Source organism: Cellvibrio sp. GW822-FHT04B05 (genome assembly GCF_058800985.1).
This window is the reverse complement of record NZ_JBXAMU010000001.1, coordinates 115,344-173,014: the sequence shown is the minus strand read 5'-3', so window position 1 is coordinate 173,014 and position 57,671 is coordinate 115,344. Positions and strand designations below refer to the sequence as shown.

Genomic DNA, 57,671 nt, shown 5'->3' with positions numbered 1-57,671 from the left:
TCACTACGCTGTTATGATGTGGGTTTATCCAACGTTAGTGCAGGAGTTGTGTTAAGTGAAACAATACGAGTCTTGCTGATTTTATGGCGATATATCTCGCGCAGGTATTTAATTGCCTTTTTCACACTGTCACGCGACAGGCGGATATCGTTGATTGAGCAGAATTTTTCTGCATCGTTAATCAACTCGCGATACTTTTTCTCGTACATGGGTTTGATTGCATACCAATTGGTATCGAGAATTTTGGCGGGGTTTTCATACTCATTGAGCATTTTATCCACCAGCTTCTCATCAAACTCATCGGAGCGAATAAACTCCAACATAGCGGCATCAAGCTGCTCATCGAAACGATAAGGGTCTTTGGCAAAACAACGTTTAATGAAGGCCACGATCAAGGTTAGGAAATCGTCGCTCAAGCATGGGCTTTTTACAATAAGGGTGGTCAATGAAATATTCGCCGAGGCACCAATGACTAACGCATAACGTTTGAGCGTGGTATTTGGGAACAATGAATTCAAATGCGATTTGAGTTTATTCAAATCCATGTAGGACAGTTTGTAATCTTTCGGCAGAGAAATGATCGATACAATTGATGAACAATTTTTAAAGAAATGCAGATTCTTCAACTCTTCAGCGTCATAGCCCTTTTGTAAATAGCGCGCCAAGGATTCACGATAACGCTCCGACTCAATCGGCAGCAAGCTGATACCTTCAATCGCCTGGGTGACTTTATTGAAGTGCGGCAGATCAATGGAGCGATAGAACAAATCATCGATATTTAATTCACTGCTCTTTTTAGGGTCAATACCACGTAATTTATCTACACCTTGTGGTGGTGTTGCATTCGGAATGACCGACTCTGCATAGGCGACGGCAACAGGACCCGCCAAACTCATAAACAAATCGTTGGCGTCGAGGCGAATCGTTTCGCCGATATCGATACCGGCGCGCCGGAAATAATTTTCATCGTAATCGGTAGTCACCGCTTGCGCGGTGAGGATATTAAAAATTTGCTGGGAAATATATTGATTAGCGTATTTCTCCATGGCATTCACATCGATGTGCGGAATATTGCCGTCATCCGTTGCCTCGGCGTAGCGCATAATGTCGTTAGAGATCAACATCATCGCATTCCATGGGCGAATGCGATGCATCACGCTGGCTTCGCTGCTATCTTCGTTATCAAAGTTGTAGGAAAAATCCCACTCTTCCGATAAATATTTACACAGCAAGCGACCGGCATTGATATGCAGCGCCTCTGACATTTCTACACCGTGATCGGAAATATTCGGCAGGATGCAAATGCCGCTGGTGAAAATAGGCTCGAACACAAATGAATGACCGCGATTTTCAGCGTTTGCAGCTTCCGAGCGCACATCAAATGTTTTGCTCATGTAAGCATATTGCTGGGCCAGGCCAAATTCACTCGCCATACCGGAACCGGTGCCGCCACCGGCACTGAAAATATAAAAATACAACCGCGATTGGTTGGCTTTGATTCCGCAGGAATCGATTAAATACGAATGGACAAATTTCCAATCGGGATTGGAAAAACGCTGCGTATCTTTATTGAGAATAATTTTAGCGAGATATTGGCCAAGAATCGGCGCGTTACCGGAACCACCCGCATGGACTTCGGACAGGTCCATGATTTTCATTTTGGTGTAATCCTTGAGGAAACCGGAGCGCTCGCCTTTGTGCGAGAAACGAATTCGGCCTTCGATATCTTTATCAAGATCGCCGAGCATCACCAGCGGCTCAATTAAAAACACCGGCTTGAGGTGATGGCCGCCTTTTAAATGCAGGCTGCGCTTGATCCAACGCATCGGCTTATCCTGCTCGCGCACTTCTTTCTCTTCGCTGTTAAATTCATTGAGATAAAAGTTGCGCGCGTTATAAACCAGCGATGCGACATCCAACGCAATATTGGAACCGCAACGTCCCAAACCAATCAGGCAAACCGACGGAAACTGCGGCTGTTTCTGGTTGTTGGTATCCTGGTCATTGGTGATATGCGGATAGACACTGCTGCGCAGGGTATCCAGATTGTAAAGAATCTTGTCCAGGTCGCGCTCGGTAAAATACATATAACTGGCGCTTTGCGCCGGGGTAAGCAGGTTAATGACCTCCGCCGCTGGAGGAGCATCCAGCGTAATCAGATCATCCTGGTCCTGTGCTTCAGTGGGGCGAGAGGTCTTTTTGGTGGCCATTTTGGATAAATCCTTATTGAGCGACAGTGTTATTAGTAGGAAAGCCTGCGCGGCTTATGGTCTAAATCCTATTAACGCTAGTCGCGACTTGGCATAAATACAAACTTGCATGCCGTTGCCGCCCAATAAGTCTTTAAAAATAACGATTTTGGATCGTTCCGGTACTTACTTTGTACCCTAACTCCGCTTGTTAAGTGCTGCCAGCACTTTGGCATCGCGTGCGTAGATATCCGGTTTGAAGGCAATTTGTGTCTCACTGATTGCATCAACTGTCCAATAGGCGAGCAATATAGGTACGCGTTTCGCCAGGGTTACATTGCGCGTTTTACCATTCGCCAACGCCTGGTCAATTGCCTCTGAATCCCAATTGGGAGTTTCTGATAACAGCAGCTCAACCAATTCCAATGCACGCTCAACCCGGATACAACCTGAACTAAACGCGCGCTGGCTTTTGTCGAACAGTTTTTGATGCGGCGTATCATGCAGGTACACCGCATAAGGATTGGGGAAGCGAATCACCGCTTTACCCAGCGCGGCATCATCGCCTGCATCCTGGCGCAAGGTGACATTACCCGGCCGGTTCCAATCGACATTGGCGGGATTCAGCTCCTGGCCACTGCTATCCAACACGCGAATGTTATGGTCGCGCAGGTAATTGATGTCTTTACGCACTTTGGGCAGGACATCCTTGCGCAAAATGGTGGGTGGCACCGTCCAGGTAGGATTGAGGGTGATGTAATTCACTTCGGATTTAAAAATCGGTGTGGTTCGATACGCCATGCCTACTTGCACGCGCGAACGCCAGATCGGTTGGTGCGCCTTGAAATACGTTACCTTGAACCCCGCCACATCAACCAGCAACATTTCCGCTGGAATGTTATGCAATAACCAACGGGCGCGATCCAGGTTCACGCGGATTTGGTCAACGCGCGATTGCACTGACACATTCAACGCGGCGCGTGTGGCTGGACCTATGGCACCATCCACTTCCAGATATTGATCGCGCTGGAACTTCTTAACCGCCTCCACCAGATATTCATCGAAGACGTTATCCGGGTTGATACCAATCTCAACAATTGATTCTGCTGGAGTGTCGGACGAGCTACTGCCTTCAGGTGTCATCACATCAGCAACAAACATATCTGTCGCTGAGGGTACTGAGCTCGCGCTACTGGCCGCCATAAATTTGGTATCAGCCCCAAGACATTTCTGCGCTGGCAACAAACCCTGCTGGCCTTCGGCCGCAGGTAATATAGGAGCGACATATTCGCCGGTCACACTCAGGCGCTGGCGCAAAATCGCCACTTGCGGATCAACCATACAGGGTTTGAGTGATGGGCCTGCAGGCAAGGCTGGCCAGCCACCTTGGGCGGCAATTACCCGGTAGCGTTTGAGACCTTCGCGCAGACTGTTGTAGATCGGATGCTGCGGACGGATTTTGGCGAAGATCTCGGCAACCGGGGTGAGATCAACACCACCGGCAACATAGACACCTGCGCCGGTCAGGGTGAGATCTTCCAGTTCAAAATTCCATTGTGGATCGATACCGGCCGGGTCAACCTTGCCATTAAAAAGATGGTAGAGCGCGCGTAAATAAGCATTGGTAGCGCGAATGTCCACATCAGCATGGCGGGCAATAGAGTCGGGAGAGTTATCATCAGCCAGCGGCGGTGCCTGGCTTAGCAGGGCAATCTGGTAGTCCTCAGGACTAAGGCCATCCTCTATAAGCGAACCGAGCGCCGCGATCAACTCTTCCAATCGACCGGGTTGATTCCACACCGGGCGGAATTGTCGCTGGGTATAAAAAGCGCTAACCGCTTGACTGAGATCCCGCGAACTATTGCGGGCAGATTCCTGCGCAAGCCGCATAGTCGCTACCCGCGCCTCGATCTCTTGCACGATTAATTCTTGTGGAGAGAGTGGTGCAGATTGGCCAATATTGGCGGCCCAGATAGGGATACTCGCGCCACACACCATTAACAACACAATACTGGTAAACCAGCGACCCGCGTTAACGGGGAACTTCAACAACCGAAACAACTGCATAAACGCATGCTCCTGCGCACTTAAGTAAAACGTGCTTATTATCAAAGGTAGCAAAAAAAAATTAAAAATTTGCTGTTTTTTTGATCATTAATGTTTGCTGCATCGATTTTCAGATGCTAGGATTCGTTCGGTATCGCACTTTAGTGGTTAAAACATAACCAGAAACAGCAAGGCCGCTGCAACTTTTATCGCCCCAGAACTCCGGGAATATCCATGTTGTACAAAACCTTTAGGGCCGTGTCTTTTTCGGCCTGCATCAGTCTTTTATTCACTTTTCATGCCACTGCCGGACAAGCGGAAGCAAGCAATCCCTTCTTAACGCCGTCGCCGTTTAGCAACGAGCAATCGCCTTTGACCTTGCTGAACAAATTAAGCAAAGCTGCCCCTGCGGCAAACCCCAAGGTTATTGGCCTGGCGCTGTCTGCGCTGGATTGTGCGATGCATCAGGGCATCTCTCCGGCACGTAATTTAACGGTAATCGATTATTCTCTCGCGTCTACCGTTCCGCGCTTATGGGTCTTCGATTTGGTCACCGGCAAGCTGCTTTTTAACGAATTAGTCGCTCACGGCAAGAATACCGGTGAAAATTTTGCACGAAATTTTTCCAATACTTACGGAAGCTTGCAAACCAGCCTCGGGCTTTTCCGCACCAAAGATACCTATAACGGCTCCAATGGCTACTCGCTGCGAATGGACGGCCTGGAGAGCGGTTTCAACGACAAAGCAATGGAGCGCGCAATCGTATTTCACGGTGCCCCCTATGTCGATTCAAAAATGGCCAGCAAAACCGGTCGTCTCGGTCGCAGCTGGGGTTGCCCGGCCGTTCGCCTGGGTATTGCCAAGAAGGTCATTGATACCATCAAAGGCGAACAGTTTCTCTTCTCTTATTATCCAGACAAAAAGTGGCTGACCAGCTCCAGGTTTTTGAATTGTCCAAGCAGCCAGCGCTGGGCCAAAAACTGATGCGCGAATCGCTCATGCGGCTTGCTGCGTGAGCGATTTTTATCCCGACACTGACTTTCGCGATTAATCCCCCCGGTGCAGTATCCCCTTCTTAAATAGCGACCATCAGTAAAGCTTTGTTAAAAAAACCGCCAGCTTGCTATCAATTTATCAAGCTGTGTAAATAGCATCGCGACATATCACAACAAATAGTATAAATACGCTAATAGTTTATATGACTTTTACAGTTTTAAACATTCGAACAGCCCCATATGTAACCGTTTTCATCTAGAGTAGCAGCCACTGCTGCCGGTGATTCATATACGGCAAAAGAGCTGTTTAAAAAATCTGCCAAGCTTAGGATGCAAATCAAAAGCTAGCCTGACAATTCCAACCCAATTATAAAAATGCCCAGGTCAAACACTATGAAAGAGCTCCACGCATTCACTCCCTTGTTAGCCACAACCACACTCATGCTCTGCGCAATATCAGTCCCGTTAATGGCTGCCGCGAAAAAAGAACCTTGGGAACTCGCCCAGGAAACTGAAGTATGGGAACCCGTTCCACCGGTTATCAGCGTACCGGCGAATGGCATTCCTTCAGATGCAACTGTGCTGTTTGATGGTAAAAATCTCAATCAATGGCAAGGTGCCGAAGGCGGCATGGCAAAGTGGAAAGTTGCTGATAACACTCTGACTGTTGTACCCAAAACTGGCGACATCAAAACCAAAGAATCATTTTGTGATGTGCAACTGCACGTCGAATGGAAAACCCCAACCCTGATTACCGACGAAAATGGCAAATTGCTAGAGAGCCAGGCGCGCAATAACAGCGGTGTGTTTTTCCAGGAGCGCTACGAGATCCAAATACTGGACTCCTACAACAACAAAACCTATCCCAACGGACAAGCAGGTTCGGTTTACAAACAATCTATTCCACTGGTAAATGCATCGCGTGCACCAGGCGAATGGCAAACCTACGATATTATTTTTAAAGCACCGAAATTTGATAACGAAAAACTTACCTCACCCGGTTTTGTCACCGTGTTACACAATGGCGTGCTGGTACAAAACCACGTTGAAATCCAGGGCGCAACTGAGTGGATTGGCAAGCCGGTTTACAAAGCGCACGGCTGTGCTCCACTCCGCTTGCAAGACCATGGCAATGCCATGAACTTCCGCAATATCTGGGTACGCAAACTCTAATTTTCCGCCCTATCCGCTGGCAGTTCAGCTTATCGCTTTTACTGTCTTTGTTCGCGCCGCAGTGGTTCACTGCGGCGCTTTTTTAATTAGATCACAGGTATAGATTATGTCTCTCCTGAAAAACTTTATATTGCTTTCAAAAACGGCACTGCGCTCCGCGACTGTTCCCGCAACTATATTGTTGGGCTCATTATTTGTTTGCAGCGCATCTCTCTACGCACAAAATCCTGCCGATTATTTTAAAGCGGACAGTGCCTGGGTTAACGCCAGCAAAGTAAGTGCAATCGGCAATACATTGCAAATAACTCCCGCTAAAGACGGCAATATTCTCGTGCTCAGCGCCAAGGGCAGTACCGAGCATTTGAACGCGAATGAACATCTTGGCGATTCGGTGCTCGAGACGGAATTTCTCGTTCCTGAAGGCAGTGATGCAAAATTGTATTTGCAAGGCCGCTATGCGATAGACCTGAAGAATATCAACAACGAATGGCAACACTTGCGCGCAACCTTCCGTGCGCCGCGTTATAACGAAGCCAGTGCCAAAGTTGATGCTGCATTGATTGTGGAAGTGCGCATTAACGGCGAAACCGTGTTGGTGAATGATATCCGCCCCGCAATGAGCGAGAACGCCAACATCGCGTGGGAAAATCCTGCCGGTGCCACCAGCTTTTTGGTAAAGAAGGGACAGCTTGCGTTGCGTAATTTCACTATTGCACCGGCAGATTTCTCATTAATCACCATGCCGAAAACCTCTGGCGAAATTACCAATGAAAAAGAGTTAGTGGATTTTGTTGCGCTCGGAAAAGAAACATTTGAGTCTGTCGGCTGTAATGCATGTCACTCGACAATTAAAAACGATCCGGGTGTAAGCACCGGTCCAAACCTGTTCGGTTTGTTTAAACGCGAACCGCGCGACCGCGAAATTGTAGAAGGGGGCGAAGGTCATCGCTTCACCATTAAAGCGGATCGCCAATACTTGCACCGCAGTATTCGCTCCGCCACCGATCAATTAGCGATTGCTGAAAGCGGCGCTAAAAAAGGTGAAGCATTCCTGCCCATCATGCCGGCGTTTTCAGTGCAGGTATTAAGTGATTTGCAGATCGACGCAATCGGCGATTACCTTGCAACCCTGAACGACCTGCGCGACCAAGGTCCTACCATTAAATTGCTCGCCCAAACCGGCGCAGAAGAATACGATCCGATTGCTGACCGTTTGCAATTATTGGTTGACGATGAAGTGCGCATCCAACGCGGCCCGATGGCCGGCGTTTCCGGTCGGGCAATTCATGTAGGGTCACCCTGGGGCGTTAACTATTCATTTGATCCACGCTTACTTGCCATTACCAAAATTTGGCAAGGCGGCTTTTTAGATATGACCGGCGAATTTACCAATCGCGGCGGCAAAGGTTTAAAGATGGGTTACGAGAGCCGCGAAATTAATTTTGGCAGCCAGGAATTCTTATTCGCACCATTAAACGCGCAAGGCAAGATAATCGACTTCTCGTTTAAAGATGCGCAATTCGGCGATGTGGAAACCATCACTGCATCGCTCAACAGCAAAGAAGATCACCTGCCCCGCGTTGCGGCGATGGATGCGCAATTTTTAGGTTACACGCGCAATTCCAGGCAAAAAAATGAACTGCCGACCTTTAATTATCGCGTTGGTAAAAATACCCTGAAAGTCCAGACGTCAATTGCTGCCAACGGTGATGTAAAAATCACTGTGAATGGCGATATAAAAATTGCCCAACAATTTTCACTCAATACACAACTCCTGCAAAACGCAGCAACTAACAAAGGTGAAATCAGTAATAGCCAATGGACTTTACCTGCCGGCAGCAAAACCGCAACACTCACAGCAAAAATGCAAGTGGCGGCCAATGTCTGGCATGCGAAAAAATCGGAATTTGATTACCGCAAACAACCCATCAGAATTACCGAATCCAAAGCGGATTTGCCCGCGGGTTACAGCATCGAAAGTTATTATCCACCCAAAGATAATTTTGGCCGCGAGCAATTATTTGAAGCACTGGGCTTGGCATTAACCCAGGACAACACTACCGTTGTCGCCACCCGCACAGCGGGAATCTGGCGCATAGTGAAAGGCCAATGGTATTTATTTGCCGAAGGTACTTTTGACAGCCTTGGCGTATTGGTTGAAGACAAAAAAGGCCTCGCCGTTATCGCCGGACAAAAAGCCGAACTCACACGCATTCGCGACACCAACGGTGATGGCATTGCCGATAGTTACGAAACCTTGTTCGATGCCCACTCCTATCACGGCAACTACCACTCCTACATGCACGGCCCTGTTCGTGGCAGTGATGGGGCTTATTACATCAGCATTAACCTCGCCGATGGCGGCGACGGTTCCACCTACAAAGCCGGCGGTAAATACATGGGCACACAAGGTGGTTTAGCCGGATGGAATATTCGCGTCGAACCTAACGGAAAATTCGAACTTTGGGCGAATGGTTTACGCAGCCCTGCCGGCTTGGGAACAGCGCCCGATGGTCGCCTCTGGTATTCCGATAACCAGGGTGAATATATGGGAACTTCAAAAATTTTCGATATCAAAAAAGATGCGTTCTTTGGCCACCCATCCGCGCTGGTCGATTTACCGGGCATGACCGCCGACTCACCGGAAATTACGTGGGATAAAGTACAGAACACACGTACCAACGCCATTATCCTGCTGCCGCATAACCGCGTTGCCAACTCACCGGGTAATCCGGCGTGGGATACCACCAAAGGAAAATTCGGTGCTTTTGCAGGACAAATGTTGATGGGCGACCAAACCCAATCAAACTTGTTGCGCATCGCATTCCAAACTGTTGATGGCGTTGAGCAGGGCAGTGTAATGCCGTTTGTTGATGGCCTCGAATCGGGCGTTATGCGTCCGCTGTTTTTAAAAGACGGCAGTTTGCTGCTTGGGCAAACCGGGCGCGGCTGGCAAGCCAAAGGTGGCCATGTCGCAAGTTTGCAGCGCATTATGTGGGATGGAAAAACTATTTCACCCGCCATTACCCAAATGCTCGCGACACCAACCGGTTTTGCAATCGAATTCACCCAGCCAATCGACAGTAAAGTCAGTGCGGATGCATTAAGATCGCTGGTAAGGTTGGAATCCTGGGTTTACCGCGACGCGCCGGATTACGGTTCGGATGAGCTGGACGTAACGCAAGAATCGATCAAATCAGTATCGATCAGTGCTGATCGCAAAACAGTGAATGTGGATTTGTCGTCGTTGGTACAAAAGCAGGTCCATCCACAGCAGACTGCCCGTGTTTATCACGCACAGTTAACAACCCAAACAGTGTTTGAAAAAAATGCAGCGGAAAAAATGGATGCGTATTACACGCTTTATAAATTCCCAGCAGCAAAATAAAAAAACCATCGCATTACCAAGTGCGATTGAAATGGATTCCATCATTAGCTCCGGGGCGCGCAGCCTGAGACCGTGCAGCATGGATGCTGTGCCCGAGCCTAGAGGGACGTATTCACGGCGTGTCTCAGGCTGCGCGCCCCGGAGCTAATGACTGACAAAACAATACCATGTAATTAAACAAACCAAGTCAACCACGATTCAAGGCCCGCAATGAAAAACTTTCGCTTTGCTCCGCTATTCCTCGCTGTAATTACCGCATCTACTTTCGCCGCTACTGAAGAATTAATCGTGACCGGCAGCTACAACCCGGTTACCAATGAACAACTTTCTTCCTCAGTATCGGTAATCAATAAAGAAGAATTACTCCAACTCAGCAGCAACAATGTTGTTGATGCACTCCGTCAAGTGCCAAGCGTATGGGTAGAAGAGCAAGGTGGCCCCGGCGGCATTACCTCCATCGCATTGCGCGGTGCTGAAGCAAACCACACCTTGGTATTGCTTGACGGTGTTCAATTGAATGACCCGACAAACACACGCGGTGGAGCATTCGACTTAAATGCAATTAATATCGAATCCATTGAGCGCATTGAAATTATTCGCGGTGCGCAATCAGCAGTTTATGGCTCCGATGCACTCGCGGGTGTGATTCATATCATTACCCAACCACCGGGTAAATCAACAGTTACTGTGAATGCCAGCGTTGGTACTGACGACTACGCCAGCATGGGTGTAAGCGCGACAGGAAAAGTGAGTGACATCGGTTACGCGTTCGGCATCCAAACCAAAGATGCCGGTGAACCGGTTCCCGGCAGCACCGCAAAAAATACCGAATTCACCAGTCGCTTGAATTGGCAACTCGATAACAATTCGCTGAATTTTAATTATCGTTATCTGGATGGCGAGCGCACCAGCTTCCCCGAGCAAAGTGGTGGGCCCGAATTCGCTGTCGGTCGCGACCTCGATATCAGCGATTATAAAGACCAAAGCGCAGCATTGAGCTGGGTGTCGCAAGTGAACAACATTTGGCAAAGCAAAGTGAGTGCAAGCTGGTATCAACGCGATGAAGATCTTATATCTCCCGGCATACTCCCTTTCGATGCAGTGCCACCTAACGGCTCGATAGTTGATTTTACTCGCACTCAATTCAGCTGGATCAATACCTTGGGCGATCAGCAAAAATTCTGGGCGAACATTGGTGTAGAAACCAAGAAAGAAGATGGCACCAGCGAAGGATATTTATTCTCACCAGATGTGTATCCCATTAATTTTGCACTGGATCGCCAGGTCGATAGCGCCTTTATCAATTTGAACGCTTATGCCACTGAAGCATGGTTAGTGCAAGCCAGTATCCGTCGCGATGATGCCGAAGGTTTTGATGCTAATGACAGCGGCCAAATCGGCACCAAATTTACAGTGAATGACAACTGGACTTTATTCGCCAATTGGGGCGAAGGTTTTAAATTGCCCAGCTTTTTTGCCTTGGGCCATCCACTGGTTGGCAATCCCGATTTGCAACCTGAAACTGTAACCACACGCGATGCCGGTGTTGAATTTAATCAAAACGCATTCAGCGCACGCGCCAGTTATTTCGATCATCACTATCGCAACCTGATCGATTTTGATTCCGAAACATTCAGAAACGTTAACCGCTCCCGCGTGGAAACCAGCGGTGTTGAATCGGAATTCAATTGGCAAGTGCTACAAAACCTCAGTCTGCGTGCACATGCCAGCTATACCGATATCGACATGATGTCGTCTGATAACCACTTGCTCGGTCGCCCGCAACTTACCTACGGAACCTCAATCCATTACGCGCTGAATGACCAATGGAAATTCAATGTGAATTACTTGCATGTGGATGATCGTTTTGCTGTTACCCGCTATGCGGGCGTGGATGATGAGCAAGTGCTTGATGCTTACAATCGCCTTGATGCCAGCGTGCAGTGGCAAATCAATCAACTTACCCAGATAGGTTTATCAGTAGAAAATCTGGCCGATGAAAATTACTACACTGATATTGGTTTCCCTGCCGCAGGCACCAGTGCGAAAGTAAATGTGAAACTCAATTTCTAAACGTTTATCTCCGTCATAAAAAACGCCCAAGCCTGACTTGGGCGTTTTGGGTTAGCCTTGTAGAGCAGGCCATCAAGTGACGCAAGAATCAAAACCTGGCAATGGCCCTGTATCTCTGTTGACTATCCCGATAATCTCGCGCAAGATCCCGCCAGCAAAAAATAAGAAAGCCTCATTAATGGGGCTCATTCGAGAGTTCAGTATCTTCTCACACCCTTCTACATCAAAACCCCCTCTAGGCAACCGCTGAAACATTCATTTGTTTGCGTTGGATTCGCTCAATTAATTTCTAGCGAATCAATTTATTTTTAATCCCAAGAGGCAGAAAAATGTATAACAAAGGTGCATTAATATTATTTACATCCTGTTTGCTCACTGCATGCGGTGGAAGCGGGAGCGGTTCGACCAATACCCCCACTCCGACAACATCAAGTGCGGCTTTAAGCTCGTCCTCCATTGTAAGTTCCGGCTCCAGCATCAGCTCAAATGGTAGCTCAAGCAAAGCTGCTGTTGTTATCCTGCAAGGACAATTTAAAGATAACAACGTAAACGGCCTTCATTTTATTTCCGGCAACCAATCCGGAGTAACTAATGCCAGTGGTGCATTTACTTACGAGCAAGGTACAACCATTACTTTTTCGATCGGAGCAATAACGCTTGGCACAACACAGGGCAAGGAGCTGATTACTCCCATCGACTTGATTGCTAATGGTAGTTCGGATGATATAGCAGTACAAAATCTAGTGCGCCTGCTATTAATGCTGGATGCCGATGGTTACACACGCAACGGCATTCAAATTTCTTCCGCAGTACAAACAGCGGCAAGCAATTGGGCACAAATTGATTTTACTTCTGCTAATTTTCCTACCAATGTTACCAGCATCATGATGGCAGCTACTGCTGCCGATGGTGGTTCCCATATTCTTCCTGATGCTTCAGTAGCAAAAGCACATATGGAATTGACACACTTGTGCAGTTACTCAGGCGCCTATAAGGGAACATCAAACGGCAATAGCCACCCGGGTTTTATTGTTGATGCATTAAATGGGAATGTGTCAGGATTTTTGTATGACGATGCAAGCAATTCAATAGTTGACTTAACCAATATTACTGCTATCAAACACAACCACCAGGTGTCGTTTTCAACTGGCAATAACACCAACACCTACACCGGTGAATTTACTTCGTTAAACAATATAACTGGCACTTGGCAAAAAAATACCGATAGCGGTACATTTGCAGCTTCACGATTGACAGGAGCAATCAATGCAGTGTATCGATTCACCGCCGGTTATACAGGAACAGAATCCGGATTTTTTGCATTCGATATCGACCAAGCGAATAAAGTTACCGGCACGCACTACGATGTAAAAGCCAACACAGAAGAGTCCCTCAGCGGAACCTTGATCGGCACAAAACTGACTGCAATTACAGCAAAGGGAATTCAAATCCAGGGGCTGCTGAGTATAGATTCCGGAACACTGAGCGGCACCTGGTCAGAAACCAGTAACGGCGCCTCGGGAAATTTCTCCGGTAGCGGTTGTCAACTAAATCCTATACCACTTTCCATTGATGGTTTCCGTTCCTTTAAAACCGGCCGCGATACCGGCACTGTTCAACTTATTCCCGCATCAGGAGCCGACCCATTGATTTTATTGGATGGTACTCCTGTAGTAAGAGTACGCATGAATGTAAATCCGTGGGGTGAAATGTCATTTCCAATCAATGGGTTTGATCAGACCGGTGAGGCGGCACAAGTGAATTTAACCGGTTCCGGTTTTATCGATATCACCTATCAATCCAATCAAAGCGTGAACTTGCAACTGCGCCAATATGCCGTTCACGGTGGTACACATAATCAAATAACCTTGCCGGCAGCGGCCACATTCACCACCGTTCGAATTCCGCTTAGTGATTTTAAAGGCGGACTAACCGCATTGGATTTAACCAAGGTAGCGAAATTTAATTTTGCGCTTTTAAGCAATAATGTTAATGACGGTTATGCGGAACTGATTGTTAAGCATTTCAAAATTGAACATTTTAATTAACCGCTAACGCGCATTCTGACAGGGATATAATTCAGCTATTGCTACTGTATTATTGTTCCTGTACTTACGATTTAGCCTTCCATAAAAAAAGCGATTGTCCATGCTGACAATCGCTTTTTACCAAGACAATATCTAAAAAATGAACAGAGACTATTACTTCTCGTAAAAGTCCAGATCAGTCGCAAAGGTTTCACGCACAAAATATAAAGTGATAAAAGTAATCGCCATAATGCCCGCGCCTACCCACATAAAGCTGGTGATAATATCGCCATTGTTTGCCGCAACGACAAGACTATAAACCCAGGCAATTGGCACCAGTGAACCGCGTGCAAAATTCGGCACACTGATCGCAGAGGTCGCACGCAAATTAATACCAAATTGTTCGGATGCATTGGTCACAAACAGCGCCCAAAATCCGACTGAGAAACCGAGCAGGAATATCGCTGTGTAAAACATCGTACTGCTGACATTATTCAAATTCAGGTAGACAAAAATCATCAGCGTGCATATTGCGTAAAATAATCCGAAGGCTTTCTTGCGGCTGCGCATTAACTGGCTGGCAGTACCCGAGGTAAGGTCACCAATAACCAAACCGGAATACGCGAGCAAAATACACAAATTTTGCGCGATGCTGCCATTCACATTGAGTGTTTTCGCAATCTCGGGAGCACGCGCCACCAATAAACCGATCACGAACCAAACCGGTAATCCGAGCAAGATTGTTTTGAGGAAACGCAAAAAACGCTCGCGCGTGGCGAACATCATAAAGAAATTGCCTTGGCGAATATCCGGCGCGTGGGCTTTTTTAAACATCGCACTTTCATAAGTGCCAATACGTAATACCAGCAATCCAAGACCAAGCACACCGCCAATAATGTAAGAGTTTTGCCAGCTGGTAAATTCCGCTACCAAGGCAGCAGCGATTGCCCCTGCCACACCAACGGAGGCCACAATCATAGTGCCAATCCCGCGTCGGTTTTTATCCATCAACTCTGCCACAAGACAAATACCTGCACCCAATTCGCCGGCGAGCCCAAAACCCGCGATAAAACGCAGCACCGCATAGGTTTGCATATCAGTCACAAAGGCATTGGCGAGATTGGCAAGCGAGTAAAGAATGATGCTGCCGAACAGTACCGCGAGGCGGCCTTTTTTATCGCCGATAATTCCCCAGGCGATACCGCCAATCAACATGCCTAACATTTGGATGTCGAGCAGGTGCTGGAACTGCTGCAGAATAATTGCAGGCTGGTCGGCCCATTGGGGATTGATGTCCGCGATACTTTGTTTGCCGATTACCAGAAACAAAATAAGGTCATAGACATCCACAAAATAACCGAGGGCGGCGACGATAACGGTAGTGTTAAGGATTTTTTGGGTCGCCGCAGGCGCCGCAATGCTGGTGGTGTTCATGGTATTTATCTTTATTGTGAACAAAAGGAGCCGCATTGTACAAAGACTTTACTGCCACAGGTAGCCCTCCCTGCTACACGTCATCTACTTACCTGCCATTGCGGCATTAAAGGCGATGCAGGTGAAACTCCTGCCATAAAACATCATCCAGCTCACTCGCCTCCACTTCTGTGATCACCTCTTCACTACCACGCAGTTGCTTCAACTGGTTACCTGACAACAAAGTGCGCCCGTCCGGCCGCTGCTGCATTATCAAATAACGCTGTACGAAAACTGCATCCGGATGAGTTGAGTTGTAGTAATTGGCTAGCGAAAAATCAATCATTTCCATGGGATACACATCAAAGCCAAATTGATTTGCCCACTCACCTTTAACCCGTGCTTGCAATACAAATTCATCACGCTCATTTTTATCGAGCCTGAAGATTTCATTATCCTGCTGAATGATTTCACCCAATTGGTGCAAGCCAAGCGGGGCGCGTAAACCGAAGCTGCCGAAACCGGTATCACATAACCAACGCTCATCACCCATTTTTACCACTAATACCATGTGGCTTTTCGGGCGGCGATGAGGATAAAACATCGGCCGCGCACCGATAATGTCGAACTCGAAACCGATTGCGGTCAGCGCCATGGCAAACAGACCATTCACTTCATAACAGTAACCGCCACGACCGGAGTAGACAATTTTATTGACAATATCTTCCGGCACCAGCGATACAATTTTTCCGGCCTGTACATCGAGATTTTCAAACGGTATCGATTGCAGTTGCGCCCGCATTAATTTCACCAACACATCCAGACTCTTATCGACATCACCGGTAAAACCAATCCGCGCGAGATAATCACCTAATACAAAATTTGTTGCCTGCATGTTGTTCTCTCCTGACGACGGTGCTTGCGAAAATCTGATAAAAATAAAAAAGCCCCGATCAAACGGGGCTTTATCTAACAATTACGTTCACTAACGGGAAATATGCATTAATTTATTCTGCAACGCCCGGGTTTTAATAATCTGGCCATCGACTTCTTTTAATGGCAATGCGGTTTTTTGCATCATACCTACTGACGATGCTCCTACGGGGCAGCGATTATTGGCACGATGATAAAGTGCTGCAGCCAAGCGTGATTCCGCAGGGTCACCCAAGGCACGGGTGAAATCGTCCGCGACAGCACAACCCAACACGCGGGCCTTACTATCATCAACTGTGGCGGGCGAAAAACCATCGCTGTAATCACCAAAATTTTTCGCATTCACACCGCGGAATTGCACGGTGAAATAAGTAGTGCCGCAATTGGGCTCAGGATAAAAACCGTAAGGTTTACCGCAGGTAGTACGCCCAATTTGAATTACCTGGATTCCCACACCACGCAACCCATTCATCAAGGCTTCACTGGCTGAACAAGTGTCCCTACTGGTCAGTACATACACCCGATTTAAATCCAATGTTGGCAATGCTTGCCCCTGGCTCACCGAAAAGCCCAACGAGGTAGAGTAGAAAGGCTCAGGCACAAGCACTTGCCCTGTAACGGGATCACGGGTTGGATGCTTGTCATTAAATTGTAATTCTTCAAATGTTTTCCCCACCGTCGGCGAATAGCCTGCAATCATATAAGCAAGCTGACTGGCAATAGCGAGATAGCCACCGCCGTTGTAGCGCAGATCCAATACCAGATCATTAATACCGGCAGCATCCAATTGATTTATCGCATCAATCAATCCTTGCTCGGCAGGTGCAATGTGATCATTAAAGGTGAGGTAACCAACCTTGCCGGTTGGAGTATCAATTGTTTTGACATTTTGTACCGGCACACCGGTAACGCTGGCAGATTGCAACACCACGTCACGCACCACGCCCGACTCTTCAATCGTAAACGTATGTGCTTGACCAGTTACTGATGGAAAGAGACCTTCGTTTAATTTATTAATACCTGCCTCAGTATTGTTATTCACCAAATCCACACCATCCACCTTTAACAGTTTTGCACCACGCTTTATCGATGCCATGGCGGCAGGTGAATCCGGTTGGGTGTAGGCGACAATTAATTCCCGTGGCGGTACGGATGAAATCCAGCTTAACTCCAAGCCGTAGCCATAAGTGATGCCCGATTTGGATAAACGATCCCACTCCTCCGAGCTATAGGTGAAATGAAATTGGTCTTTCGGTGTGCCGGATGCAGTAATCGCCATTGTTTTGAGCAAATCAAAGTACTCCAGCGTGTCTTTATAATTGGCCGGATTTACATCAACAATTTCTTTGTACCAAAGGTAAGTGTCGTTGCTCCAGGAGCGCAAAAAATTATTTTCGTCGCGGTAACTGCCCTTACCGTCCGGATAGGCATAACCAGTAAATGGATCAGTACCTTTGCGTGGATTTACGCAGCGGTTGGCATACTGGCCAGCATCCTTATAAACACCGGCTGTCCATCCACCGCTACTCGTAAATGGATTACCACCAGAATTATTATTATCGCCGCCATCACTATCATTTGCGCCACCGCCGCACGCGGTCAAAGTAACCAGAGCACTCAGCAGCGCTGCCTTTTTTAGTTTTTGCGCAAGACGAAAAGCAACACAAGCGGTGGCAGGGATGGTTAAAATCAGGGGGATTGATGAGTCTTTCACGTGAAATTTCCTTAATATCCTATAAAGCCGGGCGTGATCCGCCGACGGGAAGGCGCAGGATAAAAGAAAACCTTTGATAAAACTACCGCCCATAAAAAAGCCGCTACGCATTTCGTCAGTAATGAGTCGATGTTTAGCGGCTAAGGCTTTGCTAGAACAACCGGTTAATCCAAGTTGCCAATTCAACTACCGGGATTAACGGATGTAACGGTTGATCACATTTTCGTACAGTTCTTGTCTACCGCTTTGCAAGGTAATCTCGCCACCTTTGTTACCCAAATCAGCCAACTGTTGCAGAGTCAATTTGCCTTGCTCGTATGCAGCACCATTACCCGAATCAAATGATGAGTAACGCTCTTTGCGCATACCTTCCAGCGGGGATTGTTGCAACAGGCTGTCGGCGATAATCAATGCGCGGGCAAAAGTATCCATACCGCCGATATGGCCATAGAACAGATCGATAAAGTCAGGAGAGTTACGACGCGCTTTTGCATCAAAGTTCACGCCGCCACCTTGCAAACCACCGCTGCGTAACAATACCAACATCATCTCAACCGTTTCGTTGATATTGTAAGGGAACTGGTCAGTGTCCCAGGCATTTTGGTAATCGCCGCGGTTAGCATCGAGGCTGCCCAACATACCAGCGTTTGCTGCTGCTTGCATGTCGTGGCACATGGTGTGGCCAGCGAGAGTGGCGTGGTTGGTCTCCAGATTCAATTTGAAATCCTTATCCAAACCATGATGACGCAAGAAACCAATTACCGTTTCAGCATCGAAATCGTATTGATGCTTTGACGGTTCCATTGGTTTCGGCTCAATGAAGAAAGAACCTTTAAAGCCCTGCGCGCGCGCATAATCACGAGCCATCGTCAGGAAGCGCGCCATGTGTTCTTGCTCACGTTTCATATCAGTGTTGAGCAAGCTCATGTAACCTTCGCGGCCGCCCCAGAATACATAGTTCTCACCACCCAAGGCGATAGTTGCATCCAGCGCATCTTTCAATTGCGCACCGGCGTAGGCAACCACGTTGAAATCCGGATTCGTAGAAGCCCCGTTCATATAACGTGGATTAGAGAACAGGTTTGCAGTACCCCACAACAATTTAACGCCGGATTCTGCTTGTTTTTGCTTGGCGTATTCAACGATGGTTTGCAAACGCTTGGACGTTTCCGCACGGGTTGCACCTTCGTCGATCAAATCGATATCGTGGAAGCAGTAATAAGGAGTACCGAGCTTGGTAATAAACTCAAACGCTGCATCCATTTTTTCGTGCGCGCGCGCAACCGCATCAGCAGTTGAGGACCATGGAAATACTTTGGTGCCTGGACCAAAAGGATCGTGACCAGCGCCACAAAAGCTGTGCCAGTAACAGGTGGCAAACTTGAAATGCTCTTTCATCGTTTTGCCAGCAACCACGCGATTTTCATCGTAATATTTAAACGCTAAAGGATTGTCAGAATCAGCGCCTTCGTAACCGATTTTGCCAACGCCGGGGAAATATTCTTTACTGCCGAGAACAACGCTCATAATTTTCACCTTAAGGTTTTTCACTAAAATAAATTAAGTACGCTTACCATTTATTGGAACACTGTTTATTTGGGCAACAATGCAGACCACGCTTGATAAGCATCCTGGTACCCTGCAAATAATTGCGGTTGCGGTTCAACTACATTCAAACGCGTCAATCCGGTAAATGCTTCCTTCGCCGATGCGTAATAACCGCTACCTAATGCCGCAGCGCGAGCTGCACCTTCGGCACCATCGGTTTCAAACATTTCAACTGCTGCTTGTGTGGTGTTGGCAAAGGTTTGCGCAAACACATCACTCAAAAACATATTGCCTTTACCTGCACGCACAACTTCGCAACTGCCGCCAAGGGATTTCAATACATCAAATCCCTGGTTAAGCGAAAACACTATCCCCTCCTGTGCAGCGCGCACCATATGACCCAAGCCATGACGGTTAAAATCGAGGTTGCGCAATTGCGCGCCCAAATTTTTATTTTGGAAAATACGCTCAGCACCATTACCGAAGGGATGGAACAATAAGCCTTCACTGCCTACTGGAATCGCCTGCGCCAGCTCATTTAATTTTGGATAGGAGGGAGTAGTACCAGCAGCACTAATGGTCTGGCGCAACCATGAGTACAAACGACCGCATCCATTTACACAGACCAAAACGCCATTGCGTTTTTTCTCTTCGGTATTGGTGACATGGAGGAAAGTATTTACACGCGATGCAATATCGGCGGCAGGTTGATCAGTCACCCCGTAGATCACGCCGGAGGTACCCGCTGTCGCCGCGACTTCGCCCGGCTCCAATACATTTAAACTAAATGCATTGTTGGGTTGATCACCGGCGCGATAGCAAATTTTTACACCTTCACGCAAACCTAATTCAGCGGCTACGCTCGCACTCACGTGCGACTGCACACCAAAGCTCGGCACCACATCAGGAATAATTGCGGCATCAATTCCCCAATGCGCTAACAATTCAGTAGCAATGCGGTTTTCTTTAAAATCCCACAGCGTGCCTTCCGACAAACCGGAAGCAGTGGTGTTGATTACGCCGGATAATTTCATCGCAATAAAATCACCGGGCAACATAATTTTGTAGATGCGCCCAAACAGCTCTGGCTGGTTTTCTTGCACCCAACGCAATTTAGCCGCGGTGAAATTACCCGGCGAATTTAGTAAATGGCCAAAACAATAATCATGGCCGAGATCGGTCAATGCTTTATTGCCGAGCGGCACTGCGCGGCTATCGCACCAAATAATGGACGGGCGTAAAACCTGTTGGTCTTGATCGACGACGACCAAGCCGTGCATTTGGTAAGAAATACCAATCGCATCAATTTTTTGGGGATCAAAACTGCCGCGTGCAACCAGGCGGGAGAACCCCTGACGCACGCATTCCCACCAGGTATCCGGATGTTGCTCGGCAAAGCCGACAGCGGGACTATCAATAACCAGTTCTGAATCAGGATAAGAAAGCGCGCCCAGACTTTTACCTGTGTGACCATCCAACACCGATAATTTGACCGAAGAACTACCGATATCAATACCGAGAAACAACATAGAGGCTCGCTAATTAAGAGAATTAATGCGTCCAACCACTAGCGTTGGGACAAGAATATGTAGAAACCAGTGCACTCTTATGATTAAAAATCATGCACTGCAGTAAATATGACAACAGAATAGCTTATTGTCTATCTGACAACAAGATCAAGAAGGGTAAATTTTTATTACTAAAGTCGCACCAATATCCAAAACCGGCATCAGAGCCAGGCAAATCATTACGTAAGCGCTATAGTGCTCTGGCCGATTGCCGCTCAGGGTGGCGATTTGCACTTGAGCATCGACCTCTCGACCATTGTTCCACAGGCTTATACAATGCCGGGCAAACGAGCCTATCGGTCAGAGCTCAACCAACCAACAGCAACATTACCCCAGCGCAAGCTCTGAGGACATTGCACGTGCCCAATAACCATATTCCCGGCAGCCAACACTCCCCTAACGCTCCCAGCATCGCTGACAATGTCATCAAGGCACTCTCTATCGATAACCTGATTTTTGGTTTGGATAATGACGACCTGAAAATCCTGCTGGTCAAACAAACTGATCCGCTGCACGAAGGTAAGTGGGCACTGCCCGGTGGTTGGATTCGTTACGACGAAAACCTGCGCGATGCGGCTTATCGCCTGCTGGAAGAATTAACCGGCGTACGCGACTTGTACCTGGAGCAACTTAAAACGTTTGGCCGTGTAGATCGCTTTCCGAATGAGCGTGTTGTCACCATCGCCTATTACGCATTGGTGAGTGCCGACAATTTTTCGCTGGTAGCCGGCCAAAGCGCCGCTGATGTGAGCTGGCAAAGCGTGAACAAAATGCCCGAACTGGTGTATGACCACGCCGAGATTATCGAGCACGGCTTAAAAGTATTGCGTCATCAGGTGTGCCATCAGCCGATCGGATTTAACCTGCTGCCCGAAAAGTTCACCCTGCTGCAATTGCAGGCGCTCTATGAAGCAATCCTCAATACCAAGCTCGATAAACCCAATTTCCGCCGCAAGATCATGAAGATGAATTTGTTAACGCCATGCAACGAGAAGCAACAGGGCGTTCCGCATCGCGCTGCCAGCCTTTATCGTTTTGATGCGGAAGCCTATAAGCATTTGAGCGAATCCGGCTTCGCTTTTGAGATATAACCAAACCTGACGGTGACATATAGTCACAAAAACCACAATAGACTAAGATCGACCACTTTTTAATAGACCCAACACCAATAAACAGCACATATAATTTCAATAAGCAGGTATAAAAATGAGCCATGCACCAATAGATATAGGATCGGCAGGCGTCTCTACCGTTGCCGGTGAGCGCAATATGACGTCCATCGTCATCATCAGTATTATCGCTACCCTCGGCGGTTTTTTATTCGGTTTCGATAGCGGCGTAATCAATGGCACCATTGATGGTTTAACCCAATCATTTAAAGCCGACCCAAGTGTTATCGGGACTGCAGTTGCGTCTATTTTGGCAGGTTGTGCCGTGGGTGCTTTTGCTGCAGGCGCGTTGGCCGATAAGTTCGGCCGTCGCGGAGTGCTTATCATCGCCGCCGTACTGTTCATCGTGTCGGCATGGGGAGCGGGCATTGCCAATACAGCCCCGGAATTTATCATTTACCGCTTGATTGGCGGCCTGGCGATTGGTGCGGCGAGCATTATTTGCCCGGCCTACATCAGCGAACTGGTACCCGCTGAATATCGCGGCAAACTTAGTTCGATCCAGCAAATTGCTATTATCTCCGGTTTAACCGCCGCATTCCTGAGCAACTATTACCTCGCATCAACCGCCGACTACAGTGTCTGTGCAGGCGCCAATATCGCGCAAGAAGCCTGTAAAGAATATCTGCATAACGAAGGTATTAAAGGCTCCACTATGCCGCTGTGGATGGAATTTGCCGCCTGGCGCTGGATGTTCTGGGTGGGTGTAATTCCTGCTGCGATCTTCCTGGTCGCACTTCTGGTTATCCCGGAAAGCCCGCGCTTTTTGGTTGCCAGCGGCAGAAAAGATAAAGCCCTTGGCGTATTGACCAAACTCTACGGTGCCAAAACCGCTGAGCGCACTGTTTCTGATATTTATAACTCGCTCGCGCACGATCACAAACCACGCTTTGCGGACCTGTTCGATAAAACTAAAAACCGTATCCGACCCATCGTTTGGGTAGCTGTCGGGCTTGCGGTATTGCAGCAATTTGTCGGCATTAATGTGGTGTTTTATTACGGCGCGGTGCTTTGGCAAGCGGCAGGTTTCTCGGAAAGTGACGCTCTGGCAATCAATATCGGCTCCGGTGTCGCCTCAATCGGGGCCTGTTTTATCACCTTCTTTCTGGTCGATAAAGTGGGCCGCAAGCCATTGTTGTTAGTCGGCTCTGTGGGCATGACAATCACCTTGGCACTGGTGGTTTTTGCCTTTATGGGCGCGCCACTGGATGATAAAGGTAACCTGATCTTAAGCAGCTCAATGGGCATAACTGCCTTGGTTGCTGCCAACCTGTACGTGGTTTTCTTTAACCTTTCCTGGGGGCCGATTGTGTGGATCATGCTGGGCGAGATGTTTCCCAATCAGATTCGCGGTACCGGCCTTGCAGTTGCCGGTTTCGCCCAATGGACAGCTAACTACCTGATCACCTGGAGTTTCCCGATCCTGCTGGCATCTTCACTCGGCCTGACCGGCGCTTACAGCATTTATGCGCTCTTCTCACTCTTCTCGGTATTCTTCGTAATCTGGTGGGTGCGCGAGACCAAAGGTTTGGAACTGGAGCAAATGCAGGGATAACCATTACTTTCCCGATCCACCCAAAAAGGCGAACCTTAAAAGTTCGCCTTTTTTTTGTGCGGAGAATTCAACAACTTTCACCAAACCATCAACCTTTCGCCCTGAAACTAATCAGGAGAATGCAAAATTGCCCTTTTCCAGTCCTTCCTTACAACCCTTAATCAGCCAGCAAACAATAATTCACGCCAAATAGCGGGGTTATTTCACAAGATGCAACATAACTGCTGCACAAACCTGATATACAGGCAAAATGGACTAAAAATTGCTGTAAGTCGCACGATGTTCCCTCAGCAGACCCTGAAGGCCTAGTATTGAAAGACTGGAGTAAGTCATGGAAAACGCTCGTTCAAGCACCCTGCCCCGAATTGAAAATCCTCACCAGAATCGAGACAAAATGCCTAACCTGGATGGCATTCGCGCACTAGCTTGTTTATTTGTAATTGTTTCGCATATGCCTTGGCCAACCAATATTGTATTGATCGGCCCCGTCGGCGTAGGGGTTTTCTTCGTGCTAAGTGGCTTTTTGATGGGCTATCTTTACGCCCAAAGTGAATGCGATTCGACTTCGGTCGTGAAATATGGCATAGCGCGCTTCGCGCGGATCGCACCAATCTATTGGGCCGTTATCACACTCTGCTTCGTACTAACACAATTTGAGTCGAGCGATTTCCCTTTGCGCCTTGAAGGCATCACCAGTGTCACTCGTCACTACCTGTTCGGCGGCAACGTCAGCATATTCTGGTCGATCCCGTTAGAAGTGCAGTATTACGCATTTTTCCTGCTGATTTGGTGGTGCATGGCCAGCAAGAACAAATATCCCTTTGCCGTTCCGCTCGCGATCTTCCTCTGCGCTGCGCTGGTGCTTACCCATGCTTATTGGCCCAACCTGAGCCTGCCAAATAAATTACATTATTTCCTGGCGGGTACCCTGGCAGGCATGTTGCCGCGCAAAAGCTGGGAGGGCAGCAATAATCAACTTGTCCTTAGCTTGCTGCAAATCGGCTCCCTGATTGTTATTTTCAGCCCGTTGAAATTATTCGACTCAACACCTGCGCTTTACGACTCAGTTGAAATGGCCATTGCATTTGCTATCGCTATCTACCTGCTATCCATCACCTCGAGCTGGACCGCGCTTTTATTCGCCTCGCCGCTGATGCGCAAAATTGGCCAGGCCAGTTTCTCGATTTATCTCATCCATACCCTGGTGTTTTATTACGGTTGCAAACTACTGGGACTCGAGCACAGAGTTTATGAACCACTGTGGATAGTGCTGGGTTTCGCAGGCCTCATAATACCCATGGTTATTTCGCACTATATCGAGATGCCCATGCAACGCGTAACCCGCAAGCGCCTGGAGGTATTATTACTGCGCGGTGGCAGCACTCGTGCTATACCGCAGACCAGTTAATCCTTTTTTATTCCATATCAGGTTTTAAGTGCCAGGAAGGCGCTTACAATTTTATCTAATGCAACTGGTATACAAGCCCTTCCGACTTATGGTGTAATTGACAACAACAATAACACCATAAAGAAGGGCCTATCGCCATGCAATATTATTCACGTGTATTACTTATCTCCCTTTTCGCCGTCGGTCTCACCGCGTGCGGTGGTAGTGGCAGTAGCGGAGGTTCAAAATCTTCAAGCGTTGCCCTGAGTTCAAGCCTGCCGGCATCCTCCATCGCAACCAGTGTTTCGCCAGCCAGCTCGGCCGTAACGTCTTCAATTACAACCTCCGCCAGCCCATCCAGTGAGAGTTCATTACCAGCCAGCTCGACCCCATCGAGCACTTCAAGCTCTGCCGCTACCGCCATACTCCTGAATATGACTACCGGATGGAGAGGTAATGGCACTGGCAATAGCGGTGTTAACTACAACACCGAAGGCGTAACCTTTGCTCCTAACGGCGACAATATTGGAGCAGTTACTGATTTGGCCAAACCGGTATTGCTGGAGAACGCCGTTATCAAAATGGTTGTCAATGTCAGCAACGAATTTAAAACCAGCGGTGCTAACCTGCAGATATTTGCGCAAATCAAAGGTGGTAGTTGGGCTGGCGAGTGGGACTGTTGGAGTAGCAATAGTGAGCTGGCAGCAGCTGTCGATGCCACCATTAGCTGCACCATTGATGAAGAGGATAACAAGTTCAACCAAACAGACAGCGATGTGCAAATTGGTGTGCAAGCCAAAGGAGCGCCTGCGGGCACAGTGACCATCAAGAGCACCACTGTTACCCTGCCAAATCAGGGTAGCTCTTCCACGTCCAGCACTGCTTCAAGCGCAACCAGTGTTTACTCCGCGAATGTAAATGCTTTGCATGAACTAGCGAGTTTCCCTATCGGCGCCGCCGTATCCAACACTGATTCTCCGACTTACAACATTTTGACTAATGCGTCGGAAAAATCCGTAGTCGAAAAACACTTCGACCAAATGACAGCCGGCAACATTATGAAAATGAGTTACCTTCAAGCAACCCAGGGTAACTTTACCTTCACCAATGCAGATGCATTTGTGGACTACGCGAAGAGTAAAAATATTAACGTCCACGGTCATGCGCTGGTATGGCACTCTGATTATCAAGTGCCAACCTTTATGAAAAATTGGACTGGCTCGGCGGCAGATTTTTTAACTGTGGTGGAAAATCATGTAACCACTGTTGTGGATCACTTTAAAGCCAAAGGAAATGTCACCAGCTGGGATGTCGTCAATGAAGCCTTGAACGATAACAGCCCTTCCAACTTCCGCACCGATTCCGCGTTTTATATCAAAAGTGGCAATAGTCCGATCTATATCGAAAAAGCATTCCAGGCAGCGCGCGCTGCCGATGCAAATCTGGAGCTGTATTACAACGATTACAACACTGATCAGAACGGCGCGAAGATGACCAAGCTCGTAGAAATGATTACCGATTTCCAGGCGCGCAATATTCCTATCGATGGCATTGGTTTCCAAATGCACGTCTTTATGGATTACCCAAGCATCGCCGATATCAGTGCAGCCATGAAAAAAGTCGTCGATAAAGGCCTCAAGGTAAAAATTACTGAATTGGATGTGGCAGTGAATAATCCATACAGCGGCAGCTGGCCAGCTAACAAAGTCAGCACCTTTACCGAGGTCGCCGCACTGGCCCAGAAAAAACGCTACTGCGAAATTGTGAAAGCTTACCTTGATACAGTGCCAGCTAATTTACGCGGTGGCATTTCCGTGTGGGGCACAACCGATGCCAATACCTGGTTGAATGATTTAATGAAAGGCGCCACCCAATACAATGGCGAAAAAATTTCCTGGCCATTATTGTTTGATAATAATTACCACGATAAACCGGCCTTGCGCGGTTTTGCGGATGCATTGCAAGGCACTGCCTGCAGTAATTGATAAGGTGTCGATGTTACACATTATCGATAGTTAAACGTCCCTCCCGTTGGGTAGCTGCGCAAGTAGTTACCCATTTTTATTTTAACAACGGTGATCGGAAATCCTGCTCGGTTACCCCTGCACGAGCAGAGAAATAAATCACGCAAGGAATACTTATGTTGACTATATATCAACGAAAAAAATCGATGACATCCCATCGTCCGCTGCTTTTGCTGATATTAGCAACATTCTTTATCAGCATTCCTTGCTGGTCGCTAGGCGAGCAGTCCTGGCTGGCAAAGTCAGGCAGAAACAATCTGATATTGGCAGATGAAAACAAAAGTGCCGTATTAGTTATCGATAGCGATGAATTTCCCGGCGTGGTCCGTGCCGCCAAAAATTTGCAAAGCGATATAGAAAAAGTCACCAATAAAAAATCCTCACTCAGCAATCTTATTAGTGAGAAAACCGATGAGATTGTAGTAATAGGCACCTTGGGAAAAAGCAAATTAATAGACCAGCTGGTTACTAATCGCAAGATAGATGTCAGTAAAATCCGCAGCCAATGGGATGCTTATCAAGTGCAAGTAATTGATAACCCATTTCCACAGGTAAAACGCGCACTGGTTATCGTAGGTGCAAATAAACGCGGCACTATGTACGGCATTTATAGCTTAAGCGAGCAGATAGGTGTATCGCCTTGGTACTGGTGGGCCGACGTGCCGGTAAAAAAGAAAGCACAGTTGTATATCGATAAAAAAATCCAGGTAGTAGAAATACCAAAAGTGAAATACCGCGGGATTTTTCTCAATGACGAGGCACCGGCACTCACCAATTGGGTGACGGAGAAATATGGCAATTACAACGCACAATTTTATGAAAAAGTATTCGAGCTATTGTTGCGCCTTAGAGCCAATTTTCTCTGGCCGGCAATGTGGAATAATGCCTTTTCCGACGATGACCCAAACAATATGATCCTCGCCGATGAATTCGGGATTGTGATGAGTACCTCGCACCATGAACCCATGATGCGCGCCGACAAGGAATGGAATCGCTACGGTAAAGGCCCGTGGGAATATTCCAAAAATTCTGCAAATTTATACAAGTTTTGGGTCGATGGAGCAAAGCGCAATAAACCGTACGAGAGCATCTACACCTTGGGGATGCGCGGCCAACAAGATGAGCCCATGAGTGAAGGTGAGAATATTGATTTATTGGAAAAAATTGTCAGTGATCAACGCACTATTCTCGGCGAGGTTTTTGGCGCAGAAAAAGTAACTGAGGTTTCACAAGTCTGGGCACTGTATAAAGAGGTACAGGGATTTTACGAGCGTGGCATGCGTGTCCCCGACGATGTGATTTTGCTGTGGTGCGATGATAACTGGGGCAATATCCGCCGATTACCCACACCGGAGGAACGCAAACGTATAGGCGGGGCCGGTGTTTATTATCATTTTGATTATGTCGGTGGACCGCGCTCCTATCGTTGGATCAACACAGTTTCCATCGCCAAAATTTGGGAGCAAATGCATCTCGCTTATACCTATGAAGCAAACCAAATCTGGATTGTAAATGTGGGTGATTTAAAACCCATGGAGTATCCGATTGAGTTTTTTCTCAATATGGCCTGGAACCCCGAAGCCTGGCCGAAAGAGCGGATTCCTGAATTTGCCACCCTCTGGGCGGAACGCGAATTTGGTAAACAATACGCAGCGGACATTGCGGAAATTATGACGGGATATACACGCCACAATTTGCGGCGCAAACCGGAATTACAAGATGCAACGATTTATAGCCAACTACATTACGCTGAAGCTGATCGCGTAACGGCAGAAATAAAATCTTATGCGACTCACGCCGAAAAACTTTACACCCAAATTCCCGCGGAACAACGCGATGCATTTTATCAATTAGTGTTATTCCCCGCCAAAGCCAGCGCGATTGTGACCGAGCTTTATGACGCACAAGCCAAGAACCATTTGTACGCCCAACAAAGCCGTGCCACGACCAATATCTACGCCGATAAGGTCCGAGCACTCTTTATGGCCGACGCTGCACTCGAACAGGAATATCACCAGTTGAATGGAGGCAAGTGGAACCACTTTATGTCGCAGCCCCATATTGGTTACAGCAACTGGAATAATCCACCGGAAGATACCCTACCCATTATCCACCTGTACGAGCCGCATAATTCAGCCGAAATGGGCATTTCGCTTGAAGGCATGGCACCCGCTTGGCCGACCCCTGGCAATTATCGGTTAGCGACATTTAACCCACTGGGAAAACAGCAAAGAACGATTGAAGTATTTAATAAAGGTAAAGAATCGTTCACAGCTACTGCCCAAGTGAGTGCACCTTGGATTACAATTAGTCATACTAGTGTACAAGTTTTATCTGATGCACAGATTCAGGTATCGATCGACTGGAGCAAAGCCCCCAAAGGCGAGGCCACTGGCACAGTGCAGATAAACGGTACGGGTTGGGGCGGAGCGACCATTGCGGTCAAAGCGGTTAATACCGGGATAAACAGGTCTTCATTAAAAGGGAAAGGTTTTGCAGAGGCCGATGGCTATATTGCGATTGAGGCTGAACACTACCAACGCAAAGGCGATAGCAGTGGATTGCGCTGGGAAAAAATCCCTGAACACGGACGCAGTTTATCGTCCATGTCAGTCTACCCGATTACCGACCGAAGCTTTAGCAAAGTGCAGGATGCACCTTATCTTGAATACGATCTATTCAGCCAGACCAGTGGCGAATTCAACGTCGAAGGATTATTCGCACCCAGTTGGCCGCTGATGCCGGGGCGAGGTTTACGTTACGCCGTTGCGTTTGATAACCAGCCGCCGCAGGTTGTGGATTTGACTGCTGATATGAGCAACGCCACATGGGAAGAAACGGTGCGCAGCGATCTGCGCAGGAGTACGACTACACACCGGATTGATAAACCCGGTGCGCATAAATTGCGAATTTACAGCCTTGATCCGGGTGTAGTCCTGCAAAAAATTCTAATTGATACCGGCGGACTTTTGCCCAGCTATCTGGGGCCAAAGGAGAGCCAAAAATACTAACAAGCCTTTAACAACCCCAGCTGTAGAGAAGTCGTTGAATGAAAATTGTTGATGCGAAAGTGATTGTCACCTGCCCCGGCAGAAACTTTGTAACCTTGAAGATTACAACTGACCAGGGAATTTATGGCATCGGCGATGCAACACTCAACGGCCGTGAAAAAGCAGTTGTCTCTTATCTGGAGGATTATTTAGTCCCGGCACTTATTGGCCGCGACCCGCAACAGATTGAAGACATCTGGCAATTTTTTTATCGCGGCGCTTACTGGCGTCGTGGACCGGTAGGGATGACTGCATTGGCCGCAATTGATGTCGCGCTCTGGGATATCAAAGCCAAAATGGCGAATATGCCGCTCTATCAATTACTCGGTGGCAAGAGTCGCGAGCGTATCCTCACCTATACCCACGCTAATGGCAAAGATCTGGATTCCACGTTAGATGCCGTGCGCAAAGCGAAAGAAAAAGGCTATCAGGCCATTCGCGTACAGTGCGGTATTCCCGGCATCGAAAAAACCTACGGCGTTGCCAAAGGTGAAAAAAGTTACGAACCTGCGGATTCCGATTTGCCCTCCACCGAAGTGTGGTCGACTGAAAAATATCTCAACTTTATTCCTGAAGTGTTCGCCGCGGTGCGTAAAGAATTTGGCCGCGACATTCATTTACTGCATGATGTGCATCATCGCCTGACACCGATTGAAGCTGCACGGCTCGGTAAAGAACTGGAGCCGTTTCATCTGTTCTGGATGGAAGATGCCGTACCGGCAGAAAATCAGGAATCGTTTACATTAATTCGCCAGCACACCACCACACCACTTGCAGTAGGCGAAGTGTTTAACTCCATTCATGACTGCCGCGAATTAATCCAAAACCAGTTGATCGATTATATTCGTACTACCATTGTGCACGCCGGCGGTATCAGCCACGTGCGTCGCATTGCGGATTTTGCCAGCCTGTTTAATGTGCGCACCGGCTTTCACGGCGCAACGGATTTATCCCCCGTTTGCATGGGCGCTGCCTTGCATTTTGATTACTGGGTGCCGAACTTCGGGATCCAGGAACACATGGCGCACAGCGCTCAAATGGATGAAGTATTTCCCCATGCCTATCGATTTGATCGCGGCTTTTTCATCCCCGGTGAAACACCCGGCCACGGTGTGGATATCGATGAAAAACGCGCGGCAAAATATCCCTACAAACGCGCGAGCCTACCTGTGAACCGTTTGGAAGACGGCACGCTCTGGCATTGGTAATATTGCGCTGGCATTATAAAAATACACAATCCAATACGAGATAATAACGATGAAAAACCAGCGCACACTTTTGTTCGCCAGCCTTATCGCTGGCGGCATCCTGATAACTGGCTGTCAGGATAAATCCTCTTCGGAAACCAACACCGCGACCTCGGCAGCAGCGGCAACCACAACACCAGCAAAAACACCGGCAGATCCAGCGCTGTTTATTGGCCAACCACTGGTCACGCATATGTATACCGCTGATCCCTCTGCGCACGTGTTTAACGGCAAACTTTATATTTATCCATCACACGATATTGAAACCGGTGTTACCACCACTGGTGAAGGTGATCGTTTTGACATGAAGGATTTCCATGTTTTATCGATGGACACTGTAGGTAGTGAAGTCGTCGATCATGGCGAAGCTTTGAATGTCAAAGATGTTCCCTGGGCCAGCCGTCAACTTTGGGCACCGGATGCCGCTGAAAAAAATGGCAAATACTTTTTGTATTTCCCGGCAAAAGATAAAACCAATATTTTTCGTATTGGTGTAGCCACCAGCGATTCGCCAACAGGCCCATTCAAAGCGGAAGCGGAACCAATCAAAGGCAGTTTCAGCATCGACCCCGCTGTTTTTAAAGATGACGACGGCAGCCACTACATGTATTTCGGCGGCATCTGGGGCGGGCAATTACAGCGTTGGGCAAGCGGCACTTACACTACGGAAGATAACTATCCCGCGAGTAACGAACCGGCACTCAGCCCGAAAATCGCGCGCCTCAGCGATGACATGTTGCAATTTGCTGAAGCCCCGCAAGATGTAAAAATTGTTGATGGCGGTGGAGTACCTTTGCTAGGGACCGATAATAACCGCCGCTTTTTTGAAGCCGCCTGGGTACACAAATACAACGGCAAATATTATTTCTCTTACTCCACGGGCGACACCCATTACATCGCCTACGCTATCGGTGATTCGCCCTATGGCCCGTTCACCTTTAAGGGCATGGTGTTAACACCGGTATTAGGCTGGACCAGTCATCACTCAATCGTTGAGCATCAGGGGAAATGGTATTTGTTCTACCACGACTCATCGCTCTCCGGTGGCGATACGCATTTGCGCAGTGTGAAGGTGACCGAGCTGACGCATAATGACGATGGCACTATCAATACTATTGATGCTTATCTGGACTAATTAATATGTTCCCCCAAAAAAGCCCCGGTCAGCACAGCTCACCGGGGCTTTTTATTTACACAGGCAAATTGACTTTTACCGAGCTTGAGTGAATATTATTTAGGCGCCATCCGTCAGTGCGAGATAGGAGCCGGCACACTTAAATAACAAATAACCAAGAGAGATTTTTCCCATGCACAATCGCCTTAACAGATTATCCAAATTGCTGTTTTCTGTAGCTTGTATCACGCTGCTATCTCCGCTTGTCAGCCACGCGCAAGCACCAAATCCCAATTATTTTTATATGGTGAATGGCGAACTGATAAGCCGTAGTATTTCGCTAGGCGATCCGAGCAACTGGTCCACCGATATTCAAGGACGCGAAGGAAAATCGGCTGGAGGTAAAGTGTCTGTCTCACCGATCAACTTCAAAGCAACTGGCGATGCAATTCAAATTACTTGGGCAGCACGCAAAAAAGTAGTAGGAAGTTTCAGTCTCTACGGTGCCCCCATCGACCTCTCCAAATTTAAAGATGCAGCCTCATTGACTATCGACATGCGCGTCGACGTAAAACCGGATAAAGATGTGAGGGTTGCACTGGGCTGCGGCTACCCCTGCCTAGCCGATATTTCTATTAATGCAATGATCAAGCAGATGCCCAAGGGTGAATGGTTCTCGCTGCCGCTGCCATTAAATTGCTTTAAAAGTGACAACTTTGACTTAACAAAAATCGTCGCACCGCTTTCAATCAGCACTGACGGAAAATTTACCGTGAGTATTACTAATATCCGCTTGGAAAAATTAGGCGAAGGTGAAAAAGGGTGCATCGAGCAACCACAATAATCTTCATTTACGGTTTGCAAGCAGGTAGTCCTTCATACCGGGTTTGGGATTCCTCAGATCCGGTGCACTAAAATAATCAATTTTTAAATTTCCCCGCCTGAAATTGCAGCAAACTTTTTGCAAAAAGTGCAATGCGCCGCCATAAATATTTCAATCACATTTTCGTAAAAATCATTTTAACGCCAAAAGTGTCGACATAATTTACAAAACCCCCATTAAAAACTTGTGACGGCCATCACAAGCGCAATTATTCCATTATCTTTCGCGGCTGGCACGACTAATGCTTTATTTGTAACCGAATTGTGCGTTAAAAAATCACTCTATTTAGGTTCACACAAAAGGATGACGTTCATGAAACTGATTAAATTCACAGCCGCAGCCATACTCGCCATCAGTTCAATTACTGCCAACGCAGGGTTATTAAAAATTGACGGTGGCTCCAGTGTTACCATTCCCTCCAACAACGATTTCCGCGGGTTTGTAGGAACCACCCAATACAACTTCGGCGGAAATCTGCAAGCGAACCAGGCGGGAGATTTGACCCTGACCTTCAACTTCCTTGCAGAAGAAGCAAGTGCATTAAATACGTTTACGTCGGAAAGTGGCACTATCAATAATAAGACCCAAAAATCTTCCTTCAGTTACACCGGAAGTTATGCAGAAGGTGATCTTATTAACTTTGGTTTCACTACTGATCGATTAAGCTCGCTACTTAACTTCGTGCTAAACGGCAGCAACGTAACCGGTGATGGTCTAGTGTCTTTCGCAATTGCGCTCGATACTACTTACAAAGGCATTGCTTACGACGCAATATTATTTTTTGATGATGCGGGCGGAGTTAATGATGATGATAACCACGATGACCTTTTGATTGGAATAAAAGCAGTAGCAGTCCCTGAGTCGTCTGCATTTATTTTGATGTTATTGGGCATTGCGGGCCTTGTTGGTGTGCGCCGTCGGAAACTCAACTAACGTTATCGATATTGCATAAAAAACCCGGCAATAGCCGGGTTTTTTTATGCTCTCTTGTTAAAGATAACCCACAAATAATAACTCAGGTTTGCAAATAGAAGCCTTCGTTAAAACTTGGCGCGCAGTGACAATGTATAACGACGATCCATCACGAACCAGCTACGACCGCCAGTCATACCTTTATCATTGAGAATTGCCAATGTTTTGGTTTGCTCGTTAGTCAAGTTGGTCCCCTGAAGCCCGACGGTAATATTATCGTTGATGTTGTACATGATCGACGCATCCAACATACCAATATCATCAGACCACAATGGATATTTTGAAATTACGTCACGAGTGGTTAACAAATATTTTGAACGCCAGTTATAGGCCGCACGAACTTGCCAATCATATTTTTCATACATCAGCGTAAAGTTGACAGTTTCTTCCGATTGCCCTTGTAGCGGTACATTGTTCAGGTTTACACGTGCACCCGTATCATTCTCACCACCATCAGCCCAGCTGGAATTTTCATAATCCTCTTCATTATGGGGAACACCGGAAGAGCTGATTTTGGTAAAGGTACCCTGAACGCCCAAACCATCCCATGGAGATGGGAGGAAATCAAAGAATTGTTGATAAGCCAACTCGTACCCATACATTTTGCCCTCACCACCATTGCGGGTAGTGGTAAGTTCTACCTGACGAACCTCATCCGGATAAATCGGGTTTGGAATGGTTTCAGAGACTGCGCCTTGAACAAAGAAATTGGAAAGATCTTTGTAGAATATGGTTCCGGTCAAAGAGCCGGTCGGTGCAAAGTACCACTCCAGAGAAACGTCATACTGGTCTGATTCCATCGGCATCAAACGTGTGTTACCACCTGAACCGCGCCACTCGTCAACCCACATTTTATTAGGAACACGTACAGTAGTCGGTGCACCGTCACTGCCAGTTACGGTATATGAATCGTAAGTGACTTCGTATTGGTCGGTGCTCATGGTGACATTGTTACGTACGTCGCCCATGTCTGGATAAGCAACCGCTTTTGCATAGGCAAAACGCGCTAACAAATCATTCGATAGCTCCATTTTTACGTTCAAGCTTGGTAAAAAGGTATCGTAACTGGACTCAGCGTCGCTGAAGCCTGCGGCAGTATCACCATAACGACGATCTGCTGCATTCAACCAGTTATAGCCTTTGCTTACCCAGGAGTTGTTTGTATCTTCCATAAAGGCTCTTACATCACTATAAGTACCATCTGCAATCTTGCTTTCCATGTAGGCTTTTACAGATGCACCAGTCAATGGAGTACTCAATCCCGCTGGCGGGGCATCAGTAGCAGGAACGTAGTTTTTATCCACTTCGGCAGTTTTAACGTAGCCGCGAGAAGCACGATCCAGCTCAACATAACGAACACCAATGTTACCCGCGATTGGATAGGTTAAATCGTCGAAACCAAAATCAACGCGCACATAAGCTGCTTTATTGGTTTCACTGGTAATAGCGATATCACTGGGCTGGAACAAACCGTATTTTGCGTCGTTGCCTGCAAGGCAGTGATAAGGATTGTAACTGCCTGCAGCTGAGCGCTCAGGGAAGCCCGCATCGCCTGGACACAAACGGTTATCACGGATATTGGCCACTACGTCGCGCTTGATACCCAGCATTTTGTTGCCGCCTTCAATATCAATCACGCCGCCACGATGGAAGTTACTCCAATCGTTAACTTGTACCCAATCTGCCTGGCCTGGTGTGTGGTCAATATACAGTGCGCCCGCTGAATACTCTGGCGCAACCGAGCCCCAACCCCAACTGGTCGAGCGCACAGTTTGCTCGCGCTCAGCCCAACGAATACCTGTTTTTACGCCCTTAAGTGCACCGGCATCTTCAAATTCACGGGTAATATCCAAACGCACGGCATCGGCATCACCTTCTGAGCGCTCATAGTGGCTCATGCCTGAACGCCACCAATAGCTGGTGGGATCGGTGAAATAATTGGTGTCACCGGCGGGATCATTACTAAAGCCCGGTACGTTTGCATAAGCGGCTAACCATGCATCACGATTAGCATCGCGAGCGCCGCCCCACGGCTCGGTTAATTTCATGGAGGGTGTACTGCCACGAAGGTCAACTTCTTGCAAACCAGCAACCGCCAGATGCAGTACCAGGTCATCGTTAGAGGTTTCAGCCTGAACATGTTGGGCATCCAACTCCACCGTCCAGAGGTCATCCGGAGTCCACTTCACATTTGCGCTGAAATCCTCAACCAGGGTTTCGCCCGCTACCCCGCGAGTATCAACCTGGAATTTTTGACCAAATTGTGGTCTGGGCGTTGGAATACCGCTCCAGGAGTTTGGATAGCGAATATTAGCCGGCTCTTGCCAGCTTTCATCCGCATTTTGATGACCTGCCTGGCCACTTGCACGCCAATCACCGCTACCATCAGACATTTGTCCGGCCAGGAAGCGACCTTTATCATCAAACAAAAACTCAGTTCCGGTAACAGGGCGAATTCGACGATCGCCATCTTTATAGCCACCCTGGTATTTCATGGCATCTTCCCACCAATCCAGCTTCGAGTTAGAGCGGATGTATTCGGTGGTTACCAGGAATTTGTCATCAAGATCTTTCCATTGGAAAGAAGCATTTATACCCTCACGGGTACGCTGGTCTTCTTTTACGAGGAAGTTGGTTGCAGATGGCAACCACACTTCACCGTAAGTAGCATAATCTGTAGTGGCCATTCCAGGGCAGGCAACACCGCTTGCGCGTTTATCAAACGCTTCTGCACCCGGCAACCAACAAGGAATGTAACGCTTGTAGGCATCGGACTGGATATTATGGTTTTCGGTGATCATTTCTGATTTAACAGCGTTAATCAAAAACCCGAATTCACCGGCATTGGTTTCCCAGCGATTACTAAACAAACCGGAAATCGTTGGCTTGGTTTCTTCTGACAAATCACCATACGTTGCTTCTGCGCTGAACGCGGTCATCATGCCACTTTGATCAAATGGCTTACGGGTACGTAAGCTCACGGTACCGCCGATCCCCCCCTCAACCATGTCCGCCTGCTGGTTTTTATAAACATCAACACCGGCCATCATTTCAGGAGAAACATCCTGGAATGACAAACCGCGGCCAGAGTTGGCAGTGAAAGAATCACGGCCATTAAATTCCGAACGGGTTGCAGTCATACCGCGGATTACTGCGCCCGACCCCTCCGCCGACATATGATCCGGATCATCCACTGCTGCAAAGCGCTCAATGGAGATGCCGGGAATACGTTGCATAGCCTCAAGCACAGAACGATCAGGCAGCGCACCGATATCGGATGCCGAAACAGAGTCTACAAAGGTCGATGCATTACGCTTTACATCCTGCGCATTCTGCAGGCTTTGACGCATACCAGTAACAATAACCTCTTCCACAACTCCATCAGCTTTCTGCGCTGGAGCATCCTGCGCAAAAGCGGGAGCACCCAATGCCATGATGCACATAGCTAACATTGATCGTTTGAATTTTATATTTTGTTGATGAACTGCTTTTTGATTTTTATGAAAAACCATAGCCAACCCCTTTGTTAACATTATGATCAGGTGATTTTTATAGTGCCTGCAGCCCTCTCAGGCGTGAGGACTTCTTGAGCTCTGTTGAATATTATGTAGTCAAGTCATCTTGCATACTTGTAAACAAAAAATCGCAAGATACCTTATCCTACCCCTATGTCGATTAATGTGTCAATCTGACTATAAGTGTTTTTTATTCAATAGATGATCCGTACCAGCCAAAATTGACAGCGCTATCATTTAAAAATCAATTCATCAATTGCCCGTGATTTGATATTTCGTAAATAAAAAAACCCGCTGTAAAAAGCGGGTTTTTTGGCGACATAAAAGTGTGATCTTACATCGTGAAAGGATGGCGTAACACTATAGTTTCTATGCGGTCTGGCCCGGTTGAAATGATGTCAATTGGAGCCTTGATCAACGCTTCTAAACGGCTGATGTAAGCGCGCGCATTGGCGGGGAGCTCATCCAGAGTTTGTGCGCCAACAGTAGACTCACTCCAACCCGGCATCTCTTCATAAATTGGCTTAATGCCAGCCCAACCATCAGCGTCATATGGCATACCAACAATCGGATTACCTTTCGCATCCTGATAGCCAATACAGATCTTTACGGTTTCCAAACCGTCGAGCACATCCAGTTTGGTCAAGCAAATGCCCGTCACACTGTTGATACGGTTGGCATGACGTACCGCTACCGCATCGAACCAACCACAACGGCGTTTACGACCGGTGGTCGCACCGAATTCATGACCTTTCTTGCCCAAGTATTCGCCAATTTCACATCCCAACTCGGTTGGGAAAGGGCCAGAACCAACACGGGTGGTGTAAGCCTTGGTGATACCCAGTACGTAATCCAGATAAAGCGGGCCGAAACCGGACCCGGTCGCTGTACCACCAGCAGTGGTATTGGATGAGGTCACAAAAGGATAAGTACCATGGTCAATATCCAGTAATGAGCCTTGTGCCCCCTCAAACAGGATACTTTCACCCTGCTCGCGCGCAGTATGTAACAACTCGGTCACATCAACCATCATCGGGAGCAACTGTTCAGCCCAAAGTTTGCAGTCAGCAAGCACTTTATCGAAATCAACCGCTTCAACTTTGAAATAATTAGTCAGCACAAAATTATGATAACCAAGGATTTCTTTGAGCTTAACAGCAAAGCTATCCAGATTAACCAGATCGCCCAAACGCAAACCGCGACGGGCAACTTTATCTTCATAAGCCGGGCCAATGCCGCGGCCGGTAGTGCCGATTTTGGCATCGCCACGCGCCAGTTCGCGCGCCTGATCCAGAGCCACATGGTAAGGAAGAATCAATGGACAGGCAGGTGATAAACGCAGATTTTTACGCACCTCTACACCCGTTTCTTCCAAACCTTTAATTTCTTTCAGCAAAGCCTCGGGCGACAGCACTACACCATTGCCGATCAGGCAAGTAACGCCCTCACGCAAGATGCCGGAAGGGATCAAGTGAAGCACGGTCTTTTTACCGTCAATCACCAAGGTGTGACCAGCATTGTGGCCACCTTGAAAACGCGTTACCAAGGAGACCTGATCGGTCAACAAATCCACGATCTTGCCTTTACCTTCGTCACCCCATTGGGTGCCCAATACCACGACATTCTTGCCCATGACTGGTTTAACTCTCTGTGCTGGATAAAAAGAAAACTGACTGATTAAAGTGCTACGACCTGGTAGCGACCATCTTGTAACAATAACTGGCGATCACAACCCAGTTCCGCGACATTGGCGTCACTGCTGACCGCAATAATACGCTGGCCTTGTTGCCGTAAAGTCTGGATCGTCAGCCATTGCTGCGCATCACCGGTTTCAACTACAGCGATAGCGGGCACACTGATTTTACCAAGCAAGCCCAGCTTACTGATCGCGGTGATGTCGACCGCAAAACCGGTAGCAGGACGCGCGCGCCCAAATACTTCACCGATATGGTCGTAACGGCCGCCGCTGGCAATCGGATTACCATAACCGGGCGCAAAGGCGGCAAATACCAAACCGGTAAGATAGTGATAACCGCGCAACTCACCCAAATCAAAATAAAGCTCAGCGGTCGGATAACGCTGCTCAATTACCTGCGCAACCTCAGTTAATTGGTCAACCGCCGCCTGGGCAGCTACAACACCGCTAAACACGTTACGGGCGCGCTGCAGAACAGCCTTGTTGCCCGCCAAGGTTGGTAATGCTGAAAACAATTCGGCTTTGTTTGGATCGGCTATGTTAGCGGAAACCCAGGTGCGAATTTCAGTAGTAGCTTTACGCTGCAAAAGCTCAAAAAACGTTTCTTCCTGCGATTTGGTCAAACCGGCATCGGCAGCAATGGCGCGATAAATACCGACATGCCCCAAATCGATATGCAACCGCGGCAGACCTGCCACTTGCAGTGACTCAAGTAAAAGCGATACAACTTCTATATCAGCCGCGATTCCTGCCTCACCGTAACACTCAAGCCCCGCCTGAATAGGCGTACGGGTTGCGAGGGGATTCTTGGGCCGGGTATGCACGACATGACCGGCATAGCACAGGCGATTAGCGCCTGCGCGATTAAAACTGTGGGCATCCATACGTGCAGTTTGCGGGGTGATATCCGCCCGGATGCCCAGGGTGCGTCCACTTAATTGATCAGTTACCTTGAACGTCAGCAGGTCGACATCGCGCCCCAAGCCAATCAATAAGGAATCGGTATATTCCAGCAGCGGCGGGATCACCATGTCGTAGCCCCAGGTGCTGTAAAGATCCAGCAGGCGGCGACGCAAACTATCAATGGCTTTGGCCTCGGCGGGAAGAATTTCCTCCACTCCATCCGGTAACAGCCAACGATCAGCGTAGGTCATAAGCGACTCTAGGTTAAATGCAGGTTTAAATGCGGAAAATCCGGCAAGCACGCATAAAAAAACCGAGCGGCGGGCTCGGTTGCGGCATTTTAACACTGTTTGCCGTTTGATTTGTAGGCCAATTAGCAAGATAAGCCTTACAAAAAAAATCGCCCGCTAAGCGGGCGATTTTCTAGTTTCTACCTTTGGGGTCTTTCAGGTAACGGAAGAAGTCGCTTTTGGGATCAACCACCATCAGGTCTTCTTTACCACTAAAGCTGAGACGGTAAGCGTTCAAGCTGCGGACAAAGCCGTAGAACTCCGGATCTTTACTAAAAGCCTCAGCAAAGATAGCAGCCGCTTTAGCGTCACCATCACCGCGGATACGTTCCGCATCGCGATAGGCATTCGCCTCCAGCACAGCACGCTGCTTATCAGCGTCAGCGGCGATAACTTCAGCCTGTTCCTTACCTTGTGAACGATATTCACGCGCCTCTTTTTCACGGTCAGCCGCCATACGGGCGAAAACTGATTGGCTGGCTTCCGGCGGGAAGTCGATACGTTTTACGCGGATATCTTTAACTTCAATACCAAGCAGCTTTACCGAATCCCGGTTAATACTGGCGGTAATTTCACTCATCAATTCATCGCGCTTGCCGGACACCACATCGTGCAAGGTACGACGACCAAACTGGTTACGCAATCCGTCAGCCACACGTTGGGCCAAACGGTTTTCTGCGATTGCTTCATCACCGTTAGTCGCTTTGTAGTAGGTCTCCACATCCTTTACTTGCCACTTGATGTAGGAATCGACCACCAAACGCTTGTTTTCTACAGTGAAGAAACTTTCCGGAGTCATATCAGCGGTTAATAAACGACCGTCAAACTTGCGCACCTTTTCAGCGAATGGCCATTTGAAGTGCAAACCCGGTGGGACGTCCGATTTAACCAATCGACCGAACTGAAGCACAACCGCGCGCTGGTATTCGGTAACGACATAAATAGTATTAAAAGCCAGTACAAAACCGACAATCAATACGATTAACGCAACAAAACCTTTACTGGACATTAGCGCATCTCCCGACGGACAAGGGGCTTGGGTGACTCAATCGTCTGGGTAGCCCTGCTGTTAAAATTGTCTGCTTGTGATTGCGGCTCAGTTATCGGCGAGCGCGACCCCATACGATCCAACGGCAGGTACAACATATTATTACCGCCCGCGACATCCACCATTACCTTGGAAGAATTTTTCATCACACTTTCCATTGTTTCGATGTAGAGGCGTTGACGAGTCACTTCCGGGGCACGTTTATATTCGGCCAATAAGTTTTCAAAACGATCCGTTTCACCTTCTGCGCGGGCAATAACTTCAGCCTTATAAGCTTCAGCCTCCTCGATCATACGCTGTGAGCGACCACGGGCTTCAGGAATGATGCCGTTGGCATAAGCTTGCGCCTGGTTTTTCAGACGTGCTTCGTCTTCTTTTGCTTTGATCACATCATCAAACGCGGAGCGAACTTCCTCCGGTGGACGAGCCTCCTGGATGTTCACGTTGATAACCTGGATACCCGCGCCGTATGAATCCAGGTAGGTTTGCAAGCGCTGCTTCACTTCCGCTGCAATAGCCTGACGGCCTTCAGACAAAACCTGATTCAATTCAGTTGAGCCAATCACGTGACGCACCGCAGAATCAGTAGCATGGCGCAGGCTGATTTCCGGGTCTTTCACATTGAGCACATAAGCGCGCACATCAGAAACATTAAATTGCACACTGATAGGCAACTCAACAATGCTTTCATCTTCCGTCAGCATCAAACCACGGGATGGGTATTGGCGTTCACCGGTGACGTTAACGATGTATACATCGGTAATGAGCGGTGCATTCCAGTTCAAACCATCGGTTTTGATCTCGGAAAACGCACCAAACTTCAGGACAACCGCGCGCTCTTTGGCATCGACCTGATAAAAGCCGGCGCCAATGTAAAAAACCAGTGCGATAACGGCAACGATTGCAAAGATGGGCCCCAGATTAGCACTGCCAGAAGATCTACCACCTCCTGAGCCACCGCCAAAAATGCCATTCAATTTGTCTTGCAGCTTTTTAAATGCTTCATCAAGGTCCGGCGGGCCGTCTTTATTTTTGCCGCCGTCGCGTCCACCCCAAGGGTCTTTATCTTTTCCCGGTTCATTCCAGGCCATAGTTTTTCTCCACGTAGAAAGTAAAGCTGTATTGGGGTTGCTTAACGAATTTACAACTCCCCGGATAAATCATCAGGCGGCAATACCACCGCCTGATCATCCCAGTTCAAATCATCAAAGGCCATCACCTCGGCACTCAGTATTCGCAATAGGTCATTTTTAGGTATACGTAACTGCAAGAGGCTAGCGCCATCCTCACGGTATTTTTCCTCTGCCACCGCCTGCTGGGCATAGAGCATAGCGCGCAAACGTCCCTGGGTGGGAGTTAATACCAAACAACCGTTGATGACTTCCTTACCCAATAACTCGGAAATAGCCTGTGTGAGCAACTCGCAACCGACCCCGGTTTGGGCGGATAGCCAGACGGCGATAGGTTTACCGGCCTCATCGCGATCAATTTGCGGCTCGGCATCGGTGAGCAGATCCACTTTGTTATAGACGCGCAATTGCGGTAAATCGGCCGCACCTATCTCCTCCAACACCAACTCCACCTGCTCGGTGTTGCGCATACGCTCTTCAGCTGAGGAATCTATCACATGCAAGAGTAAAGTTGAGTTACTGGCCTCTTCTAATGTTGCGCGAAAAGCTTCAACCAGCTTGTGGGGAAGATGACTGATGAATCCCACCGTGTCAGCCATAACGACCGCACCTATGTCGGATAGCTCGATCCGACGCATGGTGGGGTCGAGGGTAGCAAACAATTTATCTACCGCATAAACATCGGCACCGGTGAGGCGATTAAATAATGTGGACTTGCCCGCATTGGTGTAGCCCACCAAGGACACAGTGGGGATCGCGGCACGCTGGCGGGAACGGCGACCTTGCTCGCGCTGCGAGCGCACTTTTTCCAACCGCTGCTCAATCATCGTAATACGATTGCGCAACAACCGGCGGTCAGTTTCCAATTGGGTTTCACCGGGGCCGCGCAAGCCGATCCCGCCTTTTTGCCGCTCAAGGTGGGTCCAGCCTCGAATCAAACGCGTTGCGGTGTGACGTAATTGTGCTAGCTCAACCTGCAACTTACCTTCAAAAGTACGCGCGCGCTGGGCAAAAATATCCAGGATCAACCCGGTGCGATCAAGAACGCGGCACTGGAGGACTTTTTCAAGATTGCGCTCCTGACTCGGTGTCAGGGTATGATTAAAAATCACTAATTCAGCGCTGTGCTCAGCAACCAGATCAGCCAACTCTTGTAGCTTACCGGTACTGATAAGGAATTTTGCGGTGGGAACAATGCGTGAACCGGTCAAGAAAGCAACAGGATCACCACCTGCTGACAACACCAGCTCTTCAAATTCGCGGGGATCTTCGGCATCTTGGCCGTGAGATAAATTCAGGTGAACCAGCACAGCCAGTTCACCCGATTCAGGGCGATCAAAAAACAATTAGCGACCTCGAGGTTGTATCAATGATTTGATAAATTACTCGGCTTGCTCGTCTTCTTCGCCTTCGATACCACCTGCTTCGTTCAGCAGAGGTACGCGCACTGCACGTGATGGTACTACGGTGGAGATTGCATGCTTGTAAACCATTTGGCTTACAGTGTTTTTCAACAGCACGACAAACTGATCAAATGACTCAACCTGGCCTTGTAACTTAATACCATTTACTAAATAAATGGATACAGGCACACGCTCTTTGCGTAGAACGTTCAGGTAAGGGTCTTGTAAGCTATGCCCTTTTGACATGTTTATCTCCTAGGGACAATAAAAATTATAGTAATTACCCACCCAAAACACCTAATACATCCAGTAAGGAAGGGGTGGAAGAAAGCATGAAAATCTGACTAGGGTTCTCACGTGGGCATTATATGGCTGCGCCCCCTATAAAATTCAAGGCGCAACGCACAATTTCTTCCTTTGTGAGTGAAATTCCCTGTTCAGTCTCAGTGTATATCCAGTGTAGTTCACTATTTGATGTTGTCGACCAACCGCGCAACCAAGTGAATTGTCGCTTGGCTAATTGTCGCGTCGCAATAATTCCCCGCTCGATCATCTCGCCGTAATCCAAACGTCCATCGAGATAATCCCACACCTGGCGATAACCCACTGCGCGAATCGCAGGCAAATCCGGATGTAAATCTCCTCGTTGGTGTAGATGCCGAACTTCATCAATCAAGCCACCGGTGAGCATTTTTTCAAATCGCGCAGCAATACGTTGATGCAGGATGGCGCGATCACGCGGTGCTATCGCAAGCTGGCAAACATTGTAGCGCTCGCAAAACGATTGCTGCGCCGAAGGTTGATGCTGCAGCTGGCGCAGCTGCGCCATGGTTTTGCCGCTCACCCGATAAACCTCCAGCGCCCGACTTAGCCGCTGCGAGTGATTGGGATGAATATCGGCTGCCGTTTCAGGATCAACCAACGCCAGTTGCGCGTGAATATGCGGCCAGCCAAACTCTTCTGCCTCGCATTCAATTTGCGCGCGCACTTCAGCATCTGCTGCCGGCATCTCTGCCAGGCCATCCAGCAGCGCGCGAAAATAGAGCATGGTTCCGCCAACCAACAACGGGATTTTCCCCTGCGCATGAATAGCTGCAATTTCGCGCTCAGCATCCGCCAAAAAATCCGCTACCGAATAGGGTTCAGCAGGGTCGCGAATATCGATCAGGCGGTGCGGTGCTAATGCCTGCTCCTGCACAGACGGTTTGGCCGAGCCAATATCCATGCCGCGATAGACCAGGGCGGAATCCACACTGATCAACTCAACCGGCAAATGCTGGCGCAGGGAAATGGCGAGGTCTGTTTTACCGGAGGCCGTTGGCCCCATCAAAAAAATCACCGGCAGTTTTTGCGCAGATGTATTCATATCCACTATTGGCCGCGCATAAATAATTTGTCGAGATCATCGAGCGATTGCAGCAGCCAGGTGGGGCGACCGTGATTGCATTGCCCGCTACGCTCGGTGGCCTCCATATCGCGCAGCAGTGCGTTCATTTCCGGAATTGTCAGCTTGCGATTGGCACGCACTGAACCGTGACAAGCCATGGTGCCGAGAATTTCATTGATGTGATGTTGGATGCGCTCGCTGCTGCCATGCTCAATCAAATCCGACAACACATCGCGCACCAACTGCTCCACTTTTGCGCGATTTAAAATTACCGGCAATTGGCGAATCAATAATGTCTCTGGCCCCGCGCGTTGCAATTCAAAGCCGAGGCTTTTAAAAATATCGTAAAAATTTTCCGCGCAGTCGGCTTCTTTCTGGCTGACTGCAATACTCTCCGGTACCAACAGCGGTTGGGTTTGAATACCGCCGCAGCCAAATGACTCTTTCATACGTTCATAGGTAATACGCTCGTGCGCTGCATGCATATCCACCACAATCAAACCCTGCGCATTTTCCGCCAGAATATAAATACCTTTTAATTGGGCAATGGCGTAACCCAAGGGTGGAATATCATCATTGGAGGTTTCGGGCAACACATAAGTCGCCGCAGTGTTTGTTGAGCGATGCAACTCACCGTAGGTCGCTATTTGCTCGCGCACAGCATCCGGATTAATCGCTGCGGGCTGGTAATTTGACGATGAATAACCAGATCCATAATTATTACCGGCAGACGCCGCACGAAAACCCATGCTCTCCTGTCCTTTAAATTCGCCGGCAGCAATGCCTTGAATTGGTCGAGCCGATGAAAGTGCAAATGAATTTACACCGGGCGCTTCGTCGGCACCCTCACCCAATTCGCGTTTCGCCAAGGTATCTTCCGGGCGGACTTTTGCGAGCGCGTGATGCAAACTTGAATAAATAAAATCATGCACGCTGCGATTATCGCGAAAGCGCACTTCGTGTTTGGTGGGATGCACATTCACATCAACAGTCGACGGGTCCAATTCCAGATACAGCACAAACGCCGGATGGCGACCGTGATATAAAACATCCTGATAAGCCTGCCGCACGGCGTGACTGACGAGCTTGTCGCGAATTGCGCGGCCGTTTACATAAAAATGTTGCAAGTCTGCCTGGCTGCGCGAAAAGGTCGGCAGTGCTACCCACCCCCATAGACGCAATTTCCCTCGATCAGAAGTTCCGCGCTCAATATCAATATGTACTGCATTTTCCATAAACGCCGGTCCACACACTTGTGCAACGCGACGCTCCTGCTCCAATTGCGAATCGCCTGCGCGCCAGGAATAAATTGCGCGGCCGTTGTGACGCAAATTAAAGGCAACGTCAAAACGCGATAACGCTAAACGTTTTACAACGTCTTCAAGATGGGTGTATTCGGTTTTATCGGTGCGCAAAAACTTGCGCCTTGCCGGTGTATTAAAAAATAAATCGCGCACCTCAACCGTAGTACCGCGCGGATGCGGTGCGGGTGACAATTGGGTTTCCATATCGCGCCCTTCGGCGACCACTTGCCAACCGGCACTCTCTTCGTTGGTACTGCTGATCAAGGCGAGGCGCGCAACCGAGCTGATACTCGCGAGCGCTTCACCGCGAAACCCTAAGGTCGCAACGGCTTCAAGATCATCCAATTCATAAATTTTGCTGGTGGCGTGACGGCTGAGTGCGAGAGGCAAATCATCTTTATCAATACCGCCGCCGTTGTCGCGCACGCGCATTAATTTTATCCCGCCCTCTTCAATATCGATTTCAAGGCGCGTTGCACCGGCATCAAGTGCGTTTTCCAGTAATTCTTTAATTACCGAAGAAGGACGCTCCACTACCTCGCCAGCAGCAATCTGGTTGGCGAGGCGCGGGCTGAGCAGTTTAATTTTTCTCATGGGATGCAAATCACGTGAAGACATCAAGTGGTGGGGATTTTAATCGTCTGACCAATTTTTACGGTGGCATTTTTCATATTATTGTGCCGCTGCAATTCGCTGACACTCACGCCGTAAATCGTTGCGATACGCGACAAGGTATCGCCAGCGACCACTTTATGTTGGCGCGGCAGCGCCGGTTTGGCGGCAATGACCGGGCGCGGTTGCACAACGGGCGACGGCGATTGCACTACCGGTTGGCTCGCAACAACAGTGGCATTGCCTGCAGGGATTTTTAATGTTTGGCCGATTTTCACATTGGTATCGCGCATGTTGTTGTATTGCATCAAGCGCTGTACGCTCACGCCGTAACGCGTTGCAATTCCCGACAAACTATCGCCCGACACCACCGCATGTTGCCGCTCAAAATCTTTCACATTGCCCGATTGGACTTGCGCAGCGATATAAGTGCCCGCCGGTGGATGCTGGTAAAAATACTGGCGAATACCTTTGAACACGGAGCCTGCCATTTGCTTGCGATAGGCGACCGTTGCCAGCTTGCGTGCCTCTTCGGGATTGGAGATAAACCCTGTCTCAACCAAAATTGATGGCACATCCGGCGATTTGAGCACCAAAAAGCCCGCTTGTTCCACATGGTGTTTATGCAAATGAGCTATCCCGCCCATCGAATTCAATACGTGATGGCCGACCTGCAAGCTGGAGTTGAGTGTGGCGGTCATGGACAAATCCACCAACACACCGGCCAAGACCTGGTCCTTGTCGCCGAGGCTGATATCACCTACACCGCCGATCAAATCCGATTCGTTTTCACGCTGCGCCAGAAAGCGCGCCGTTTCCGACGTGGCGCCGTTGCGCGAGAGCGCGAACACCGATGCACCGCGGGCGCTGGCTTTGGTGAAAGCATCAGCGTGAATGGAGACAAATAAATCGGCCTTCATAGTACGCGCCAAATCGCGGCGTTTTTTCAGCGGGATAAAGTAATCGCCCGTACGGGTTAGTTTCCCGGAAAACCCCGGCTGCGCATTGATCACAGCAATCAGCTCTTTGGCAATCGCGAGGGTCACTTCTTTTTCGCGCAGGCGATTTGGCCCCATCGCCCCCGGATCTTCACCACCGTGGCCGGCATCAACTGCAATCACAATCGTGCGTTTGCCCTGTAAATCCACATTGGCTGTCGGTAGGCTCGGCTGGGGCACAACAACAGTTTTCTCAACCGCGGTCGCCGGTGTGGTATTAGTGGCAGGCGGTTGCGCACCGCTGACAACCTGGGCGGGAGGCAAACTGGTTGATACAGAAGGCTTTGCCGCCGGGGTGGCGGAAGGAGATGGCGGTGTCGCTGTGGCAACTGCGGTTGAGGGCACCTCATCGTACAGATCGATCACCAGGCGATCATGCATACCGGCGTGCGCTTTGAGCGAGAAACTGTTGGGCGTGACCCTGGCTTTTAAATCCAGCACCAAACGCAAACCGGTTTTATTGTGCACGGAACTGCGGATTACCATCACAGGGGTATCGGCGAGTGGCAAATTACCTAAACCGGCGTTAAGTTTGCTATTGGGGACATCGAGGATAATGCGGTCCGGGTTTCCTGCCAGCGTCAGGCTGTGCTGCACCGGTGCATCCAGATCCAGCACTATGCGGGTGTGATCGGGCGCGCGCCATACACGCACCCCATTAACCGTGGCCGACTGGGCGGCCAGGGCAAAAATTGCAATGCCCAGGCAAAAAACAGCACTCAGCCAGCGAAAAAAAGACATAGGCGATCTCAATAACATCAACAACAATCTGATTGTAATTATGGTGTGGCCGTATGAATACCCCGAACAATCAGGCCGCACAGACTGCACTTTACCGCAAAAAACCGCTTTCGCTCTAGCAAAATTGCCAATTAGGTCACTGATTAATCAGCAGCATAGTCCTCATTCTGCGAAACGGTCGCACGGCCTGGTAATTGCGTTATCGCGATCATCAAAATACTTATCGTACCTATTATGCTATCAATTCAATACCTCGCCTTAGCGCCCTGTGCAAATCTTATGGGCATCACCCCTCACACTAATGCGCATCTTGGGTTGGGCTTTAAAAAAATTAACTTTTCATAAAAGACTAGCCTTTCATAAACTGGCTGATATCAAAAACCTGCGCCGCATGGGCGCGCATAAATTCAATGAATTCCGCTTCCGGCAACGGCCGCGCGACCACATACCCCTGCACGATATCACAGCCATCTTTTTTCAACATTTGCAGGGTTTGGTCATCTTCCACACCTTCGGCAATGGTGATCAAGCCCAGCTCGCGCGCCATTAAAATGGTCGATCGCACTATGCTGTGGTTGCGCGGATTGCCAATCATATCGCCGACAAAAGTGCGGTCTATTTTTAATTCGCGGATCGGAAACAAACTCAAGTATGAGAGCGACGAATAGCCCGTACCAAAATCATCAACTGAAGCGTAGATGCCCAACTCACTCAATTGGGTCAGCACTTTTTTAACGTGCTGTGGATCAGATGCAACCGAAGTTTCGGTCAACTCAAGTTTGATATCACTGGCCACGCCCTGATAGCGGATCAATGCCTGGCTGATAATGTCAGCGAGATTGGATTCAATCACATCGTAAGCGGCGATATTGACGCTCACGCAACAAGGTAAATCGCGCTTGCGCAATAACACGGCAACACGCACCGCTTCGTCGATCATCTGCGCCGTTACCTGTTCAATCAAACCGGAGTTTTCCAACAGCGGAATAAACACATTTGGTGGCACCAATCCCAGGCGCGGATGCTGCCAACGCACCAGAATTTCAGCCGATAAAATTTTGCCAGTGCGCAAATCCAATTGCGGCTGGAACACCGGGAAAACTCCTTGCACATTGCCATCGATAAAAATCGAAATAATATCCAGATCGACCCGGCTCGGTTCCATCGCCGGCTCATAAGCCAGCCAGCGACGACGGCGCAATTCGCTCATCGCCAATGCAGTTTCTGCGTGCCGCATTAATTTTCCCGCCGAGCGGCCGTGCTCGGGCCAATAGGCAGAACCGCCGACAAATTGCGAACTCAATCCAGGATCTGATGCCGCCATATCGCTGTTCAGTTGGTCAAATAAATCCAATGCGTTGCATTTATTTATAAACAACGCAAACACGCCACGCCCCAGATAAGCAGCGAGAGCGTCTTCCATTTTTAACAGATGCATGGCGAATGCACTGACGATCATTTCGGCGCGCGCAACACCAAAAGTGCGCACAATTACATCCAAATCGACCAATTTTAAAATCAGGATTTCTTTCTCTTGCCTGATGGGGCGTTGATGCGCGTGAAAATAATCATCCAGCTGATCGATAAAATACGGCAGCTTGGCAAGGCCGGTTTGAGAATCAACATTAATCGCGCGGCGCAATTCCTGCTCGGCCACTTCACGCTGTTGTAATGCATCGCGCAGTTCGCGGGTACGTTGGTCGACGGTGCGTTTCAAGCTCCAATACCAACTGCCGCCGAGCACCAAGGCGGCGAGCAAAAATGCAAAACCGGCGGAGAAAAAATGTAGCCAGCTATTGTCGGCCTCTGCGGGTTCCAAATCGCGCGACCAAAAGGGCGGCCCGATACGCACCGACGCCCACCCGTGATATTGTTGATGCGCAAATGATTCCTCTTCAGCCTCGCGCACCAGATCACGGTTAAATCCCATCACCTGATTTTTTTCCATCCACTCCAATGGCGGATAGGCAAGATCGCCGCCGAATAAAATCCGCGCGGACGGCTCATAGGCAAAAACGGTATCCGGCAGGAATAACAACAGAACTAAAAAAACGGTGGCGTTGCGGTACGAACTTATCTCATATCGCGGCTTTTCGTAACGTCGTGAACGCTGGCATCTCGCTGCCGGAAATGGGTAACTCAGGCACATCCTTTAACACTCAATTAATGGCAATCCGACACGCGGTCTGTCGAAAGATCAATTAAGCCTAGGGCATGAATAGGATTTTCACCAATCAGGCTGATGGGCAGGCGGAAGCAAGGCGATGATGGCTGCGGAATTGGCGTGCAGCACAAGGCAGCGCCCTTCATCGGCAACGCTGATATCGATCACCAGATCGGGCACCGGCAACACGCCGTCGCCGCGCGCAGGCCATTCGATCAAACAGACGTTATGATCGGTAAAATAATCACGGATGCCCATGTACTCCAGCTCTTCCGGATCGCCCAAGCGGTAGAGATCGAAGTGGTACACCGTTCGCGCTGGAAATTCATAGGCCTCAACCAATGTGTAGGTAGGGCTTTTTACTGCACCGGTGTGACCGAAAGCACGTAAGATTCCGCGCGTGAGCGTGGTTTTGCCTGCGCCCAGATCGCCAAGCAGATGCACGCTCAGGGCGCTGGGATAGTGGGTAAACGCTTGCCCCAGTTGCTCGCCCAGAGCAACCATTTCCGTCTCGTTGTTGGCCTGATAGATAGGCATAGATATATCCAGAATTACCGGTTAAAGCAGCTCACCAAGATAAGGGATTAAATCGGTCGCCAGTAAACTGCGCTGGCCGTGGTCTTCCGCAGCCAAATCAGCGGCGCAGGCGTGGATCACCGCACCAAGGCGTGTACCGTCGCGCGCGCTCAAACCCTGTGCGACCAGACCGCCGAGGATGCCGGAGAGCACATCGCCCATACCGCCACTGGCCATACCGGGATTACCATCCGTCACTACACCAATAAGCCCTTCGGTTGATGCAACCAAACTGCCCGCACCTTTGAGAATGACGCTGGCGTTATAGCGCGCGCTGATCGCCAGCACTGCGGCGAAGCGATCAGCCTGCACCTCGGCGGTGGTGATACCAAGTAAGCGGGCGGCCTCAGCCGGATGCGGCGTAAGTATCCACGGGCTGTCCGGAGTACCCCGCTTGGTGCCGGCAGGCACAACGCGGCTTTCGGCAAGAATATTGAGTGCATCGGCATCCAGCACCAAAGGCAAACCGCTTTTTACCGCCTGCTGCAACATTTGCTCCGACCAGGGCGAACGTCCAAGTCCGGGGCCGACAACCAACAGAGTCGGGCGCGCCAGCAGCGGTTCCAGTTCCTGGCCGGAGACAATCCCGCAGGCCATGATTTCGGGGCGACGCGCGAGTATCGCCGGGATATGTTCCGGTCGTGTGGCGATGCTGACCAAACCGGCACCGGTACGAGCGGCGGCTTCGGCAGCCATCAATGCCGCGCCGCCAAATCCGGTATCGCCACCGATCACCATCACATGGCCAAAATCACCTTTGTGGGCATCGGCAACACGGGGCGCGAGCAGCGGTAAAAGTTTGTTTATTGACAGGCGCTCAGCGCTCGGCGAGACAATATCGTAAGTCGCAGAAGGGATATCCAGATTAGCAAGGACTAACTCACCAGCGACCGCCGGACCGCGACCGGTCAACAATCCGCGCTTGAGCGCGATATAGGGGATGGTCAGCTGCGCTTGTACAACTGCACCGGCAACCGCGCCAGTATCAGCGTTCAAGCCGGAGGGAATATCCAATGCCAATACCGGCAGGCTGCTTTGGTTGATCTGCTCAATTGCCGCGACAAATTCACCCTCAGGCGCGCCGCGCAGGCCAATTCCCAACAGGCCATCCACAATCACGCCGTTCGCCGGTGCCGTCGCCTGGACAAACGGAATAATCTTAACGCCTTCCTGCAGGGCAAATTCGTACGCCTGGAGCGCCTCATCGGTCAGCTTTTCCGGCGCGGCCAATTGGATTACTTGCACCGGTAATAGGCGCTGCGCCGCCAAGGCCGCCAGCACATAGCCGTCGCCACCGTTTTTGCCCGCGCCGCAATAAACACTGATCAATTCAGGTGCCGGAAAGCGCTCGACCAACAAATCAAAGGCCGCACGCCCGGCGCGCTTCATCAATTGGATCGAAGGAATACCACCGGCGATAGCGGCATCATCCAGCGCGTAAACTTCGCTGGCGGTGTAAAGAAAAGGAGACTGGGCGGTAATTTTCATGGGACGCAACCAATAGCGGGCAAGAATGAGGCGCGATTATACGCAAGTTGCCGGAGTGAGGTTAAGGCAGATGAAAACTCAGTCACAAGGAGGGATAAAAGACAGCAATGCGCATCCAAGTTGGCTATATTGGGGAAAATCTCTGTTTTATTGATTCCATAGCTGTAACGGAAACGCATGTCTGAATTTACCCTGCAAGCCATCATCGACGGCGATTCGCTGCAACTGAGCGAAGTTTTCGCCAGTATCGCCGCCACTGAGGCCTCCGATCCCGCCGCACTGCGCCAACAACTCGCCGCTGAATTGCTGAGCCATTTTGTCCGCGCCAATCCCTGGGATGCGCGCCTCCAGTCGCTGCTGGATAACGTCATGCCGGTTGCACTGGCGCAGATCGCTAATGACGACGAATTTTACTGCTCACCCGAACATTTATTGCGCGCTTTTTTCAACACTATCATTCAACCTGCCAGCCGTTGGTGCCCGCGCGATTCAAGGCCCAACCAACAACTTTACGACAAGCTGAGCGAGCTGGTTGCGTTTATCCTGCATTACCGGTCGAACAATGACCAGACTGTTCCCGCCGCCAACATGCAACAGCATCTGGAGGAGTTCAATAATTGGCTTGCCGCTGAAGACAAACGCGCCGCCATGCTTGAAGCGCGTTTGTGCGAAACCGAACTGGCGAACCTGAAATTAACCAGTGCCGAAACCCGCGTGACCGACTCCATTAACCACAACCTCGCCCAGCGCCCGCTCCCTACCGAATTGCACAGCACCATCACCGGCACACTGAAAAGTGAATTGCAGTATTGGGCATTTAATACCAGCCCGGTTGAGTTACCCCAGCTACCTTTATGGAAAAGTTGGCAGCGACTATTACCTGCCATCGGCCAATTGTTTTCCGGTGACGGCATCGAGGTTGATGACCAATTACTCTACGACCAAATCCCGTTAGTGATCGCCGAATTGGAGCGCAGCCTGCAGCATCCCACCAGTAACGCCCAAGCTTACGCCCAATTTGTCGAGCAGCTGAATCGCTGCTTGATGAATGCGATCCAAAAGCAGCCGCTTGAATGCACACGCTTCCCGACAATCGCCAATGCCAACGGCCAAAACGATGCCAACACGCGGGTGCCGCGTGCGCTCTTGCAGCAGACCGAGAATATCCAGCCGGGCGATTGGATTATCTTCGATGGCAAAGTGACGGACGAAGGTGTCGATAACATCCGCTGTAAACTCGCCTTCAAAAATCCGGAGCTCGACCAATTCCTGTTTGTCGATCACACCGGGCGCAAAGTGATGAATAAAAGCACCAAGGATCTCGCGCTCTGCTTATCCACCGGAATCGCGCGACCGCTGCCCAGCCAGCACCTTACCGATGCAATCAACCAACAACTGGCCACGCTGATTGAGCGCGCAAATCGTAGCGTGCAAGCACAATTACTCCTGCATAAAAACAAAGCCGAACAAGTCGTGCGCGCGATTATCGCCCAGCAACAAGCCGCTGCCGAAGCAGCAGAGCGCGAGCGCGCCGCTGAACAGGAACGCCTGCATGAGCAATTGGAAGCGCGCCGCGCCGCCGCACGCAAAGCGATGATGGAAGCGCGCGCATTGGCAGATGAAAAAATACGGCGCGAGGCAGAACAGGCGGTCCAAGCCGAGCGTTTACGCATCGAACAAGAAGCAACCCAAGTCGCCGAAATCATTGCAAAACAGCAACAGGCGGCGCAAAGTATCAACGAATTACAAGTGGGTGCCTGGCTGGACATTAGCAACAAATCAAATCCGGACGAAAAATTGCGCGCGAAGTTATCGGTGATTATCAACTCGACCGGAAAATACATTTTTGCTGATCAAGTCGGACGAAAACTGGGCGAATACGCGCGCGAACAATTAATTGCGCTGATGATCGACGATAAAATAAAAATACTGCGCAATGGCGATAACTTTGAAGACCAGTTGGCCAAAGTCATTCGCGGGTTACGCCGCGATATATCTTAAGTCTGGCGTAAGTGGTAATAGGCAGCCGCAAACCAGTGATAATAAGCTGTAAAAACAGGTGTCAATAATAAATACGGGCGACCAGCAATGGGAAAAACACTCATGAACAATAACGATCAACGCCAGGAGTATCGGCTTGATAACCAGCTGACGGTGATCATCGAACTCGGCTCATCCGCCAATGGCGAGCCAATCCTGGTCGTCAGTAAAAGCCTGGATATTTCCGCCAACGGTATGCGCGTCATCGCCAACGAAGCTATCGCCACCGACATCATCCTGCGCTGCTGCATCCGCGACTCGCAAAGCGACCGCCAGTTCCTGCTCGTCACCGAAGTCAAATGGTGCCGCCCCCACGAAAGTGAAGGCGATTATTTAATCGGCCTGAGCCTGTTCGATTCTGACGGAACCGATATTGTGCAATGGAAGGAATTTATTGCGCAGAGTTGCGCGGATTGATTCAGCTCGCAACAGCAAGCGCGCGAGCTGATAGAGAAAGGATGTAAGCCAGTTTTTATTTCAACAAATACACCACATACACCTGCGCGGTAATTTTCATAACACCCGGCTCAAAGGGTTCAGTTGAATCAGCCATACGCATAGCACCGATTTCTTTTGCAGAACTTCCCATCAGATTGCGATTCGGGTTCAACTCCCAGCGCTCATTGCCGCGATTATTAAATTCTGAAATTGACCAGGGCGCGCCCAGGGTTTGCCCTTGCGACTTAGCCAAGCGACCAGCGCGGGCTTTGGCATCTTCCATCGCCGCAGTTTGCACTTTCTCTTCCACAGCTTTTTTATCAGCGACGGTTAAATTGGTATTAATCGTTTCGGAAATTTTTGCGTCGACCAGCGCTTTCATCATCTCGGGATATTTTTTCAAATCGCGCAGTTTGATGTCGACCTGACGGGAAACGTTATTGCCAGTCAACACACGTTGGTTGTCTTTGTATTCATATTCCGGGCGAATATTTAATGCGGTTGTGGCGATGTCATTGGCTTTAATACCGAATTTTTTGCTGGCATCGATTAATAAACGCGAGCGTCTGTCTACATCTGCTTTGGCTTTGGCAAGGTCGATATCGACGGTCTGGATGCTGAGCGTAAAGGTCATCATATCCGGCTCGACTTCAATCTCGGCCGAACCTTCCACATAAACGTGCGGTTGCGCAGGCAGCGGGGTGGCAAATGCGGGAATGCTCAACAACAGGGATGCAACAGCGGGAATCAAGAATTTCATACAAATACTCCGTTTAAAATGTCATGTTCACTATAGCGGCGAAGTCTGAACATCAACAAAATCAAATGTTTAAAAATGTAATACGCATCAATGTGACCACGTGATCATGCCGGAAACAGCGCAGGCAATCAGTGCGTTGCCAATCATGTCGCTCATGTAAGTGGGATCAATTTCAGGCAAAATAACACCCTCATCCGTCCGCCATTGATAGCCTATGACCCAGCTCGACCTGCACCAACTTGCCAGCGATATCAAACGCTGGGGCCGCGAACTGGGTTTTCAGCAACTGGGTATTACCGATATTGAACTGGGCGATGCGGAAATCCGCCTCAAAGAATGGCTGGCGAAGGGTTATCACGGCAGCATGGAATGGCTCGCCACCCACGGCAACAAACGCTCGCGCCCGGCGGAATTGCTGCCCGGCACGGTGCGGGTGATATCGGTGCGTATGAATTATCTTCCAGGTGACACTCAACAAATCAAAATCCTCAAAGACCCGACCAAAGCCTATATTTCCCGCTATGCGCTGGGGCGCGATTATCACAAGCTGATCCGCAAACGCCTGAGCCTGCTCGCACAAAAAATCGACGATGCGCTACCGGAGGATTATCCATTCAAAGGCCAGAACCGCGCGTTTGTGGATAGCGCACCGGTAATGGAGCGCCCGCTTGCCGAAAAGGCAGGTTTGGGCTGGACGGGAAAACATACGC

General features: G+C 49.2%; 38 protein-coding genes (1 of these 38 only partly in view). 17 read left to right on the top strand and 21 right to left on the bottom strand.

All coding sequences use genetic code 11. The features are described from left to right. Positions 1-11 precede the first annotated feature (11 nt). Positions 12-2,210 (bottom strand): hypothetical protein, encoded by a 2,199-nt coding sequence (locus AC1RJL_RS00740; RefSeq protein ID WP_492910825.1) that lies wholly within the window; start codon positions 2,208-2,210, stop codon positions 12-14. Positions 2,211-2,387: 177 nt separating this feature from the next. Continuing rightward, positions 2,388-4,256, bottom strand: coding sequence for a L,D-transpeptidase family protein (locus AC1RJL_RS00735; protein WP_492910824.1), 1,869 nt, complete (start codon positions 4,254-4,256; stop codon positions 2,388-2,390). Between the two features lie 213 nt (positions 4,257-4,469). Between AC1RJL_RS00735 and AC1RJL_RS00730 the strand changes: the two genes are divergently transcribed. From AC1RJL_RS00730 to AC1RJL_RS00710, 5 genes are all read left to right on the top strand, one after another. Beyond that, positions 4,470-5,219: a murein L,D-transpeptidase catalytic domain family protein gene (locus tag AC1RJL_RS00730; protein ID WP_492910823.1), complete on the top strand. Its 750-nt coding sequence runs from the start codon at positions 4,470-4,472 to the stop codon at positions 5,217-5,219. 404 nt (positions 5,220-5,623) lie between these two features. Continuing rightward, positions 5,624-6,403 carry a 3-keto-disaccharide hydrolase gene (locus AC1RJL_RS00725; RefSeq protein WP_492910822.1) on the top strand — a complete coding sequence of 260 codons (780 nt, stop codon included), beginning with the start codon at positions 5,624-5,626 and terminating at the stop codon, positions 6,401-6,403. Between the two features lie 106 nt (positions 6,404-6,509). Beyond that, entirely contained in the window at positions 6,510-9,791 is a 3,282-nt protein-coding gene (locus AC1RJL_RS00720; RefSeq protein ID WP_492910821.1) for a DUF7133 domain-containing protein, read from the top strand. 210 nt (positions 9,792-10,001) lie between these two features. After that, positions 10,002-11,864, top strand: a complete 1,863-nt coding sequence (locus AC1RJL_RS00715; protein ID WP_492910820.1) for a TonB-dependent receptor plug domain-containing protein — start codon at positions 10,002-10,004, stop codon at positions 11,862-11,864. 329 nt (positions 11,865-12,193) lie between these two features. After that, positions 12,194-13,912, top strand: a complete 1,719-nt coding sequence (locus AC1RJL_RS00710) for a hypothetical protein (RefSeq protein WP_492910819.1) — start codon at positions 12,194-12,196, stop codon at positions 13,910-13,912. 153 nt (positions 13,913-14,065) lie between these two features. On the opposite strand, the gene AC1RJL_RS00705 is transcribed toward AC1RJL_RS00710, so the two are convergent. From AC1RJL_RS00705 to AC1RJL_RS00685, 5 genes are all read right to left on the bottom strand, one after another. Then, positions 14,066-15,325, bottom strand: a complete 1,260-nt coding sequence (locus AC1RJL_RS00705) for an MFS transporter (protein WP_492910818.1) — start codon at positions 15,323-15,325, stop codon at positions 14,066-14,068. A gap of 106 nt (positions 15,326-15,431) precedes the next feature. Next, positions 15,432-16,199: an arylamine N-acetyltransferase family protein gene (locus AC1RJL_RS00700; protein WP_492910817.1), complete on the bottom strand. Its 768-nt coding sequence runs from the start codon at positions 16,197-16,199 to the stop codon at positions 15,432-15,434. Positions 16,200-16,289: 90 nt separating this feature from the next. Next, entirely contained in the window at positions 16,290-17,951 is a 1,662-nt protein-coding gene (locus AC1RJL_RS00695; protein WP_492910816.1) for a S41 family peptidase, read from the bottom strand. A gap of 195 nt (positions 17,952-18,146) precedes the next feature. Next, positions 18,147-19,478 (bottom strand): xylose isomerase, encoded by a 1,332-nt coding sequence (gene xylA / locus AC1RJL_RS00690; RefSeq protein ID WP_492910815.1) that lies wholly within the window; start codon positions 19,476-19,478, stop codon positions 18,147-18,149. Positions 19,479-19,543: 65 nt separating this feature from the next. Then, positions 19,544-21,028, bottom strand: a complete 1,485-nt coding sequence (locus tag AC1RJL_RS00685) for a xylulokinase (RefSeq protein ID WP_492910814.1) — start codon at positions 21,026-21,028, stop codon at positions 19,544-19,546. Between the two features lie 398 nt (positions 21,029-21,426). Between AC1RJL_RS00685 and AC1RJL_RS00680 the strand changes: the two genes are divergently transcribed. The 9 genes from AC1RJL_RS00680 (at position 21,427) to AC1RJL_RS00640 (ending at position 34,429) form a co-directional block, all read left to right on the top strand. Beyond that, positions 21,427-22,158 carry an NUDIX hydrolase gene (locus AC1RJL_RS00680; RefSeq protein ID WP_492910813.1) on the top strand — a complete coding sequence of 244 codons (732 nt, stop codon included), beginning with the start codon at positions 21,427-21,429 and terminating at the stop codon, positions 22,156-22,158. Positions 22,159-22,273: 115 nt separating this feature from the next. Next, positions 22,274-23,791 (top strand): sugar porter family MFS transporter, encoded by a 1,518-nt coding sequence (locus AC1RJL_RS00675; RefSeq protein ID WP_492910812.1) that lies wholly within the window; start codon positions 22,274-22,276, stop codon positions 23,789-23,791. A 331-nt stretch (positions 23,792-24,122) separates the two neighbouring features. Further along, on the top strand, positions 24,123-25,199 hold the full coding sequence (locus tag AC1RJL_RS00670) for an acyltransferase family protein (RefSeq protein ID WP_492910811.1): 1,077 nt from the start codon (positions 24,123-24,125) through the stop codon (positions 25,197-25,199). Between the two features lie 137 nt (positions 25,200-25,336). Further along, the gene (locus AC1RJL_RS00665; RefSeq protein WP_492910810.1) at positions 25,337-27,163 is read left to right on the top strand and encodes an endo-1,4-beta-xylanase; all 1,827 of its coding nucleotides are present in this window, start codon (positions 25,337-25,339) and stop codon (positions 27,161-27,163) included. Between the two features lie 155 nt (positions 27,164-27,318). Next, complete coding sequence (locus tag AC1RJL_RS00660) at positions 27,319-30,213, top strand: glycosyl hydrolase 115 family protein (RefSeq protein ID WP_492910809.1); 2,895 nt, start codon at positions 27,319-27,321, stop codon at positions 30,211-30,213. A gap of 38 nt (positions 30,214-30,251) precedes the next feature. Then, positions 30,252-31,460, top strand: a complete 1,209-nt coding sequence (gene manD / locus AC1RJL_RS00655) for a D-mannonate dehydratase ManD (protein WP_492910808.1) — start codon at positions 30,252-30,254, stop codon at positions 31,458-31,460. Between the two features lie 49 nt (positions 31,461-31,509). Beyond that, positions 31,510-32,634, top strand: coding sequence for a glycoside hydrolase family 43 protein (locus tag AC1RJL_RS00650; RefSeq protein ID WP_492910807.1), 1,125 nt, complete (start codon positions 31,510-31,512; stop codon positions 32,632-32,634). Between the two features lie 172 nt (positions 32,635-32,806). Continuing rightward, positions 32,807-33,457, top strand: a complete 651-nt coding sequence (locus AC1RJL_RS00645) for a putative glycoside hydrolase (RefSeq protein WP_492910806.1) — start codon at positions 32,807-32,809, stop codon at positions 33,455-33,457. Positions 33,458-33,808: 351 nt separating this feature from the next. Next, a complete protein-coding gene (locus AC1RJL_RS00640; RefSeq protein WP_492910805.1) occupies positions 33,809-34,429 on the top strand; it encodes a PEP-CTERM sorting domain-containing protein in 621 nt (206 codons plus the stop codon). A gap of 107 nt (positions 34,430-34,536) precedes the next feature. On the opposite strand, the gene AC1RJL_RS00635 is transcribed toward AC1RJL_RS00640, so the two are convergent. The 13 genes from AC1RJL_RS00635 to AC1RJL_RS00575 all read right to left on the bottom strand — a co-directional run bounded on the left by AC1RJL_RS00635 (position 34,537) and on the right by AC1RJL_RS00575 (position 53,723). Next, positions 34,537-37,980, bottom strand: a complete 3,444-nt coding sequence (locus tag AC1RJL_RS00635) for a TonB-dependent receptor (protein WP_492910804.1) — start codon at positions 37,978-37,980, stop codon at positions 34,537-34,539. Between the two features lie 337 nt (positions 37,981-38,317). Continuing rightward, positions 38,318-39,616, bottom strand: a complete 1,299-nt coding sequence (locus AC1RJL_RS00630; RefSeq protein WP_492910803.1) for an adenylosuccinate synthase — start codon at positions 39,614-39,616, stop codon at positions 38,318-38,320. Between the two features lie 44 nt (positions 39,617-39,660). After that, positions 39,661-40,833, bottom strand: coding sequence for an ATP phosphoribosyltransferase regulatory subunit (locus tag AC1RJL_RS00625; RefSeq protein WP_492910802.1), 1,173 nt, complete (start codon positions 40,831-40,833; stop codon positions 39,661-39,663). A gap of 172 nt (positions 40,834-41,005) precedes the next feature. Continuing rightward, on the bottom strand, positions 41,006-41,881 hold the full coding sequence (gene hflC / locus AC1RJL_RS00620; RefSeq protein WP_492910801.1) for a protease modulator HflC: 876 nt from the start codon (positions 41,879-41,881) through the stop codon (positions 41,006-41,008). After that, positions 41,881-43,011 carry an FtsH protease activity modulator HflK gene (hflK, locus tag AC1RJL_RS00615; protein ID WP_492910800.1) on the bottom strand — a complete coding sequence of 377 codons (1,131 nt, stop codon included), beginning with the start codon at positions 43,009-43,011 and terminating at the stop codon, positions 41,881-41,883. The genes hflC and hflK overlap by 1 nt, the downstream gene beginning before the upstream one ends. A 50-nt stretch (positions 43,012-43,061) precedes the next feature. Continuing rightward, positions 43,062-44,396: a ribosome rescue GTPase HflX gene (gene hflX, locus AC1RJL_RS00610; protein WP_492910799.1), complete on the bottom strand. Its 1,335-nt coding sequence runs from the start codon at positions 44,394-44,396 to the stop codon at positions 43,062-43,064. Between the two features lie 36 nt (positions 44,397-44,432). Beyond that, positions 44,433-44,699, bottom strand: a complete 267-nt coding sequence (gene hfq, locus AC1RJL_RS00605; RefSeq protein WP_039912679.1) for an RNA chaperone Hfq — start codon at positions 44,697-44,699, stop codon at positions 44,433-44,435. A gap of 118 nt (positions 44,700-44,817) precedes the next feature. Next, positions 44,818-45,819 carry a tRNA (adenosine(37)-N6)-dimethylallyltransferase MiaA gene (miaA, locus tag AC1RJL_RS00600; protein WP_492910798.1) on the bottom strand — a complete coding sequence of 334 codons (1,002 nt, stop codon included), beginning with the start codon at positions 45,817-45,819 and terminating at the stop codon, positions 44,818-44,820. Between the two features lie 5 nt (positions 45,820-45,824). Then, on the bottom strand, positions 45,825-47,738 hold the full coding sequence (gene mutL, locus AC1RJL_RS00595; RefSeq protein ID WP_492910797.1) for a DNA mismatch repair endonuclease MutL: 1,914 nt from the start codon (positions 47,736-47,738) through the stop codon (positions 45,825-45,827). Positions 47,739-47,761: 23 nt separating this feature from the next. Further along, complete coding sequence (locus AC1RJL_RS00590; RefSeq protein WP_492910796.1) at positions 47,762-49,495, bottom strand: N-acetylmuramoyl-L-alanine amidase; 1,734 nt, start codon at positions 49,493-49,495, stop codon at positions 47,762-47,764. A gap of 349 nt (positions 49,496-49,844) precedes the next feature. Next, positions 49,845-51,644, bottom strand: coding sequence for an EAL domain-containing protein (locus tag AC1RJL_RS00585; protein ID WP_492910795.1), 1,800 nt, complete (start codon positions 51,642-51,644; stop codon positions 49,845-49,847). Positions 51,645-51,722: 78 nt separating this feature from the next. Further along, positions 51,723-52,196, bottom strand: coding sequence for a tRNA (adenosine(37)-N6)-threonylcarbamoyltransferase complex ATPase subunit type 1 TsaE (gene tsaE, locus AC1RJL_RS00580; RefSeq protein ID WP_492910794.1), 474 nt, complete (start codon positions 52,194-52,196; stop codon positions 51,723-51,725). Positions 52,197-52,217: 21 nt separating this feature from the next. Beyond that, positions 52,218-53,723, bottom strand: coding sequence for an NAD(P)H-hydrate dehydratase (locus AC1RJL_RS00575; RefSeq protein ID WP_492910793.1), 1,506 nt, complete (start codon positions 53,721-53,723; stop codon positions 52,218-52,220). A 177-nt stretch (positions 53,724-53,900) separates the two neighbouring features. Between AC1RJL_RS00575 and AC1RJL_RS00570 the strand changes: the two genes are divergently transcribed. Both AC1RJL_RS00570 and AC1RJL_RS00565 read left to right on the top strand, forming a co-directional pair. Continuing rightward, positions 53,901-55,724 (top strand): hypothetical protein, encoded by a 1,824-nt coding sequence (locus tag AC1RJL_RS00570; RefSeq protein ID WP_492910792.1) that lies wholly within the window; start codon positions 53,901-53,903, stop codon positions 55,722-55,724. An 87-nt stretch (positions 55,725-55,811) separates the two neighbouring features. Continuing rightward, a complete protein-coding gene (locus AC1RJL_RS00565) occupies positions 55,812-56,180 on the top strand; it encodes a PilZ domain-containing protein (RefSeq protein WP_492910791.1) in 369 nt (122 codons plus the stop codon). A gap of 55 nt (positions 56,181-56,235) precedes the next feature. On the opposite strand, the gene AC1RJL_RS00560 is transcribed toward AC1RJL_RS00565, so the two are convergent. Continuing rightward, the gene (locus AC1RJL_RS00560) at positions 56,236-56,961 is read right to left on the bottom strand and encodes an SIMPL domain-containing protein (protein ID WP_492910790.1); all 726 of its coding nucleotides are present in this window, start codon (positions 56,959-56,961) and stop codon (positions 56,236-56,238) included. Positions 56,962-57,175: 214 nt separating this feature from the next. Here AC1RJL_RS00560 and queG point away from each other — a divergent pair, with 214 nt between their 5' ends. Continuing rightward, positions 57,176-57,671 carry the start of a tRNA epoxyqueuosine(34) reductase QueG gene (gene queG / locus AC1RJL_RS00555; protein WP_492910789.1) on the top strand. 623 nt of this gene lie beyond the right edge of the window, so 496 of the gene's 1,119 nt are visible here — the first part of the coding sequence; the start codon lies at positions 57,176-57,178; the stop codon falls past the right edge of the window.

What these genes read in the sequence shown, in the direction of transcription:
- AC1RJL_RS00740 (WP_492910825.1), bottom strand. Translation starts at nt 2,210, where the DNA reads ATGGCCACCAAAAAGACCTCTCGCCCCACTGAAGCACAGGACCAGGAT.
- AC1RJL_RS00735 (WP_492910824.1), bottom strand. Translation starts at nt 4,256, where the DNA reads ATGCAGTTGTTTCGGTTGTTGAAGTTCCCCGTTAACGCGGGTCGCTGG.
- AC1RJL_RS00730 (WP_492910823.1), top strand. Translation starts at nt 4,470, where the DNA reads ATGTTGTACAAAACCTTTAGGGCCGTGTCTTTTTCGGCCTGCATCAGT.
- AC1RJL_RS00725 (WP_492910822.1), top strand. Translation starts at nt 5,624, where the DNA reads ATGAAAGAGCTCCACGCATTCACTCCCTTGTTAGCCACAACCACACTC.
- AC1RJL_RS00720 (WP_492910821.1), top strand. Translation starts at nt 6,510, where the DNA reads ATGTCTCTCCTGAAAAACTTTATATTGCTTTCAAAAACGGCACTGCGC.
- AC1RJL_RS00715 (WP_492910820.1), top strand. Translation starts at nt 10,002, where the DNA reads ATGAAAAACTTTCGCTTTGCTCCGCTATTCCTCGCTGTAATTACCGCA.
- AC1RJL_RS00710 (WP_492910819.1), top strand. Translation starts at nt 12,194, where the DNA reads ATGTATAACAAAGGTGCATTAATATTATTTACATCCTGTTTGCTCACT.
- AC1RJL_RS00705 (WP_492910818.1), bottom strand. Translation starts at nt 15,325, where the DNA reads ATGAACACCACCAGCATTGCGGCGCCTGCGGCGACCCAAAAAATCCTT.
- AC1RJL_RS00700 (WP_492910817.1), bottom strand. Translation starts at nt 16,199, where the DNA reads ATGCAGGCAACAAATTTTGTATTAGGTGATTATCTCGCGCGGATTGGT.
- xylA (WP_492910815.1), bottom strand. Translation starts at nt 19,478, where the DNA reads ATGAGCGTTGTTCTCGGCAGTAAAGAATATTTCCCCGGCGTTGGCAAA.
- AC1RJL_RS00685 (WP_492910814.1), bottom strand. Translation starts at nt 21,028, where the DNA reads ATGTTGTTTCTCGGTATTGATATCGGTAGTTCTTCGGTCAAATTATCG.
- AC1RJL_RS00675 (WP_492910812.1), top strand. Translation starts at nt 22,274, where the DNA reads ATGAGCCATGCACCAATAGATATAGGATCGGCAGGCGTCTCTACCGTT.
- AC1RJL_RS00670 (WP_492910811.1), top strand. Translation starts at nt 24,123, where the DNA reads ATGGAAAACGCTCGTTCAAGCACCCTGCCCCGAATTGAAAATCCTCAC.
- AC1RJL_RS00665 (WP_492910810.1), top strand. Translation starts at nt 25,337, where the DNA reads ATGCAATATTATTCACGTGTATTACTTATCTCCCTTTTCGCCGTCGGT.
- AC1RJL_RS00660 (WP_492910809.1), top strand. Translation starts at nt 27,319, where the DNA reads ATGTTGACTATATATCAACGAAAAAAATCGATGACATCCCATCGTCCG.
- manD (WP_492910808.1), top strand. Translation starts at nt 30,252, where the DNA reads ATGAAAATTGTTGATGCGAAAGTGATTGTCACCTGCCCCGGCAGAAAC.
- AC1RJL_RS00650 (WP_492910807.1), top strand. Translation starts at nt 31,510, where the DNA reads ATGAAAAACCAGCGCACACTTTTGTTCGCCAGCCTTATCGCTGGCGGC.
- AC1RJL_RS00645 (WP_492910806.1), top strand. Translation starts at nt 32,807, where the DNA reads ATGCACAATCGCCTTAACAGATTATCCAAATTGCTGTTTTCTGTAGCT.
- AC1RJL_RS00640 (WP_492910805.1), top strand. Translation starts at nt 33,809, where the DNA reads ATGAAACTGATTAAATTCACAGCCGCAGCCATACTCGCCATCAGTTCA.
- AC1RJL_RS00635 (WP_492910804.1), bottom strand. Translation starts at nt 37,980, where the DNA reads ATGGTTTTTCATAAAAATCAAAAAGCAGTTCATCAACAAAATATAAAA.
- AC1RJL_RS00630 (WP_492910803.1), bottom strand. Translation starts at nt 39,616, where the DNA reads ATGGGCAAGAATGTCGTGGTATTGGGCACCCAATGGGGTGACGAAGGT.
- AC1RJL_RS00625 (WP_492910802.1), bottom strand. Translation starts at nt 40,833, where the DNA reads ATGACCTACGCTGATCGTTGGCTGTTACCGGATGGAGTGGAGGAAATT.
- hflC (WP_492910801.1), bottom strand. Translation starts at nt 41,881, where the DNA reads ATGTCCAGTAAAGGTTTTGTTGCGTTAATCGTATTGATTGTCGGTTTT.
- hflK (WP_492910800.1), bottom strand. Translation starts at nt 43,011, where the DNA reads ATGGCCTGGAATGAACCGGGAAAAGATAAAGACCCTTGGGGTGGACGC.
- hfq (WP_039912679.1), bottom strand. Translation starts at nt 44,699, where the DNA reads ATGTCAAAAGGGCATAGCTTACAAGACCCTTACCTGAACGTTCTACGC.
- miaA (WP_492910798.1), bottom strand. Translation starts at nt 45,819, where the DNA reads ATGAATACATCTGCGCAAAAACTGCCGGTGATTTTTTTGATGGGGCCA.
- mutL (WP_492910797.1), bottom strand. Translation starts at nt 47,738, where the DNA reads ATGAGAAAAATTAAACTGCTCAGCCCGCGCCTCGCCAACCAGATTGCT.
- AC1RJL_RS00590 (WP_492910796.1), bottom strand. Translation starts at nt 49,495, where the DNA reads ATGTCTTTTTTTCGCTGGCTGAGTGCTGTTTTTTGCCTGGGCATTGCA.
- AC1RJL_RS00585 (WP_492910795.1), bottom strand. Translation starts at nt 51,644, where the DNA reads ATGTGCCTGAGTTACCCATTTCCGGCAGCGAGATGCCAGCGTTCACGA.
- tsaE (WP_492910794.1), bottom strand. Translation starts at nt 52,196, where the DNA reads ATGCCTATCTATCAGGCCAACAACGAGACGGAAATGGTTGCTCTGGGC.
- AC1RJL_RS00575 (WP_492910793.1), bottom strand. Translation starts at nt 53,723, where the DNA reads ATGAAAATTACCGCCCAGTCTCCTTTTCTTTACACCGCCAGCGAAGTT.
- AC1RJL_RS00570 (WP_492910792.1), top strand. Translation starts at nt 53,901, where the DNA reads ATGTCTGAATTTACCCTGCAAGCCATCATCGACGGCGATTCGCTGCAA.
- AC1RJL_RS00565 (WP_492910791.1), top strand. Translation starts at nt 55,812, where the DNA reads ATGGGAAAAACACTCATGAACAATAACGATCAACGCCAGGAGTATCGG.
- AC1RJL_RS00560 (WP_492910790.1), bottom strand. Translation starts at nt 56,961, where the DNA reads ATGAAATTCTTGATTCCCGCTGTTGCATCCCTGTTGTTGAGCATTCCC.